This window comes from Sphingobium scionense (assembly GCF_014197035.1).
GTDB lineage: Bacteria > Pseudomonadota > Alphaproteobacteria > Sphingomonadales > Sphingomonadaceae > Sphingobium > Sphingobium scionense.
Window position 1 is genome coordinate 54,677 of the sequence record NZ_JACIEU010000013.1, and the last position, 57,671, is coordinate 112,347.

At 61.2% G+C, this 57,671-nt stretch carries 46 protein-coding genes and 7 pseudogenes (2 of these 53 running past the window's edge); 27 read left to right on the forward strand and 26 right to left on the reverse strand.

Annotated elements, in window-relative coordinates:
• The 4 genes and pseudogenes from GGQ90_RS16125 to GGQ90_RS16140 form a co-directional block, all read left to right on the forward strand.
• Nucleotides 1–976, forward strand: partial view of a xanthine dehydrogenase family protein molybdopterin-binding subunit gene (locus GGQ90_RS16125; RefSeq protein ID WP_188083102.1) — the final stretch only. It extends 1,739 nt beyond the left edge of the window; only the last 976 of its 2,715 coding nucleotides appear in the window; its start codon lies off the left edge, out of view; the stop codon is at nucleotides 974–976.
• A gap of 314 nt (nucleotides 977–1,290) precedes the next feature.
• Entirely contained in the window at nucleotides 1,291–1,677 is a 387-nt protein-coding gene (locus GGQ90_RS16130; RefSeq protein ID WP_188083103.1) for an MbcA/ParS/Xre antitoxin family protein, read from the forward strand.
• Nucleotides 1,678–1,693: 16 nt separating this feature from the next.
• Nucleotides 1,694–2,374 carry an RES family NAD+ phosphorylase gene (locus GGQ90_RS16135; protein WP_188083104.1) on the forward strand — a complete coding sequence of 227 codons (681 nt, stop codon included), beginning with the start codon at nucleotides 1,694–1,696 and terminating at the stop codon, nucleotides 2,372–2,374.
• A gap of 82 nt (nucleotides 2,375–2,456) precedes the next feature.
• Nucleotides 2,457–2,777: pseudogene (locus tag GGQ90_RS16140) on the forward strand (type IV toxin-antitoxin system AbiEi family antitoxin domain-containing protein); the annotation flags it as partial.
• A 157-nt stretch (nucleotides 2,778–2,934) separates the two neighbouring features.
• Here the strand turns inward: GGQ90_RS16140 and GGQ90_RS16145 are convergent.
• From GGQ90_RS16145 to GGQ90_RS16170, 6 genes are all read right to left on the reverse strand, one after another.
• The gene (locus GGQ90_RS16145; RefSeq protein ID WP_188083105.1) at nucleotides 2,935–3,903 is read right to left on the reverse strand and encodes a fumarylacetoacetate hydrolase family protein; all 969 of its coding nucleotides are present in this window, start codon (nucleotides 3,901–3,903) and stop codon (nucleotides 2,935–2,937) included.
• Nucleotides 3,904–3,905: 2 nt separating this feature from the next.
• On the reverse strand, nucleotides 3,906–4,697 hold the full coding sequence (locus GGQ90_RS16150; RefSeq protein ID WP_188083106.1) for a cyclase family protein: 792 nt from the start codon (nucleotides 4,695–4,697) through the stop codon (nucleotides 3,906–3,908).
• Nucleotides 4,694–5,851 (reverse strand): alpha/beta fold hydrolase, encoded by a 1,158-nt coding sequence (locus GGQ90_RS16155; RefSeq protein WP_188083107.1) that lies wholly within the window; start codon nucleotides 5,849–5,851, stop codon nucleotides 4,694–4,696. Before GGQ90_RS16155 ends, GGQ90_RS16150 begins: the two co-directional genes overlap by 4 nt.
• A gap of 3 nt (nucleotides 5,852–5,854) precedes the next feature.
• On the reverse strand, nucleotides 5,855–6,757 hold the full coding sequence (locus GGQ90_RS16160) for a VOC family protein (RefSeq protein WP_188083108.1): 903 nt from the start codon (nucleotides 6,755–6,757) through the stop codon (nucleotides 5,855–5,857).
• Between the two features lie 43 nt (nucleotides 6,758–6,800).
• Nucleotides 6,801–7,916 (reverse strand): FAD-dependent oxidoreductase, encoded by a 1,116-nt coding sequence (locus GGQ90_RS16165; protein ID WP_188083109.1) that lies wholly within the window; start codon nucleotides 7,914–7,916, stop codon nucleotides 6,801–6,803.
• Nucleotides 7,917–7,997: 81 nt separating this feature from the next.
• On the reverse strand, nucleotides 7,998–8,912 hold the full coding sequence (locus GGQ90_RS16170; RefSeq protein WP_188083110.1) for a LysR family transcriptional regulator: 915 nt from the start codon (nucleotides 8,910–8,912) through the stop codon (nucleotides 7,998–8,000).
• A 124-nt stretch (nucleotides 8,913–9,036) separates the two neighbouring features.
• Between GGQ90_RS16170 and GGQ90_RS16175 the strand changes: the two genes are divergently transcribed.
• Genes GGQ90_RS16175 through GGQ90_RS16185 form a run of 3 tightly spaced genes read left to right on the forward strand, consistent with a single transcriptional unit; the run spans nucleotide 9,037 to nucleotide 12,860 of the window.
• Nucleotides 9,037–11,319 carry a TonB-dependent receptor gene (locus GGQ90_RS16175; RefSeq protein WP_188083111.1) on the forward strand — a complete coding sequence of 761 codons (2,283 nt, stop codon included), beginning with the start codon at nucleotides 9,037–9,039 and terminating at the stop codon, nucleotides 11,317–11,319.
• Nucleotides 11,320–11,379: 60 nt separating this feature from the next.
• A complete protein-coding gene (locus GGQ90_RS16180; protein WP_188083112.1) occupies nucleotides 11,380–11,934 on the forward strand; it encodes a cupin domain-containing protein in 555 nt (184 codons plus the stop codon).
• A complete protein-coding gene (locus GGQ90_RS16185; RefSeq protein WP_188083113.1) occupies nucleotides 11,931–12,860 on the forward strand; it encodes an NAD-dependent epimerase/dehydratase family protein in 930 nt (309 codons plus the stop codon). Before GGQ90_RS16180 ends, GGQ90_RS16185 begins: the two co-directional genes overlap by 4 nt.
• Here GGQ90_RS16185 and GGQ90_RS29330 read toward each other — a convergent pair.
• On the reverse strand, nucleotides 12,847–13,209 hold the full coding sequence (locus GGQ90_RS29330; protein WP_246428271.1) for a type 2 periplasmic-binding domain-containing protein: 363 nt from the start codon (nucleotides 13,207–13,209) through the stop codon (nucleotides 12,847–12,849). The two genes, GGQ90_RS16185 and GGQ90_RS29330, sit on opposite strands and share 14 nt — an antisense overlap.
• 97 nt (nucleotides 13,210–13,306) lie before the next feature.
• A pseudogene (locus tag GGQ90_RS30010) lies at nucleotides 13,307–13,789 on the reverse strand (LysR family transcriptional regulator); the annotation flags it as partial.
• A gap of 88 nt (nucleotides 13,790–13,877) precedes the next feature.
• On the opposite strand from GGQ90_RS30010, the gene GGQ90_RS16195 reads away from it, so the two are divergent.
• On the forward strand, nucleotides 13,878–14,945 hold the full coding sequence (locus GGQ90_RS16195) for an aromatic ring-hydroxylating dioxygenase subunit alpha (RefSeq protein WP_188083114.1): 1,068 nt from the start codon (nucleotides 13,878–13,880) through the stop codon (nucleotides 14,943–14,945).
• A 27-nt stretch (nucleotides 14,946–14,972) separates the two neighbouring features.
• Here the strand turns inward: GGQ90_RS16195 and GGQ90_RS16200 are convergent, their stop codons facing one another.
• Nucleotides 14,973–15,635, reverse strand: a complete 663-nt coding sequence (locus GGQ90_RS16200) for a TetR/AcrR family transcriptional regulator (RefSeq protein ID WP_188083115.1) — start codon at nucleotides 15,633–15,635, stop codon at nucleotides 14,973–14,975.
• Between the two features lie 191 nt (nucleotides 15,636–15,826).
• On the opposite strand from GGQ90_RS16200, the gene GGQ90_RS16205 reads away from it, so the two are divergent.
• From GGQ90_RS16205 to GGQ90_RS16215, 3 genes are read left to right on the forward strand one after another with little or no spacing between them, the layout of a single operon-like run.
• The gene (locus GGQ90_RS16205; protein ID WP_188083116.1) at nucleotides 15,827–18,154 is read left to right on the forward strand and encodes a TonB-dependent receptor; all 2,328 of its coding nucleotides are present in this window, start codon (nucleotides 15,827–15,829) and stop codon (nucleotides 18,152–18,154) included.
• Between the two features lie 38 nt (nucleotides 18,155–18,192).
• Nucleotides 18,193–19,473 (forward strand): glycoside hydrolase family 1 protein, encoded by a 1,281-nt coding sequence (locus tag GGQ90_RS16210; RefSeq protein ID WP_246428273.1) that lies wholly within the window; start codon nucleotides 18,193–18,195, stop codon nucleotides 19,471–19,473.
• Between the two features lie 42 nt (nucleotides 19,474–19,515).
• On the forward strand, nucleotides 19,516–22,590 hold the full coding sequence (locus GGQ90_RS16215; protein ID WP_188083118.1) for an alpha-L-rhamnosidase: 3,075 nt from the start codon (nucleotides 19,516–19,518) through the stop codon (nucleotides 22,588–22,590).
• 5 nt (nucleotides 22,591–22,595) lie between these two features.
• Here the strand turns inward: GGQ90_RS16215 and GGQ90_RS16220 are convergent.
• The 5 genes and pseudogenes from GGQ90_RS16220 to GGQ90_RS16235 all read right to left on the reverse strand — a co-directional run.
• A pseudogene (locus GGQ90_RS16220) lies at nucleotides 22,596–23,061 on the reverse strand (IS630 family transposase); the annotation flags it as partial.
• Between the two features lie 112 nt (nucleotides 23,062–23,173).
• Entirely contained in the window at nucleotides 23,174–25,390 is a 2,217-nt protein-coding gene (locus GGQ90_RS16225; RefSeq protein WP_188083119.1) for an amylo-alpha-1,6-glucosidase, read from the reverse strand.
• A 12-nt stretch (nucleotides 25,391–25,402) separates the two neighbouring features.
• Nucleotides 25,403–26,497 (reverse strand): glycosyltransferase family 4 protein, encoded by a 1,095-nt coding sequence (locus tag GGQ90_RS16230; RefSeq protein WP_188083120.1) that lies wholly within the window; start codon nucleotides 26,495–26,497, stop codon nucleotides 25,403–25,405.
• Nucleotides 26,498–26,824: 327 nt separating this feature from the next.
• Nucleotides 26,825–26,953 (reverse strand): hypothetical protein, encoded by a 129-nt coding sequence (locus GGQ90_RS29700; protein ID WP_281391439.1) that lies wholly within the window; start codon nucleotides 26,951–26,953, stop codon nucleotides 26,825–26,827.
• Between the two features lie 291 nt (nucleotides 26,954–27,244).
• A complete protein-coding gene (locus GGQ90_RS16235) occupies nucleotides 27,245–27,460 on the reverse strand; it encodes a hypothetical protein (RefSeq protein ID WP_188083121.1) in 216 nt (71 codons plus the stop codon).
• A 620-nt stretch (nucleotides 27,461–28,080) separates the two neighbouring features.
• Here GGQ90_RS16235 and GGQ90_RS16240 point away from each other — a divergent pair.
• The 3 genes from GGQ90_RS16240 (at nucleotide 28,081) to GGQ90_RS16250 (ending at nucleotide 29,865) form a co-directional block, all read left to right on the forward strand.
• Nucleotides 28,081–28,443, forward strand: a complete 363-nt coding sequence (locus tag GGQ90_RS16240) for a hypothetical protein (protein WP_188083122.1) — start codon at nucleotides 28,081–28,083, stop codon at nucleotides 28,441–28,443.
• A gap of 2 nt (nucleotides 28,444–28,445) precedes the next feature.
• Complete coding sequence (locus GGQ90_RS16245; protein WP_188083123.1) at nucleotides 28,446–28,754, forward strand: hypothetical protein; 309 nt, start codon at nucleotides 28,446–28,448, stop codon at nucleotides 28,752–28,754.
• Between the two features lie 796 nt (nucleotides 28,755–29,550).
• Nucleotides 29,551–29,865, forward strand: a complete 315-nt coding sequence (locus GGQ90_RS16250) for a DUF4198 domain-containing protein (protein WP_080726995.1) — start codon at nucleotides 29,551–29,553, stop codon at nucleotides 29,863–29,865.
• Between the two features lie 19 nt (nucleotides 29,866–29,884).
• On the opposite strand, the gene GGQ90_RS16255 is transcribed toward GGQ90_RS16250, so the two are convergent.
• From GGQ90_RS16255 to GGQ90_RS16280, 6 genes are all read right to left on the reverse strand, one after another.
• Nucleotides 29,885–30,340 (reverse strand): lytic transglycosylase domain-containing protein, encoded by a 456-nt coding sequence (locus GGQ90_RS16255; RefSeq protein WP_230588527.1) that lies wholly within the window; start codon nucleotides 30,338–30,340, stop codon nucleotides 29,885–29,887.
• A 68-nt stretch (nucleotides 30,341–30,408) separates the two neighbouring features.
• Nucleotides 30,409–30,996, reverse strand: coding sequence for a restriction endonuclease (locus GGQ90_RS16260; RefSeq protein WP_052076584.1), 588 nt, complete (start codon nucleotides 30,994–30,996; stop codon nucleotides 30,409–30,411).
• An 11-nt stretch (nucleotides 30,997–31,007) separates the two neighbouring features.
• Complete coding sequence (mobF, locus tag GGQ90_RS16265) at nucleotides 31,008–33,962, reverse strand: MobF family relaxase (RefSeq protein ID WP_037508570.1); 2,955 nt, start codon at nucleotides 33,960–33,962, stop codon at nucleotides 31,008–31,010.
• Nucleotides 33,959–36,052 (reverse strand): type IV secretion system DNA-binding domain-containing protein, encoded by a 2,094-nt coding sequence (locus GGQ90_RS16270; RefSeq protein ID WP_037508573.1) that lies wholly within the window; start codon nucleotides 36,050–36,052, stop codon nucleotides 33,959–33,961. The genes mobF and GGQ90_RS16270 overlap by 4 nt, the downstream gene beginning before the upstream one ends.
• The gene (locus GGQ90_RS16275; RefSeq protein ID WP_223178292.1) at nucleotides 36,049–36,387 is read right to left on the reverse strand and encodes a CopG family transcriptional regulator; all 339 of its coding nucleotides are present in this window, start codon (nucleotides 36,385–36,387) and stop codon (nucleotides 36,049–36,051) included. The genes GGQ90_RS16270 and GGQ90_RS16275 overlap by 4 nt, the downstream gene beginning before the upstream one ends.
• 349 nt (nucleotides 36,388–36,736) lie before the next feature.
• Nucleotides 36,737–37,186: an IS110 family transposase gene (locus GGQ90_RS16280; protein WP_052076585.1), complete on the reverse strand. Its 450-nt coding sequence runs from the start codon at nucleotides 37,184–37,186 to the stop codon at nucleotides 36,737–36,739.
• A 165-nt stretch (nucleotides 37,187–37,351) separates the two neighbouring features.
• Here GGQ90_RS16280 and GGQ90_RS16285 point away from each other — a divergent pair.
• Nucleotides 37,352–37,654: pseudogene (locus GGQ90_RS16285) on the forward strand (transposase); the annotation flags it as partial.
• A gap of 58 nt (nucleotides 37,655–37,712) precedes the next feature.
• Here GGQ90_RS16285 and GGQ90_RS16290 read toward each other — a convergent pair.
• Together GGQ90_RS16290 and GGQ90_RS16300 are read right to left on the reverse strand one after the other, a co-directional pair.
• Nucleotides 37,713–37,928: pseudogene (locus GGQ90_RS16290) on the reverse strand (transposase); the annotation flags it as partial.
• A gap of 741 nt (nucleotides 37,929–38,669) precedes the next feature.
• Nucleotides 38,670–38,912 carry a hypothetical protein gene (locus GGQ90_RS16300; RefSeq protein ID WP_137405232.1) on the reverse strand — a complete coding sequence of 81 codons (243 nt, stop codon included), beginning with the start codon at nucleotides 38,910–38,912 and terminating at the stop codon, nucleotides 38,670–38,672.
• Between the two features lie 83 nt (nucleotides 38,913–38,995).
• Here GGQ90_RS16300 and GGQ90_RS16305 point away from each other — a divergent pair.
• Nucleotides 38,996–39,717: pseudogene (locus tag GGQ90_RS16305) on the forward strand (IS5 family transposase); the annotation flags it as partial.
• 96 nt (nucleotides 39,718–39,813) lie between these two features.
• Nucleotides 39,814–40,821: an IS110 family RNA-guided transposase gene (locus GGQ90_RS16310; protein WP_037508579.1), complete on the forward strand. Its 1,008-nt coding sequence runs from the start codon at nucleotides 39,814–39,816 to the stop codon at nucleotides 40,819–40,821.
• Between the two features lie 252 nt (nucleotides 40,822–41,073).
• Here the strand turns inward: GGQ90_RS16310 and GGQ90_RS16315 are convergent, their stop codons facing one another.
• The 4 genes and pseudogenes from GGQ90_RS16315 to GGQ90_RS16330 form a co-directional block, all read right to left on the reverse strand.
• Nucleotides 41,074–42,069, reverse strand: coding sequence for an IS481 family transposase (locus GGQ90_RS16315; RefSeq protein WP_188083124.1), 996 nt, complete (start codon nucleotides 42,067–42,069; stop codon nucleotides 41,074–41,076).
• A 128-nt stretch (nucleotides 42,070–42,197) separates the two neighbouring features.
• Nucleotides 42,198–43,307 (reverse strand): annotated as a pseudogene (locus GGQ90_RS16320) (IS110 family RNA-guided transposase).
• A gap of 218 nt (nucleotides 43,308–43,525) precedes the next feature.
• A complete protein-coding gene (locus GGQ90_RS16325) occupies nucleotides 43,526–45,457 on the reverse strand; it encodes an AMP-binding protein (protein WP_052076586.1) in 1,932 nt (643 codons plus the stop codon).
• Nucleotides 45,454–46,347, reverse strand: coding sequence for a DMT family transporter (locus GGQ90_RS16330; RefSeq protein ID WP_230588528.1), 894 nt, complete (start codon nucleotides 46,345–46,347; stop codon nucleotides 45,454–45,456). The genes GGQ90_RS16325 and GGQ90_RS16330 overlap by 4 nt, the downstream gene beginning before the upstream one ends.
• A gap of 195 nt (nucleotides 46,348–46,542) precedes the next feature.
• On the opposite strand from GGQ90_RS16330, the gene GGQ90_RS16335 reads away from it, so the two are divergent.
• The 10 genes from GGQ90_RS16335 to GGQ90_RS16380 all read left to right on the forward strand — a co-directional run.
• On the forward strand, nucleotides 46,543–47,907 hold the full coding sequence (locus GGQ90_RS16335; protein ID WP_037508582.1) for an aromatic ring-hydroxylating oxygenase subunit alpha: 1,365 nt from the start codon (nucleotides 46,543–46,545) through the stop codon (nucleotides 47,905–47,907).
• Nucleotides 47,908–47,951: 44 nt separating this feature from the next.
• Nucleotides 47,952–48,476 carry an aromatic-ring-hydroxylating dioxygenase subunit beta gene (locus GGQ90_RS16340; protein ID WP_086494240.1) on the forward strand — a complete coding sequence of 175 codons (525 nt, stop codon included), beginning with the start codon at nucleotides 47,952–47,954 and terminating at the stop codon, nucleotides 48,474–48,476.
• 35 nt (nucleotides 48,477–48,511) lie between these two features.
• Entirely contained in the window at nucleotides 48,512–49,609 is a 1,098-nt protein-coding gene (locus GGQ90_RS16345; RefSeq protein ID WP_037508586.1) for an NAD(P)-dependent alcohol dehydrogenase, read from the forward strand.
• A 106-nt stretch (nucleotides 49,610–49,715) separates the two neighbouring features.
• On the forward strand, nucleotides 49,716–52,382 hold the full coding sequence (ppdK, locus tag GGQ90_RS16350; RefSeq protein WP_037508587.1) for a pyruvate, phosphate dikinase: 2,667 nt from the start codon (nucleotides 49,716–49,718) through the stop codon (nucleotides 52,380–52,382).
• A 51-nt stretch (nucleotides 52,383–52,433) separates the two neighbouring features.
• Nucleotides 52,434–53,396 (forward strand): dihydrodipicolinate synthase family protein, encoded by a 963-nt coding sequence (locus tag GGQ90_RS16355; protein ID WP_037508588.1) that lies wholly within the window; start codon nucleotides 52,434–52,436, stop codon nucleotides 53,394–53,396.
• Nucleotides 53,397–53,416: 20 nt separating this feature from the next.
• On the forward strand, nucleotides 53,417–54,424 hold the full coding sequence (locus GGQ90_RS16360) for a ketopantoate reductase family protein (protein ID WP_037508591.1): 1,008 nt from the start codon (nucleotides 53,417–53,419) through the stop codon (nucleotides 54,422–54,424).
• Between the two features lie 22 nt (nucleotides 54,425–54,446).
• Nucleotides 54,447–55,514, forward strand: a complete 1,068-nt coding sequence (locus GGQ90_RS16365; protein WP_037508594.1) for a tartrate dehydrogenase — start codon at nucleotides 54,447–54,449, stop codon at nucleotides 55,512–55,514.
• Nucleotides 55,515–55,552: 38 nt separating this feature from the next.
• Nucleotides 55,553–56,875, forward strand: coding sequence for an LLM class flavin-dependent oxidoreductase (locus GGQ90_RS16370; RefSeq protein WP_170978351.1), 1,323 nt, complete (start codon nucleotides 55,553–55,555; stop codon nucleotides 56,873–56,875).
• Nucleotides 56,876–56,929: 54 nt separating this feature from the next.
• Entirely contained in the window at nucleotides 56,930–57,217 is a 288-nt protein-coding gene (locus tag GGQ90_RS16375) for a DUF1330 domain-containing protein (protein ID WP_013834075.1), read from the forward strand.
• Between the two features lie 26 nt (nucleotides 57,218–57,243).
• On the forward strand, nucleotides 57,244–57,671 hold the 5' portion of the coding sequence (locus tag GGQ90_RS16380; RefSeq protein ID WP_025551201.1) for a BphX family protein. The gene runs 4 nt beyond the window's last position; only the first 428 of its 432 coding nucleotides appear in the window; the start codon lies at nucleotides 57,244–57,246; its stop codon lies off the right edge, out of view.

The following is a 57,671-nucleotide window of genomic DNA, read 5'->3' on the forward strand; positions in this document are numbered from 1 at the left end:
CGCGCCGGAGATGCGGCGGACGCTGCGCGAGATTGCCGAGATCGCCTATGGCGAGCCGGGGCGATTGCCGCCGGGCATGGAAACGGGGCTGGAAGCGCAATATCGCTATGATCCGCCGCCCATGACCTTCACCAGCGCAGCCCATGCCTGCATCGTCGAGGTCGATGCCGACACCGGCTTCGTCGGCATCCGGCGCTGGGTCAGCAGCGAGGATTGCGGGGTGATGATCAACCCCGCCGTGGTCGAGGGACAGATTGCCGGTGGCCTGGCCCAGGCGATCGGCAGCGTGTTGCTGGAGGATGCCGCGCGCGATGCGCAGGGCAATCCGACGGCCGCGACCTTCAAGGATTATGCGCTGCCGACGATCTTCGACGTGCCCGATTTCGAATATGTCCATGCCGACACGCCGTCACAGGCCGAAGGCGGCTTTCGCGGCGTCGGCGAAGGCGGCTGCATCATCGGGCCGCCGACCCTGGTCAATGCGATCGCCGATGCGCTGGCGCCATTCGGGGAGGTGCCGGTGGACCTGCCGCTGACGCCGGCCAAGCTGATGACCGTGATCGAAGGGCAGCCCTGGCCCGAACGTCCGGTCAGCCGCTTCCATCCCGACCATCGGGCGCCGGAGGTCGATGCCCCTGCCCCGGTTGCGCCTGCTGTTGCTGCCGTCGCGCCTGCCATTGCGGTGGGGATCGACGGGGCGTGGAAGCTGGTGCTGGCAACACCGATGGGGCCGCAGCCGATGGTGGCGCATTTCCAGGTCGCGGGCGACCGGGTGACGGGGCGGCTGGAGGCCGATCAGGGATCGCAGGAATTTACCGGCACGCTGAGCGGCGATCAGGTCCGCTGGGAGATGAAGGTGACAAAGCCGATGGCGATCACGCTCAAATATGAACTGACCTTTGCCGGCAGCAGCGTGAGCGGCAAGTGCAAGATGGGGCTGTTCGGCACGGCCAAGGTGAGAGGCGAGCGCGCGTAATATTTCGGGACGCAAAAAGCCGTCGCGGCTGATCCGAGACCGCCTGTGCGTGAGTGTGGGTTGCGGGAGGGCAAACACCTGATGCTTGCGATTGATCGAAGACGAGATTTGGCTTCCCACAGCTAAGAAACCGAGAGAAAAACCTGATTTATGAGTATCTTGATGGATGTCGACTTTAGTTCAGCTTTGCTGACACTTTGTCCCCCGCACTTGGCGTGATGAGCCGTCAGGAAGGCAAATTGCACCGACTATAATCTGAACATATCTTGATATTTGCTCCGATATTGAACATATAGAATGCCATGGAGAAGCCCATGGCAACCGCTAACTCCGCACATATCCCCAGCCGCAAGGATCTGTCCGGCCCTGCGCTGCGGACCTTCTTTCGCATTGCGGATGCCTGGAGTTTGAAAGAGCAGGAGCAGATGCGCCTTCTCGGTCTCGACAGCCGATCGACCTTCCAATCCTGGAAGCGCGGCGACGTCGGCGCCATCCCCAAGGACGCGCTGGAGCGCATCTCCTATGTCATGGGCATCTACAAGGGGTTGCAGATGCTGGTCCCGGCGACGGCCGACATGTGGGTCCGCAAACCTAATAAAAGCCCGGTCTTCGGCGGCCGTTCGGCGCTTGACCGGATGACATCGGGCAATGTCGCCGACCTCTATGTCGTGCGCCAATATATCGATGCGCAGCGCGGCTGAGCGAGCGGCATAGTCCATGGATATTTCCGTCAGCCCGATCCGGTGGGCGCCCTGCTATCGCATCGTGTCGAGCCGCTTCCCGCCGATCAACCTGTTCGAGAATGTCGCCGATCCGGCGGACCTTGAGGCTGTCTATCTGGTAGAAGCCATGACCAACAGCCGCCTGCGCGAAGAGGCCGGCGAACTGGCTCTCGTGGTTCCGGAGGATCGTGTATCGGGACCGGGCAGCACCGCCATCATGGCGGCGTTCACTCATCTCAATCCGCTGGGCGATCGTTTCACCGATGGCAGCTATGGAGTCTTTTATGCCAGCCGGTCGATCGATACCGCCGTTGCCGAAACCCGGCATTCGCGCACCCGCTTTCTGACAGCGACCGATGAACCCGCGCAGGAGATCGACATGCGGGTCTATGCCGCCGATCTCGACGCGCAGCTTCACGATATTCGCGGCCTGCGCGACAGTCGCCCCGACCTCTATGACCCGGATGGCTATGGCGCGTCCCAGCAACTGGGCGGGGAACTGCGCGCCGCAGATTCGGACGGCATCGTCTATCAAAGCGTGCGGCATCAGCGTGGTGAGTGCGCGGCGATTTTCCGTCCACGGCTCCTGTCGAACTGCCGCCAGGAGCGCCATCTCTGCTATATATGGGATGGCACGGCCATCACGACGGTCTACGAGAAGAAGGCCTTCGACTGAGACCCATCTATCTCACTCTAAAATTCTCGAAGCTTCCATTCTTTGGAGTATCGAGAATTTCATGTCATCCTTGGCCTAACAGATGTCCGCGACAGGGCTTGCCGGGCGCATCTTCAACGAACGGCAACTCGCGGAATTGCTGGGCGGGAGCGATGCGCGCCGCTATGGCCTCGTCAATCGCGCTCTGAGGGACGGGTCGCTCATCCGCGTGAAGCGCGGCACCTATGTGCTGGGAGAAGAGCAGCGCAGCGATCCGATCCACCCTTTCGCTCTCGGGCAAAGCCTCGTTCCCGGCTGCTACATCTCGTTCGAAAGCGCATTGGCCTATCATGGCTGGATTCCGGAGACGGCTTTGGTCACGGCGAGCCTATCGCCGGGCCGCAAGACACTATGCTTCGAAAGCACCACCAAGAGCAGTCATTCGTTGAGCGACGCGTGAAAGACGGTTTCGTCCCAGCGACCGCCTACAGACGTCGGCCATTCAAGTCATACCCCGCCAACGCCTGTCCTGACAAAATTGGGTCGATCAAAGATGCCCGGACCGCATGCAAATCGGGGAATCAGAATTTTGCTGCCACGACATGTTGGTTGATCTGTCCGAACGGGGATTGATTTTCTCTGACGACGGCTAGATCAACTTGATCGCCAAATTTCAGGAAAGATGTCCGGGGCGCGCCCTGCTCTATCATCTCGATCGCACGTCGTTCCGACAGGCAACAGGAGCCAACCTCCGCAAAATTGGCGTTTGATACCGTGCCCGATCCGATGATAGTGCCAGCGACCAGATCGCGGGTGCGGGCAGCGTGGGCGACGAGTTCATGGAAGCCGAACGCCATTTCGCCGCCATGGGGATTTCCGAACCAGGCGCCGTTGACATGAACCTCCAGCGGCAGATGAACGCGGCCATCCTGCCATGCCTCGCCCAGTTCATCGGGCGTCACGGCAAAGGGCGCGACCGAACAGGCGGGCTTGGCCTGGACCCAGCCGAAGCCGGTCTTCATCTCGATCGGCGCGATCGCGCGCAGCGACCAGTCGTTGATGAGCAGGACCAGCTTGATATGGGACAGGGCGTCCTCTGCGGACGTGCCCATCGGCACGGCATCGGTGATGACGCCGAATTCGCCTTCGAAATCGATGCCATCGGCCTCGCTGGGAAGCGCCACATCTTGCGTTCCCGACAAAAAGCGGTCGGACAGGCCCTGATACATGAGCGGCCGGTCGGTTTCGATCGGCGGCAGGTCGAACGCCTTCTGCATCAATTCGCCATGCTGCGGGAAGGCAGAACCGTCGAGCCATTGCCAGGCACGGGGCAGAGGCGCGAGCAGCCGGCTTTCGTCCAGCGCGTCGCCGTCCCCCTGTGCCAGCCGATCGGCAAGCTGGCGCAGCGCCGGCTCGACGCTGTTCCATTGCTCGATCGCCTGCTGAAGGGTGGCGGCGATGCCGTCCGCAGGTAATTGGCGCTGGGCATCGCGGGAGACGACGATCAGGCAGCCATCCGGCTGGCCGTTGCTGAGGGTGGCAAGGCGCATCTCTATTCCTCGAAGATCGCGACCGCGCGGGTCCAGCCGGCCGATGCGCCCTTGATCTTGTGCGGGAAGCAGCTGACCATGAAGCCATGGCTTGGCAGGCTTTCCAGATTGTGCAGCTTTTCCAGATGGCAATAGCCGATATCGCGGCCGGCCTTGTGCCCTTCCCAGATCAGCGAGGTGTCGCCGGTCTCCTTGACCTTCTGCGCGGTGTAGCTGAACGGTGCATCCCAGGACCAGGCATCGGTGCCGGTGACGCGCACGCCCCGTTCGGTCAGATAGATGGTCGCCTCATAGCCCATGCCGCAGCCGCGATTGACATAGTCGGGCTGGCCCAAGGCCTTGCCGGCGGCGGTGTTGACGAGGACGATGTCGAGCGGCTGGAGGCTGTGGCCAATGCGGGCCAGTTCCGCCTCGACGTCGGCGGCGGTGACGACATAGCCATCGGGGAAATGCCGGAAGTCGAGCTTCACGCCGGGCTGGAAACACCATTCCAGCGGCACTTCGTCGATCGTGATCGACCGCTGGGGCTCGCCGTCGCGGCCATCCATGGTCGGATGGAAATGATAGGGGGCATCAAGATGCGTGCCGCTATGGGTGGTCAGCTTCACCCATTCGGACGCCGCGAAACCGGCGCCGTCCGGGGTGTCCTGCGCCGTCACGCCGGGGAAGAACAGCGCCAGTTCATGCGCGGTGTCGGCATGGGTCTGGTAGGTGATCTCGGGTTTCAGGAACGGCGGGTCGCTGACCACATCGTTGCACAGCATGATCGACAGATCGACGAAGCGGCGGGTCATGCGGTCTTGCCTCCCAGCGTTTCGGCGAACCAGTCGGCGATGCAGTCGCGGCCATAGGCCATATTGTCGGCGCCGACATGTTCGACACCGCCTTCGCGCGGCGTGAAGATCCTCTTCTCACGGCGGGGGGCGTTGACGAGCTGATCGTAGAGATCGTCGGCATAATCGACACTGATCTGGCGATCCTGCGCACCATGGGTGACCAGGAAGGGCACCTTGATCCGGTCCATATGACCGTTGAGGTTCATCGCTTCGGATTTGGCCAGGAAGTCATCCTGATCCTTCGCCCCGAACGCCCAATGGACATGCGCCCAATAATGGGGGACCGGGTTCTCGCCCTCGCGCGCCATGCGCTTGTCCTGCACTTCGCGCCAATTATGGTTGGCGCCCCAGACCGCACCGCTGGCAAAGCGCGGTTCATAGGCGACGGCGCGCGGCGCGAAATGCCCGCCGAGTGAAATGCCGGTCATACCGATCGCCCGGCCATCGACATCGGGTTGCCGTTCCAGCCAGTCGACCGCCTTGCTGGCCCAGCTTTCGCTGTGCGGATCGACAGGCAGATGCTGGAGCCGCAGCGCCTCGCCCGAGCCTGGCTGGTCGACGCAGAGCGTCGAAATGCCGCGCCGTGCCAGTTCCTGCGGCAGGCGCGTCCAGTAGAGCAGCTCCTTGCAGCTATCGAGCCCGTTGCAGAAGACCACGACCGGCTTCCTCCCCTCGCCCGGCGCGCGGGTGAAGAGGGCCGGCATCGTTCCCGTCGCCAGCGGTATCTCGACCCGCTCGCGATTGATCCGGCCAAGCCCAGTCGATCGATCGAAGGCGGTTCGCGCCTTGGCATAGGTCGCCTCGCGGCCGGGCGCGCCATGGCCCTGCATCCGCTCGGCGGTGATCAGATAGAGCGCGGCGCGCTCCATCTTGTTGGAGGCGGAAAAGAGCCGGCCCTGGGCCTCATCCTGCGCCGCCAGTTCGAGCAGCTTGTCGCCCATCGCCGCCCAGGCCTTCATGAACATGGGCGTGCCTGCGTCCGCGCCGCTGTCGGCGGCGTCACGGATCGGCTTGCACATGTCGATGATCTCGCCGAGCTGCGCGCCCGATTCCATCGCGATCGCGACCGACAGATTCCAGATATAATTGGGGAAATATTCGAACAGCGCCACGGCTTATGCCTCCACCGCTTGGAACAGGCCCTTGTCGGCCTCGGGATGCGGCATGGTCTGCGGGCCGCCGACGCCGATGCCCCACTGGTCCATCACCTTGGGGCCGGGCACATGGACCTGCGGCTGATGCCCCTCGAAATCGACCTCCTCCAGTTCCGACGTATATTCGACGGCAAAGCCGGCAGGCGTGGTAAAGTAGCTGAATGTATTGTTCCCGGCCGTATGGCGCCCCGGCCCCCAGCGAATGTCGGTGCCCTTCTGCCGCAGCCGGTTGATGCCGACCATCATGTCGTCGACGCTCAGCATGTCATAGGCGACATGGTTGAGGCAGGGCGGCCCGGGCAGGATGGCGAGCCGGTGGTGCGCACCATTGCAGCGCAGGAAGCACATGAAGTCGCCCAGCCAGTCCGACACCTTGAAGCCCAGCACGTCGCAGAACCACTGCACCAGAGCCTGATGGTTCGGCGAATGCAGCACGATATGGCTGATCCGCTGCGGTACGCCTTCCCATTGCGCGATGGCGCGGGGTTCGCGCCGGGCGACATCGCTCGAAATCTCGAAGGGCAGGCCGTCGGGCGAGAAGAAGCGGAAGCCATAGCCGCCGCCCAGCGTGTCGAGATCGTGCGGGGCGGAGATGATCCGCGCGCCCGATGCCGCGATCCGATCATGCAGGGCATCGACATCGGCCCGGCTGTCGGCGGCGAGCGCGATCACGTCGATGCGCTTGTCGGTCGCGGCGCGCAGCCGCACGACATAGGCTTCCTCGCCGCCATCGGCCGCGAAATGGACCATGCCATCCTTTTCGCCCGCCTCGACCAGCTTCCACTGGTCAGCATAGAAGGCGCGTTCGGCCTCCAGATCGGGCACGGCATAGCCGACATAGCGGATTTCAGAAACGCGGCTCATCAGATAACTCCTTGGGTAAATGCATGGGAGGCGGACTGCCGCCTCAGATCGGCTCGGCGATCATCTCGAACATGTCATGGGTAGCGGCCGCGTTATCGACAGGCGGCCCCTTGCCGATCTGACCGTGGCAAATGGCGAGGCTGGCGCGCACGATATAGGCGCACCGTTCGAACCGGCGGGCATGATAGGCTGCAAAAGCGCTCTCTAGATCATCATGTTTGGAGAGTTCATCGGCCAGGACGAGGCTGTCCTCGATCGCCATGCCCGCGCCCTGGCCCAGATGCGGCGTGGTCGCGTGGACGGAGTCTCCCAGCAGGACGATCCTGCCCTTGTGCCATGGCCCTTCGACCAGCAGGCCTTCGAGCGGGCGATAGACCACGGCGCTATCCTGCGTGATCTCCTGCGCCAGCGCCTGGATAGCTGGCGCGGTCCCCGAAAGCTTGGCACGCATGACCGCTGCCAGCCCATCGAGCGGATAGCGCGGATTTTCGGGTTCGGGCGTGGTCGCGTACATGTACATGAGCGCGTCCGAGATGGGCACGAGACCGACGCCGATTGGGCCGTTATAGACCTGCAGTGCATCAAGCTCGGTCGGGCGCGCGAAATTGTAACGCCACACCGCCTGGCCAGTGAATTGGGGCTTGGGCGCATCGGGGAAAATGGCGTCGCGGGTTTGCGAATAAACGCCGTCCGCACCCACAACCAGATCATAGCGATCGCTGCTGCCGTCCGAGAAATCGACAGCCACGCCGTCGCCTTCGTCGATGATGCGCTCGGCGGTCACGCCAAGGCGGACGATCGCGCCGCTGGACAGCGTGCGATCACCCAGGACCTTGTGGAGCGCGGGCCGACCGATGCCCACATTGGCGGGCTTTCCCTCGACCAGCCGGGGCGAAGGCACGCGGGCAATTTTAGTCCCGTTGGGCAGGAAGATTTCGATCGCGTCGAAGCCGACCCCTGCGGACAGATAATCGTCGAGAAGGCCGAGCTGCGCCATCGCCCGAACGACATTGGACTGCTGAATGATGCCCACGCCATAGACAGACCAGTCAGGATCACGTTCGATAACATCGACCTGATGCCCCTTGGCGCGCAGGGCGATCGCAGCCGTCAGGCCCCCGATACCGCCGCCAATGACCAATATGCGCTGCGCTTCCAAGTCTCGCTCTCCTCCAATTTGTTCTGGGGAGAGTTTAAGCTGCGCTTTTCAATCTCAAAATTCGATTGTTTGGATCATCACTCATCCATTTTGTGGATCATTTGCCATCCGTCGCAATTGCTCTCGAAGCCAGAAAAGCCCTTCGTCAGCAGCGCGAGTCTGATGAAACTGCACCAGCTCCTGCATCACCGGGAAGGCAAAGGGCATCGGCACCGACGTCAGCGGGAAAAGGCGCATGGCCGCCCGTGCGAGGCGCTCATGCATGACGGCCAGCCGCTGGGTTCCCACCAATAGCCAGGGAACGGTCGTGAATGACGAGGTCGAGATCTCGATCCGGCGATGCTTGCCCATCAGCGCCAGATGTCGATCGGCAAAGGCGATATTGGAGCGCGAGCCAATGGCGACGCCGACATGGCCCGCGCCCAGAAAGCTTGCTTCGTCGAGTGAAGCCTGAAGCAAAGGGCTGTCCTTCCACCCCACGACGACATGCTCTTCCTCGAACAGCAATTCTGTCGGATGATCGGCGGAGAGAAATTCGCGCGGACTGATCATCAGATCTGCCTTGCCATCACCGATCAGTTCGGGACTGTGCTGATCAGGCGAGATCAGCTGCAGCCTTACACCGGGCGCCAGAGTGGACAGGTCCGCCATCAAGGGAGCGACAAGCGCTGTGATCACATAGTCGGACGCGATGACCTTGAAGGTCCGTTGTGAGGTAGCAGGATCGAAGGAGGCCGATGTTGCGAGCAGGGTTTCAATCCCGCCCAGGCATTCGCGCACCAGCGGCGCCAGACTTTCGGCGAAGGCGGTCGGGTACATGCGTTTGCCATGGGTCACCAACAGGGGATCACCGAAATAGTCACGCAGCCGGGACAGGGCAGCACTCATCGCGGGCTGGCTGAGATGCATCTGCCGCGCCGCGCCGGACACCGAATGTGTCTGCATGAGCCCTTCGAAGACAGCGAGAAGATTGAGATCGAGACCGCGGAAACGCATGATCCATCCATTCCATGATTGGATAACGATAAGATCAAATGATTTAACCTATGGACCATAACTGATCTACTCTTTCCTCACAGATGCGTCGGCATAGGCGCGCACATCAGGAGAGGAGACAGGCATGAAGGCGGTCCTACTGGCGACAGCTGCAGCGATATTGATCCCGGTCACGCCGGCCTTGGCACAGGACCAGGGCAGCGGCGAGGAAACGCAGGCCCAGGCATCCGGCATCGCCGACATCATCGTTACAGCACAGCGGCGTAGCGAAAATCTCCAGAAGGCGGCGATTGCCGTCAGCGCAGTGGCCGGCGATACACTAATCAAGCAGAGCATCACCCAGGCCAATGATCTGACCCGGGTCGTGCCCGCGCTTCAGGTGGCGCCAGCCGCATCCTTCACCCAGATCTATCTGCGCGGCGTCGGCACCTTTGGTGCCAATGCCTTTGCGGAGCAGGGCGTCGCCTTCAATCTCGATGGCGTTTATCTGTCTCGCCCCGCCGCACCGGCCGGTCTCTTCTATGATCTTGAGCGGGTCGAGGTGCTCAAAGGCCCCCAGGGCACCCTCTATGGTCGCAATGCCACCGGCGGCGCCGTCAACGTCATTACCGCCAAGCCCAAGCTTGGCGAAACCTCCGGCTATATCAACGCGGAATATGGCAATTACGACGCGCTCAAGGGATCGGCTGCTCTCAACCTGCCACTCGGCGAGAAGCTCGCTTTCCGCATCGCAGGGCAATATGTGAAGCGCGACGGCTATTTCAGCGATGGCTATGACGACGAGCATACCCAGGCTGTTCGCGCCCAGTTGCGTGGCGAGACCGGCACCGGCCTCGATGCCACCTTGTCGGTCGATTATGCGCATGTGGCCGGAATGGGCTCGGGCGGCACGATTATGCCGTTGCTCGACGGAAAGCATCGGCTCGGGCCCAGCGATCCACGCGTCATTGCGGCCTATTCATCGCGTTCGCCGACACCGCCGGTCCCCCAGGCGGTCGCCAGCGATGATGGCTATCAGGATAATGACTTCTTCGGCGCAGCGCTGACGCTCAACGCGGATCTCGGCTTCGCGACGCTCACCGTCATTCCTGCCTATCGCAAGACGGATCTCGATTTTCGCTCCTATGCCTCTAGCTTCCTGATCGACGTCCAGGAGAAGTCGAGCCAGATGTCGCTCGAAACCCGCCTGGGCGGGCATAGCGGCGCTCTCGAATGGGTGCTGGGCGGCTATTATTTCGCCGAGGATGTGAGCGCCCGGCAGCTGTTCGATCAGGCCAGCAATGGCACCCGGCTCAATTCGGAGCTGGATACCGAAAGCCTCGCCGCCTTCGGCCAGGCGACTTTTTCGGTAACCGACAGAGTCCGGCTGACCGGGGGGCTGCGATACACGACCGACGGGAAACGCCAGACAACTGAGGCGCACACGCTTCCCTTCGTCGGTTTCGTCAATCCAGCCCAGGGCAACTTCACCCCGATCATCCTCGATATCGTCAGCTATCCACGCACCGATGTGGATTTCAACAAGGTCACATGGAAGGCCGGTGTGGAGTTCGATGCCGGACCGCATTCGCTGCTTTACGCATCGGTTTCGACCGGATTCAAATCGGGCGCGCTGTTTGCTGCAACCGGGCGCAACTATTCCGCGCCGGAAAACATGACCGCCTATACGATCGGATCAAAAAACCGGTTCTTCGACAACAAGGTCCAGCTGAACGCGGAAGCTTTCCTGTGGAAATATAAGGACCAGCAGATTTCGCATCTTGGCCCGGTCCAGATTGCCAGCACACCGGCGGGAGCGATCTACGGTCCGGTCTTCACCACTGAAAATGCGGGCAAGTCCACAATCTACGGCCTTGAACTGGAGGCGCTGTTCCAGCCGACGAGCCATGACCAGTTCTCGGCCAATATCCAGTATCTGCACAGCAAATATGACGAACTGACCTATCAGGCCTATTCGACGACCGGCACGGCGCCCGTCATCGGCTGCACGGTAACACCCACGAGCCAGACCGGCGCCTCACCGGCTGCCCGGATCTATGATGTGGATTGTTCGGGCCGACCGCTGGTCAACGCGCCCAGGTGGGTGTTCAATCTGGGCTATGAACATGGCTTCCAACTCGGCGATCATGGCAAGCTGATTGCGGCAACCGATACGCGGATCGAAACCTCGCGTTACCTCTCGCTCGATTTCCTCGATCTGGGGCGGCAGGGTTCCTACATGATGTCCAATGCGCGGCTCACCTACGAAACCCCGTCGGGCAATTTCTCCCTGACCGGCTTCATCAACAATATCGAGGATGAGCTGGTGTTCGCCAACTCGCTGCAGAGCCCGGCAAAGCCCGGCGTCATATACAATCAGCTAAGACCGCCCCGCACCTATGGCGTGCGTGCCGGATTCCGCTTCTAGTCGATCCAAATCCGGTCGCGCGTCCCACCCCTTGGCCTGCGCGAGCTTCAGGAGAATGATATGGGTACAGAACCCGGCACCTCTTTCCGTCGTATCGTGACCGGTCATGACGCAAATCGACGATCGCGCATCGCCAGCGATGCGCCCCCGGTCCGGGTTTTCGACGATCTGGGGGAGGAGGGCCTGGTCTTCCACGAAGTCTGGAATACCAGGCAGACACCAGCCCTCCTCGACCGGAACGACGCCGAACCTGCCGAAACGCATCTGCTGTTGGCGCCACCGCCGGGCGGGACGCGCATCCGTGTCCTGGACATCCCACCGGAGCAGGCCGGGGCAGATTTCGATGCCGTGTTCGATGCGATCGGCGGCAGCGATGCGCATGTCGGCAAGACATCCGATCGGCATGCCAGTTTCCATCGCACCCGTTCCATCGACTATGGCATCCTGCTTTCGGGCAGCATCACATTGATGATGGATGAGGGCGAAACCGTTGCCCATGCCGGCGACATCATCATTCAGCGCGGCACCAATCATGGCTGGATCAACCGTTCCGGCGCGCCTTGCCGGATCGCTTTCATCCTCATCGACGGAGTCTTCGGCGACGATCTGGCATGACCCTGCTGGTCACCGGCGCATCTGGGTTTGTCGGCCAGGAAGTTGCGCGCCTGTTGGCCGATCAGGGCGGCCATGGCGCTGTCAGGCTGACGGATCGAACCGCGCCACCCATACCGATCGGCAGCGGTTTTGACGCCGTCGCTTTCGACCTGGCTGCCACGGAGCATCTCGACGCACTGCTCGAAGGGGTCGATCGCATCATCCATCTCGCCGCCGTTCCCGGCGGTGCGACGGAGCAGGTGCCTGCATTTGCGCGCCGCATCAATGTCGATGCCCCGCTCGCCATCCTCGAGCATCTGGACCAGATCGGGCGCCCCTGTCGCTTCGTCTATGCCAGTTCGATCGCGATATTGGGGCCGACGCCTTCACCCGTCGATGATGAAACTATGCCTGCCCCCGCCACACTCTATGGCGCGCATAAGCGCATGATCGAGATCGCTCTGCCGCAATTTGCTCGTCGGGGGAGCATCAAGAGTGTCGGACTGCGCCTGCCCGGCATCGTTGCCCGGCCCATGGGGCCAAGCGGTCTTGCTTCCGCCTTCATGAGCGACCTCTTCCATGCGGCAATAGAGCAGGAGCCGATGACCTTGCCCGTATCAGCAGAGGCCAGCATCTGGATTTTGTCGGGGCGGCAGGCAGCCTGGAACCTGATCCATGCGCTCCATTGCGACATTGAGGACGGTAGAAGCCTGACCTGCCCTGCCCTGCATGTCACCATCGGAGAACTGGTTCAGCAGATGTTCTCAGACGCGGCGAAGGTCCACCACGCACCTGATCCTGAGCTTCAACGCCTGTTCGGATCCCAGCCGGCCCTTACAACGCCATTAGCGACAGAGGCCGGCTTCCAATCCGACGACAGCCTTGAGGCGCTGATTGCTTCGGTGTTCGCCTCGATCCGCGCGCAAGCCCCCTCTATCGCCCGATAGCACGGCCCGCCGGCATGGACGGATCACGGCCGAGGAAGAGTTCCGCCACGAGAGTACGAAACCAGACGATCGCCGGATCGCGATCGACGCGCCGATGCCAGAATTGCTGGAGGCTTATCAGCGGCGTTTCGAATGGCGGCGGCAAGAGCTTGAGTGGCGCCATGGTGGCGAAGATGGCAGCGACCGCATGCGGCACGGTCGAAATGAGGTCGGACCCGGCCACAAGCAGCGGTACGCTCATGAAGTGGGGCGATTGAAGCTGGATACGGCGGGACAGTCCGAGCTGCTGTATTCGAATTTCCACCAGTTCCTGGCTCCGTCCCTTCTGCGACACCAGGATATGGCCCATGTCCAAGAATTGCTCGAGAAAGCGCGCCTCCGACGTCAGGATGATCCTTGCGCACGATGCAGCTGAAGGGATGCTCGAACAATGTCTGGCACAGGAAATTGCTGCCCTGAAGATCCGGGAAATAGCCAAGCGCCATATCGACCACGCCGTCAGACATGGCCCGCTCCAGCTCATGTGGCGGCATGGAGTGGGAGCGCAGGGTCGCGCGCGGCGCGCGTTCCTTGAGTATCTCCAGCAGGGTTGGCAGGAAGACGAGCTCGCCAATGTCGGATGTGCTGATCGAAAAGCAGCGTTCCGCGTGGAGCGGGTCGAAGACCGGCAGCCCCAGCAGGTCGGCGTCGACCATCTCCAATATGCGCCGGACCGGTTCCCGCAATCGGTCGCCCATGGGGGTGGGGTGCATGGCATTGCCGATCCGCACCAGCAACTGGTCCTGGAAGAATTGCCGCAGCTTACCGAGTGCGAAGCTGACGTTCGGCTGGCTCATGTTGAGTCGTCGGGCGGTCGCGTGAACCCCGCGTTCCTCCAGCAAGGCATCCAGCACCACCAGCAGGTTAAGGTCGAGCCTACGGTAATCCATAAAACTGATCCAACATATAGATATAAGTAGTTATATTGATTGGTCGGCGACGCGCTAGGCTTTCTGCAGAATTAGACAGGAGAGCGATTTGAGCGCGCAGTCGGGGCCAACGGTCGGGTCATCATTCCTCCACGACATCTGGTATGTTGCCGGTTGGGGACATGAATTGGAGCCAGGGAAGCGGACCTCCCGAACCATATTGGGGCAACCGCTTGTGCTGTTCCGCACCGAAGGCGGCGAAGTCTCTGCGCTGGAGGATCGCTGCTGCCATCGGGCCATGCCGCTGAGCGAGGGCGTAGTAGTGGGAGAGCGTATTCGCTGCCCCTATCACGGCCTCGAATTTGGCACGAACGGCGCCTGCGTGCATATCCCCGCACAGAACAAGATACCCAGGACCGCGCGCGTGCGCCATTTCCCGCTGGTCGAAAAAGACGCCCTTCTGTGGATCTGGATGGGGGATGCAGACAAGGCGGACATCGCCGCCATAACCGATCATCCCTATCATCAAGATCCGGCCTGGGCCTGGCGGAGCGCCCATTATGATGTTCAGGGCAATTGGCAGTTGCTGGTCGACAATCTCATGGATTTGTCGCACCTGCCCTATATCCACCCCACGACCATCGGCGGCGATCCGGAACTGCATTTCAAGACGCCGACGATATCCACCCGTCTGCCCAACGGTGTTCGCGTCGAGCGCAAAATGCCTTCCTCTGTCCCCCCGCCGACCTATGTGGCCGCGGCGGGCTTCAGGGGACTCGTCGATCGCTGGCAGGAGATCGAGTTCCAGCCGGTCTTCATCCGCATTCATACCGGCGCATGTGACGAAGGAACGGGTGCCTATGATGGCGATAGATCCCATGGTTTCTCGATGCTTGGCTTTCATGGCATCACCCCGGAGACCGAGACGACAACCCATTATTTCTGGTCGATGGCGACAAACATCATACGAAGCGACATTCCTGACCTGGTCTTCGAACAGACGGCGCGCACCTTCAAGGAAGACCAGGCCGTTCTGGAAATGCAGCAGCGTCGAATTGCGCGCGAGCCAGGGCGGCAGCTGATCGACATTGCGAGCGATGTCGGAGGCCGGCAGACGCGCCAGTTCATCCATCGCCTGTTTCGGGCTGAACAGGAGCGAGAGGCCGTTGAGGCCTGAGAGCATGGGCTAGAGGCGATCCTGCGGCTATCCCTTCGCCTTGCCGTCCGCCTTTGCCTCCATCAGCGCGCGCATCTTCTCCATCCGTCCATCGGGCACTGCCAGACGCATCATCTCTCCAAGAAGGAGGATGGCATGTTCGGTTTCTGCGCGATGCGGCAGATAGCGGTCCGCAATGGACAGACCGCGCACGCTCCAGACCATCAGGCGCATGACTGTTCGGGCAAGCGTTTCATCACCGCCAAAAGCACCCCGCATCACCGCCAGAGCCGATTGCTCGACCTCCTCCTGCATCGGTACGACGAGCTCTGCGAGTTCAGGATCGCTACGGGTCGCCTGAAGGATTTCGAGTACCGCCATGCCGGGAGGGCGACTAAGTACCGACCAGAGCAAACTGGGCCAGTCGAAAAGATTGTCGCCCATTCCCGTGCGCACGCGGGTCGCTTCATATTCCGCCATTTCATTGTCGAATACGTGGCGCACCACCTGTGCCATCAGGGCAGCGCGCGTAGCGAAATGGTGCAGCATCGCTCCCCGGCTGACACCGGCTTGCTGTGCGATCAACGTCGTGCTGGCACCGGCATATCCATGGTCCCCGATCGAAGCGATGGTCGCCTCGATAAGGGCCAGCCTCGTCTGGGTGGTCCGTTCTTCCTGAGTCCGCCTGACCCTGGGCGCTGCTCGATCCATTATCTTCCTTCATGACAGGGTTACGGGCGCCAAGCGGCCGGAACCATCCTCTCTTATCTATCGTACCCAATCACATGCATAACAAAAATGGATCGATATCCATATAAACAATCAGGATTGACTGTTTTTATGGCAAAGACCAAAGCGGGCGGCAAGTGCAGGACGAGCTGCGCAAAAATAGGGAGGATGAAATGCGGAAGGCACTGTTGTTTGTTGGCGCAAGCCTGATCTCCGTCGCCCATACAGCCTATGCACAGGAAGCCGATCAGAGCGAGGGCGTGACCGACATCGTCGTGACTGCGCAGCGCCGCGCCGAACGGCTTCAGGATGTCCCCGTGAGCATGACGGCGCTCGGCGGCGATTCTCTCAAGTCGCGCAACCTCAATGACCTGACCCAGGTCGCGCTCGCGGCGCCCAGCCTGCAGGTCGGCAATGATAACAGCTTTGCCATTCGCGGGGTCGGGACGCAGGCCTTTGCGACCACCATCGATTCCAGCGTGGCCACCGCGCTCGATGACGTCAATCTAGGTCGCCCCTTCCTCACGCAAGGGCTGTTCAACGACGTCGAGCGGGTCGAGGTGCTGAACGGGCCGCAGGGCCTGCTTTTTGGCAAAAATGCTTCGGCGGGCCTGCTGAACGTCGTATCGACCCGCCCCAAGCTCGGCAGTTTCGGTAGCGAGACTAACCTGGAGCTCAACAATCGCAGTACGCCGGGCAGCGATGCGCAAGCCTGGTCCGTGATTGCGCGACAGACGGTCAATATTCCGGTCGGTGACACCGCAGCCCTGCGGATCAACGGCACCTATTCCGTGGAAGAGCCCGGCACCAATTTCGTCGGCACTGGCGGTGTCCGCAACGACCTGGATCGCAAGCAATATGGGGTTCGCGCCAAATATCTCCAGGAGATCACGCCGGAACTCGAGCTGTATGTCATCGGCGAATATGCCGAATCGCACGGCGTGGCCGGCATCTATGACCGCACCTATCGCGCGCTTGGCGAGGGCAGCGTCAATGAGGCCCCGCTGGCCGCATCCGGCATCGTTGCAGGCGACAAGAATTTCACCTTCGCGGGCGACGGCGGATATTGGCGTAACCTGAAGCTGGGCGGCGCGCAGGCATCGCTGTCCTACACCGCGGACAGCGGCCTGGTCGTGAGCAATATCTTCGCCTGGAAATTCTATAATTTCGACGCACAGCTCGATACCGACTTCACCAACAGCAACGGCGCGAACATCAATTATTCCCATGCCGATTATGATCAGTTTTCGAACGAACTGCGCGTAGCCCTGCCAGCCGGGAACCGCCTGACGGGACAGGCCGGCCTCTATTATTTCCATTCGACGATCGATCAGCGCAGTCAGATTGCCGGCAATAATTATCTGCCCGACTTCCTGCTGCCGACATTCCCCTTCTGCGTCGGCGCCGCTGCAGTGCCCGGCGCCTTCCCTCCCACCTGCTCGGTCAGCAATGATTACTTCCTTGGACGCGACAATCGCTATCGGATGAAGACCGAAAGCTATGCGGCATTCGGGCAGTTGACCTATGCCCTGACGGACGCGCTGAAGCTCTTCGCCGGCGGCCGCGTCACGCGCGACGAAATCAGCATCGATCTAGACCAGAATCGCGGTGCCTATTTCGTCACTCTGGGCGTGCCCGGCGCAATTGCGCAATCCTATGGCCATACCGACTTCAGCTGGCGCACGGGCGGTCAATATCAGCTGGCGCGCGATGCGATGATCTATGCCTCCTATGGTCGCGGCTATAAGGGGCCGGGCTTTAATGACACCGGCGCAACTGCAACGACCTCGCTGCTGGTCAAGCCGGAAAAATCGAACACCGCCGAAATCGGCGCCAAGACCAGCTGGTTCAACCGTCGCCTCGTGGTCAACGCATCACTCTTCCACACGAAATTCAAGAATTACCAGACCCAGTCGCTCGACACCCAGTTGCAGAGCTTCGTGGTCCAGAACGCGGCGTCGGTCATCAGCAAGGGCGTCGAGCTGACCGTCAATGCCAACCCGTTCCGGGGGCTTTCGATCAACGGATCGGCGACTTTCCTCAGCTCCAAGTTCAAGGATTTTGCGGGCGCGGAATGTTATCCGGGGCAAACCGACGCCAGCTGCGCAACAAGCGGTTCGTTCAATGCCGGCGGCAAGCGTACGCCGACCGCCCCGAAATTCACCTCGTCACTCCTGGCCAGCTACGAGTTCCAGACGGACGGAGCGGTGCATCCCTTCATCGAGGGCAATTGGTATCATCGCACGCCGATCAACTATCTGATCAACCAGGCGCCGGGCGCCACCGTGCCGACGACCGATCTGATCGGGGCGAGCGCGGGCGTGCGGATCGACAATGGCATGCGCCTGTCGATCTTCTGCAAGAATTGCACGAACGAATATAATCCCAACTTCATCGGACTGGACTCCGGCGACGCGATCTCCGGGATCGCCACCTATCAGCAGCAATTCGGGTTCGATTCCGTGCGCACCATCGGCGCCAACATTCAGTTCCGCTTCTGAGGATGGATGACATGCCCTTTGCTCTCTCCCGCCGCTCCATGCTTCAGCTTACCGGCGGGAGTCTTGCGATGACGCTTGCCAGTCCTGCGCTCGCCGCGCGCCGCAAGCTGCGTCCTGACTTCCTCTGGGGGGCAGCCACCGCCGCCCACCAGGTGGAAGGCAATAATGTCAACAGCGACAGCTGGGTCATGGAGCATCTGACACCCAACAGCTTCGCCGCGCCGTCCGGCGACGCATGCGACAGCTATCATCGCTGGCGCGAGGACATGGCACTCGTCAAGCAGATGGGCCTCAACTGCTATCGCTTCGGCATCGAATGGTCGCGCATCGAACCGGAGCAGGGAGAATATTCCAACGCTGAGCTGGACCATTATCGCCGCATGGTGGATGGCTGCGTCGAGCTGGGCCTGAAGCCCTTCATCACCTACTCGCACTTCACCGTCCCGCGCTGGTTCGCAGCAAGGGGCGGGTGGGAAGAGCAGGCGAATGTGGATCATTTCCTGCGCTTTTGCGAGCGGGCCGCCAAGGCGCTTGGCCCAAACTATGGTCACGGGCTGACCTTCAACGAACCCAATCTGGCCGCCCAACTGTCATGGCAGCCCGGTTTTCGGGCAACCATGCCGTATTTCGTCCAGGCTTCGGCGGCCGCCGCCAAGGCTGTGGGCAGTGACCGCTTTTCCTCTACGCCGATTTTCGATGTCCGTCGTGCCGGCCCGATACAGGCGGAGGCCCATCGCCGCGCCATCGAGGCGATCAAGTCCGTGCGCCCCGATCTGAAATTGGGGCTGAGCCTCTCCGTTGCTGACGAGCAGTCCGCTCCGGGCGCGAACGGGCTGCAGCGCAAGATCGAGGAGGTCTATGCGCCCTGGTTCGATGCGGTCGCCAAGGATGATTTCGTGGGTGTCCAGACCTATGGTCGGGCCGTGGTTGGCAATGATATCGACTTGCCGCCAGCGCCCGGCGTGGAACGCACGCAAACCGAGATGGAATTTTATCCACAGGCTCTTGAAGCCACGATACGCTGGGTCTCCAAAGCCACCAAACGCCCGATCATTGTCACTGAAAATGGCGTGGCAACCGCCGATGACGGCCGCAGGATAGCCTATATCGACGGGGCGCTTGCGGGCCTTTCGCGAGCGATCGCAGATGGCGTGGATGTTCGCGGCTATATCCATTGGTCGTTGCTCGATAATTTCGAGTGGAACAGGGCCTATACGGCACAATTCGGGCTGGTCGCCGTCGATCGAAAAAGCTTCCGCCGGACGCTCAAGCCGAGCGGCTTGCATCTTGGCCGGTACGCGCGAGACAACAGCATCTGACGCGTCCCGTCGACGCCAGTTGATTTCCCAAGGAACTTGCCCATGCCCATATTCGATCGTCGTTCCTTCATGGCGACCAGCGCCATTTTAGGCCTGAGTGCCAACGGGGCACGAGCCGCATCGGCACCGCGGTTCGGCGGTACGCAGCTGTGTACCGCCATGCGGAAGAAACCGATCGGGATCGACGACCGGCATCCAAGCCTGTCCTGGCAGATCACCGGCCCTGACGGGACGATGCAGTCCGCATATCGCATTCTCGTCGCATCCAGTGCGTCTTTGCTTGGACGCAATGTCGGCGACATATGGGACAGCGGTCGCATCGAAGGCGCCGACTGTACGGGCATCCAATATGAAGGCAGACCCTTGCGCTCGCGCGAAACCTGCCACTGGAAAGTGCAGGTCTGGAATGAGAAGGGGGCGACGGGCTGGAGCGATCCAGCCTATTGGGAAATGGGTTTGCTCAAGGCGAGCGATTGGTCGGGCGACTGGCTCGCCGCCGAAGATGCCGTCGAGCGCGACGATCGGATCAGCGGTGTTCAATGGGTCCGCGGCGACGCCCCTGCGCCCGACAAGCCGCGAAGCTTTCGTCTCGCCTTTCGCAGCGATGCCGGCGACGCACTGCTGACCATCTTCGGGGATGGTGTGATGTCACGCCTGATACTCGACGGCAAGCCGCTCGCCTTGCCCGCGCGCGATCCCAATGCTTTTGGCGGCGCGCCTGCAACACGCCTTGCCTTGAAACTCTCGGCCGGTGATCATCTGCTCAGCCTGGATATTGCCCCTGCACCGGGCTTCTTCATCAAGCCATTCGTTTCGATTGCCGGACAGATCCGTCTTCCTGCATTGAATGGCTTAAGCGAACGGTTGATCGGCGGTTGGGAAACCCGCCTGGGCGAGGAAGAAAACTGGGTGGTGGCACCGCCGCTGGACCCGCAGCCCATTTTCCCCTGGCCTCCCACGCCGGCGAGATTGCTGCGGCGCCGCTTCTCCAATAATCGTGCGATCGTCCAGGCCCGGCTCTATGCGGCAGCGCTTGGCGGCTATCGCCTGTCGCTCAATGGGCACCGGGTAAATGACGATGAACTGCAGGCTGAGCCTGTCAATTACGCCGTTCGCATTCCCTACCGCACCTATGATGTCACCGGTTTGATCCAAAAGGGCGCGAACTGCCTGGGTGCCGTGATCGGCGATGGCTATTATGCGAGCTACCAGGCGCCCGACGGCCGCTACGCATTTGGCGGCGCGCCCCGCCGCCTGCAATTGATGCTGGAACTGACCCGGTCCGACGGGTCGATCGAAAGGATCGTCACCGACGATCAATGGCGACATGCGCGCGCACCTGTCTTGATGTCGGAGATTTATGCTGGCGAAGACCAGGATCTGCGATTGCAGTCTCAAGGCTGGGACCGTCCAGACTTCGACGACAGCAAATGGGAGAGGTGCTGGACGGCGCCGGCACCAAATGCCCCCATTTCGGCGGCACTTGCCGAGCCGGTACGCATCTTCAAGCAGCTGCCGCCAGTCACCATTCGCAAGCTTGGCGAAGCACGGCATATTGTTGACTTCGGCCAGAATTTTGCGGGCCGAGTGCGGCTTCAGGTCAAAGGGGCTGCCGGACACCCCATCACCGTGCGCCATGCTGAAACCTTGTCCGAGCAGGGCGAGCTCGACCGTCGGAACCTGCGGGCCGCAAGGGCGCAGGATCGCTACTGGCTGCGCGGGAACGGATTGGAGACGCTCGAGCCCGTCTTCAGTTACCAGGGATTCCGTTATGCGGAGATCAGCGGGGTCAGCACGCTAACTTCGGACATGATCGCCGGCTTGGTCCTTTCGAGCGCCATGCCTGAAACCGGGACGTTTCAGATCAGCAGTCCGGACGTCCAGAAGCTCTGGCTGAATACGCTATGGAGCCAGCGCTCCAACTTCATGGGGATTCCCACAGATTGCCCGCAACGTGACGAGCGGCTTGGCTGGACCGGCGATGCCCAGATTTTTTGGGATGCCGCCAGCTTCAACATGGATGTCGGCGCCTATACACGCGCCTTTTCCCGCACGATGCGCGACGCGCAGGCCAGCAACGGTGCCTACCCACTCTGGGCGCCTTCTCCACAGGGCCTGGGCTGGGGCACGGACAGTCCCACGCCAGGCTGGGCCGATGCCGGTGTGATGCTCCCCTACACCGCCTATCTCCACAGCGGCGATCGCACTCTCGTCGATGAAAATTGGCAGGCGATGACCGCTTATGCGCAGGGCATATTTGCAAAAAACCCCGATGGCCTGTGGTCGCAAGGGCGGGGAGCAGACCTTGGCGACTGGCTTGCGCTTGATGCGAAGTCGCCGATGGACGAGACAACCCCCAAGGCGCTGATCGCTACCGCCATGCTGGCTCGCTCCGTCGGGCAGATTGCACAGATGGCGGAATGGACGGGCCGCGCCGGCGAGGCCGTGACCTGGCGCGCGCATCATGATCGGATCCGCAGCGCATTCGCATCAGCCTTTGTCCATGCAGACGGAACAGTCGGGAACGGCAGCCACTGCAGTTATATTCTGGCGCTCCGGCTCAATCTCGTTCCGCAGGCGCTTCGCGCGAAAGCCGCCTCGCTCCTGGCGGCAGACATTCGCAAACGCGGTACACTGCTCACAACCGGGTTCCTTGGCACGCCGCTGGCGCTCGATGCGCTGGTCGACGTTGGAGAAAAGCAGCTCGCTTTCGACCTGCTGCTGCGCACGGAATTTCCTTCCTGGGGTTATATGGCGCGCAAAGGCGCAACGACGATATGGGAACGGTGGAATGGCGACACCGGCGATGTCGCGATGAACAGCTTCAATCACTATGCGCTAGGCGCCGTCTGCGGCTTTCTCTACCGGCGAGTAGGCGGCATCGAGCCTGTCGAACCGGGCTTCGCACGGTTTCGCGTTGCCCCTGTCTTTGACGCACGCGTGCCACAGGTAAACGCAAAAATAGCCAGCGTCAGGGGATTGATCGAGACCCGATGGGCCTTTCAGGCAAACGCTGTGACGCTTGAACTGACGGTACCTGCGAATAGCCGGGCAGATATAATTTTACCTGACGGCCCGCGCACTGTGGGACAAGGCCATCACCGCTTTAGGATGTGATGAGATTATGCGGAGGCATATCCGCTATTTCGTGGGTTATTACCGCATTCTTGCGGTGTGAAGGCATCGAGGAGTTTCAGATGCGGCGCCATATTGCCTCATGAGTGCGTTCGGCCGCTTTACGCATCAGGTGTTTGAGCTTCACGAAGACCTGCTCGATCGGGTTGAGGTCGGGGCTGTAGGGCGGCAGGAACAGGAGCCTTGCTTGTGCCCCACGGATCGCCGCCCGGATGGCGAGCCGCTTGTGGCTGCTCAGATTATCCATGATGACGATGTCGCCCGGTGAGAATGTGGGCACGAGGCATGTTCGACATAGTGGGTGAAGCCTTGTCCATTGACCGGCTGATCGAGCACGCAGGGCGCATCGATCCGATCATGGCGCAGGGCAGCAAGGAAGGTCGTCGTGCGTCAGTGGCCATAGGGCACCTTGGCATGGAGCCGTTGACCGACCGGTGGCCATCCCCGCAACGGTCGAGCGCGCCACAAAAGGCTCTTCCACCGCCTCATGGCGCGGCGTGTCACGCCATCTGCCCTTGCCAATATGCGTGTGCGGCAATTTCTCTGCATTCCAGCATAACCGAAATCAGGCGACCGTCACGATCCTTGCCATGCCCTCGCGGCGCATTGACTTGACCACGACCTGATTGTCCATGCGGTCAAAACCGATGTCTACCCTTGCCGCGCCAATGCTGAGGCCACTTATGGTAAGGCTCTGGAGAAAGTGCGGCAAAGTTGGTTCGTGGAAGGATATCTGCCTGGCCGCGACATCGAAGCGCAAGCCGAGGCTGGACTGGATCAATGCGAGCGGTGTCGCAGCCGACCATGCCTGTGGGCTGCAAGCGACCGGATAAAAGGTCGGCCCCTGCGACCGGCGACGCGGGAAACCGCAGAAGAGTTCGGGCAGGCGCATCATATCGACATAGGTGGCGGCAGCAAACAATCCCTCGAATATCTGCGCGGCTTCCCGCTGATATCCATAGCGGGAAAAGCCGCTGGCGATCAGGGCATTGTCGTGCGGCCAGATCGAACCGTTATGATAGCTCATCGGATTGTAACGCGCCTCGGTTGAGGCAATTGTTCGCACGCCCCAGCCAGAGAAAGAGGCGGGAGCCATCAGCGTGCGAACCACGGCTTCGGCTCGTCCTTTCCGTGCAAGGCCGGTGTAGAGCACATGGCCGGCATTGGACGAGCGAACACGGCAAGGACGTTTGTCGCCATCGAGCGCGAGGACATAGGTGCCGAGTTCGGTGTCGAAGAAGGCGGCGTCAAAACGGTCCCGCAATTGTGCGGCGCGACCGCGATAATCGGCCGCGCGCTCATGATCGCCGATAGCGCCGAACAAGGCATGTGCAGCCTGCCAGGCGCCAAAGACATAGGCCTGGACCTCCGCAAGCGCGATTGGTCCGCGCGCGATGGTGCCGTCGGCGTGGAAGATCGAATCATGGCTGTCCTTCCAGCCCTGATTCTGCAGGCCCTGATCCGTCAGACGGCCATATTCGACGAAGCCATCGCCATCACGATCGCCATGCGTGTCGATCCAGTCCAGCGCGGCTTCGACATGAGGAAGGATCGTGCCCAGAAAAGTGATGTCGCCCGTGCGCTCCAGATAGGCCCCAGCCAGCATGACGAACAGCGGCGTGGAATCGATGCTGCCATAATAATGGCGGAAGGGAACTTCGCCCAGTTCCGCCATTTCGCCATGGCGAACCTCGTGCAGGATCTTGCCCGGTTCCGCGTCGGCGGCAGGATCGAAGCTGGTTGCCTGATGCGCGGCGAGATAGCCCAGCACCCCGCGGCTGATCGCGGGGTCCATCCACAGCGTTTCAAGCGCGGTGATGATCGCGTCGCGGCCGAACACGGTGCTGAACCAGGGAATGCCCGCATAGGGATAGGGACCAAATTCGGTGTCCGTCGAGAGCATCGAGATATCGGCAACGGACCGCCGCGCCACTTCGTTGAACAATACGTTGGAAGAGTGCACTGCCGCTCCGCGTTTGCGGGCAAGCCTGAGCGCCTGCATCGCTTCGCGCAGAGATTTGAGAAATTGCTTGGGCAGCGCATCGCCTACTTCGATTCGTTCGCAGGAGATGCGGGTGAAGAGCGCACAGCGCTGGCCGGGGGGCACGGTCACGTCAAAGCGCGCGTGGCTTTCGGTCAGTTCTGTCGGCATCGGATCAAAATGCAGATGCGTATGGCGTTCGCGATCGTCTCGTCCGAGATAGCTGAGCAGGACATCGCCAGCGCCCACCCTGGGTGTCCGCAGCACACCCCGACGCAACCGGGTCATGCCGCGGATTTCGAACAGGTCGGCAAAGTCGGCGGCAAAAGCCAATGCAACGCTGATCTGGCGGGGTTCGGTGTCAAAATTGCGGATCGTGACCCGCTCATAAAGCGCGTCCTTCCACAGGAAACGGGTCCGGCGCAGATGAATGATGTCATGCTCTATCATGACCCGGCCGTCATCGCCCGGGAAATCGGGATTGGTGAGGTCGCAGGTCAGCATCGCATTATCGTCCCGGAGCGCGGAACTGAGCAGAATCGGCCGCATGTCGTTGATGGTGAGATAAAGGTGCGACAGGTGGCGCGTGTCGCGATGATATAGCCCCTCTGGACTACCCACCCCGGAAATGGCGTCTCCGCTATGATCGAACATGGCGAAGCTGTCGCCATGCTTCAGCGTCCGTGGCCTGCGCTCATGGAGCGAGGCCGTCGCAGGAATGAAAAACTGGGTTTGCACCTGGGAAAGTGCCTGTCCTCCATCGATACCGGGCACCTGCGACGGGGACTGGATCGGCGTCATGGCGGCAACTCCTTATGCAACGACCTGCAATTCGGCCTCTTCGCCGCGCTGGCGACGAAGCCGGGCCGCTTCCGTGCGCGCACCGGGCAGACGGCGATACAGCGCGACATAGTCGGCCGCCATTCGCTCCGCCGTGAAACGGGCGTCAAATGCACCACGCACCCGGGCTCGATCGAGATGAGGCAAGGCCGCCACCGCGGCGACCGCTTGGTCCTCCGTCGCCACGATGAAGCCCGACACGCCATGCTCAATCACTTCGGGGACCGATCCACAACGAAAGGCTATCACCGGCGTCCCGCAGGCCATCGCCTCGATCATCACTAGGCCGAAGGGTTCAGGCCAGTCGATCGGAAACAGAAGCGCGCTCGCCTGGCCCAGGAAATGGGCCTTCTGCTGCTCGTTGATCTCGCCGATGAACTCGACATTGGGGTAGTGATCGACCAGGGGTGCAATCGCCTGTTCCCAATAGGCGCGATCGACGGTGTCGATCTTGGCCGCGATCTTGAGCTTCAAGCCCGAACGCGCAGCGATCCGGATCGCCCGATCCGGTCGCTTTTCCGGTGATATCCGGCCCAGGAACGCGAGATAATCCTCACCCCTTCCAAGGCGCGGCGCCAAGATTTCGGCTGGCAGGCCGTGATAGATGGTGCCGCCCCAGTTGACCGGCGGCATCGGCAAGCGCTGATGGTCGGAAATCGATACCAGGCTGTGCCGAGGAAAGGTGCGATAGAAGGGCGGCAGATCCGGCAGGTCCAGTCGGCCGTGCAGGGTCGTGACCGTGCGTCCGATAAAGTCCTGGACCATGGGCAGATGCAGCATATCGATATGGAAGTGCAGCGCATCAAACTCATCGGCGCGGCGGCGAACCTGTTCCAGCATCATCATATGATAGGGAATGGTATCGACCACGGCTGGATTGAGGCGCAGCGCCATGTCCGTGACCGGCACCAGTTCAGCGCTGGTCTGCGAATCTCCACTGGCGAACAGGGTCACCGCATGACCCTGACGGACCAGTTCCTCAGTGAGGTAGGACACGATACGCTCGGTGCCGCCATAAAGCTTGGGCGGCACGCTTTCGGCCAAAGGGGCGATCTGTGCGATCTTCATGCGGGCATTCCTCTCAAAGAAGTAAAGCCCTCCGGTCCCCGACAGGCGGCAGGCTGCAGGGCTACAAGCATCGACGGGCTATACGGGTTGCATGAACGAACTCGGTTCATCTCAAGCGGCAGCGACAGGCTTGGCAGCCTCCATGTCGCCTATCATCGGTCGTTGCTTGATGTGCGGGTCAGGTCGATCCAAGCCGCGTATGACATGGATCATTACTGGCCGTTTGACGTGAATTTTTGCAGCGTCAAGCGATGCTATACGGAGCTATGCGCCAATTTGTCGCGCTGCCTTGCCATCGGGCATATTATCTGCGCCGGATCGGTCAGTTCAGCCCTTCAAGGTAACAATTCCCACCACGCCAGGCTTAGATGACGGATTGGAAATATTGGTCTTCTTGGGCTTTTCCGCTTTAGGTTTACGGATTTCACGGTTGGATTTCTTCTGGCTTTTTGCCATAATATATTTCCCATCTATAGATATGAGCGCTCCGGACATATTGGAGCATTCCGACGCCTTCTGGCGTGCTTCTCTCGCTCGCGAACATCGAAGATCTTTGCGTAGGCCCGGGTGAGTTCTTCATGCCGCACCTTGGTCACGGGACATGTCGCCATCGCCACATGGTCCAGTTCCACAAGCGTTGCCGGTTTCAGCCAAATCTGATTTCCCTTCGCGATCACCGCCATGGAGTGGACCATCGCATGACATGTGCAGGCGACCTCATGGCCATCCCCATGTTCATCCTATCCCTCATGATCGTGTTCCCCCGCCGCCGTAAGGAGCGGGATCGAAAGCAGATCGCTCGTCTGTCACGAGCGAGCGATAAGGTAGCCGATGGTCGCGGATACGCTTGGCATAGCCTTGCGCCAGCCCCTCATGCGCCGTCCTGGCCGCAAAACAGATTGATGCCTTGGCGCGCATGATTTCCTCTTGCTCGCGCTTCAGCAAATAATTGAGATCTTCCATGAAAACTGCTCCGGCTGGGCAAGCGGGAGCACAATAGTCTCTCTGTCACGGCGAATGCCTGCAAGCAATTTTTCGCGCGATAGCAGCTTGTAACACATCCGGCGGAATTGCTTGCCTTAAATCGTTCAATTATTATCCAGACGGATAATTTATTAAACTGACACGGTTATATTCTCCTTTCATATGAATTTTTATGATTATGGATAGAAGTAGATACCGTGGCATGACATCAGTTATGGATACGCCATGGAAGACGTCAGAATTATTCTGCCGATGGCCTGAATGCGATAGATGATGACTAACGGCGCGGCATCGATTGAAGGACTGCTCATCACGGCAAAGGCCGCCGTGGCCGATCTGGACGACCGCGGTGCTGGTGCCAGGCCCACGCCCGCCGGCATGGCCGTTTAACGACGCCGCCACCTTCCATTACTTTCCGACGGTTATGCTCGAATAGATGCGTGCGCCGCCTGGGAACGTGCTATTGTCCGGCATCACCCGCATGATGCCGCAGGCATTTCGTGACAGAGAGACCATCGTGCTCCCGCCTGCACCCGGGAGAGTAAGATGATCGACAGATTTGGAAACACCGCCCCCAGCCATGACGAATGGCGCGTGGTATGACCATCCGCACGACCCGAACCGCAATCACCTTTCACGCGCCGTGGAAGGTGCCCGGCTTTGATGCATTGCCCGCTGGAACCTATGAAGTCGATACAGACGAAGAGGTTTTTGAGGGCAATGCCCGCACCGCCTACCAGCGGGTCAGGACGGCACTGCGTATCCCGACGGCGGCGGGCTTCGAAAGCCATCCGGTTGTCCCCGAAGATCTGGAGAAAGCCCTGGAGCGCGATGCCCGGCTCGCAAGCGCAACCTCTGCTGCACCAGGCACCGATGAACAGTGCCCTTCCGCAGCCGAAGCGAAGCCATGGCGCTGGGTACCACTTTGGGTTCGAACCTCTGCCCCTGATGGAAGGAAGTAGCGATGATCGTGAACACCGCAGCGATGTGCAAACGGCAGGAGGCAATCCACCGCGAGGCGGCCGCAGCGACAACGCTGACCAATGTCCGAAGAATAGCGTTGCGTGCTGCCGCCGCGTGGGAAAAGCAGGCACAAGAAATGACGCAGAAAGAGGCTGGGGAAAAAGGCGGACTGAGTCCTGAAGATGCGGCGATAGCCCTTGAGTTTCTCCTTGAGGAAGAAAGCGATCGCCCCGATGCAATAGACGATCTTGCGAAGGGCTTCGACCTTGGCAGAGATCCAGCAAACAGGCTCTCTCATGATATCGCATAATTGGCGCAGCAGGCATCGGCCCGATCCGAACGAACAGCGCCGGGAAACGTACTCGTTCATGCCCAACTGCGTCGTGGCCGAGCGCGCGGTGATCAAGACGATCAGCAAAGACGGGTTCCGCGCCGTTGACCAGAAAAGATGGTGACCGACAGGGACGGCAAGGAACCCGGCGGGATGAATGGCCTGCCTTTTATTGCCCAAGCTCACATGCCGACTGGTGAGAGATCTGGCCAGGGCCGCCAAGGCGGATCGCTCCTTTCCGCCTGAGAGGGCAGTATGGATTTGGCCTCCAGAATTCAGCCGATACCGTGATCACACCCCCAATGCCGCCCAAACGGCACCGTTCATCAGCGCCGCCTGCCCCTTCCTACGCCATCAGACCAAAATCACCCGGTTCTTCGAGCCGTTCAGATCGTTGAGGCGGAACGGGGCGAGCGCTCGCGATGATTTCGGGACACAAAAAAGCCGCCGCGGCTGATCCAAGACGGCTGTTTATGTGTGTGTATGGTTGCGGGAGGGCGATCTAACCGAGACCGACAATCCAAGGAGAAATCTGGTTTGTCGGTATCGGTGGTTGCGGGGGAGGGATTAAACCGGGACCGATACTCGAGTTCGTCTCCAATGTCGGCAGCGGTGTTTGCGGGGAACTACAACTGCCGACGTCGCCATTCTCTAGAAGTCGCAATCTGAATAAATTGTAGAAGTCCGCTTAACCGTCCTTGTTTGTGCCTCGCAACCGGAGTGGGCCATGGCGCTAGGGTGAACGGCTGGAGGATGCCGGCGCTGCTGCCTTAAAATATGCGGGGCACAGCGTTCAAAATTCGATCCGCTTTGCAACGCGACATCGATCACTACAGCGCAGCCCTTCACGATTAAGGTCCTGTACAGCGGCAAGGGGCTGGCCAACGCCGACGTGAGGTTGTTCCAGGAAGCCGGGTTCTATGATGGAAAGAAAGTGGCGGCCGACCTCCACACCAATGCGTCGGGCAAGTTCACCGTTACCTCGCCGGATGCCGGTCGCTATCTTCTGCTCGTGCGCCACCGCGACATGGCACCCTCGGGCGCCGCAGCCCACTACTATAGCTATTCCTTCACGCTCGCAGCGATGTAGCTGGCCAATGTTTCCAGCGTTAATTATGTGTCCGCATCGGCTCGTGAAAGACGCTCTCGCCAAAGCGAATTTTCATCCGACGTGCGACCGAACCTGAATATCTGCGCTGCCGCCAAGTAGTCGGACTGTGATAAAGGCCAATTGCCGCCCAGTAATCTTTCGCCGCTCGTAGGCCGGAGAGAAAGATCCATCGCGCAGCTTCGGCGTTGAAGCAGGGATCGAAGCGCAGCCAATGTCGTACCTGCAATTCGGAGTGCCCGACTTGCGCGGCGATGCGCGGCACCCACCAGCTGTTGATCTGCAAGGGGCCAAGATCATGCGAGCCATTGCTATTGCGGACTTCAGCTCCGATCCAGCCTGCTTCCTGGTCTCGCAGGCCCCAAAGCGTCTTCTCCAGCCACGCATGACCCATCGACGCGTGACGGATGCAGGTAGCTATACGCTGTTCCTCCTGCACTTTTTCGGGCGCGGCCATGGCCCGTTCCGGCGATGCTGCCAGCAAGGCAGTGACTGCCCATGTCGTGCTCGAGAGAAGGCGCCACATCACCGTGCCCGCCACGGCGTGGCTCGATGAGATTTCGCGGGAAGCACGGCACGGCCTGGTACTTCAGCCACTGCTATCGGGCCGCCTGTCACCAGGGCAAGCAGCCTCCGCCCGGATAGGATCTCGACGTGGCTGCTGTTACCGATGGATTCTCGGCTCTGCGGCCCTGTTCGGCCGGTATGGATGAAAAGGCCGCGACAGTTGCTGGCCCGGCACAGCGCATTGAAGGCGCTGACATGTTCGGGCCGGATGGCCGTTGCATAGCGCTTGGCCTGGATGAGCCACAGAGCGCCGTCGATCATCACCTTTCCATCAATGCCGCCATCGCCAGTGTAGCGATGGTTTCTGATGACCCTGAAACCACGACGCTCCAAACTTTCGAGCAGCAATTCCTCAAAGGCGAGCGGATCCATGCTTCTTAGCCGGGCGTAGAGGAGCTGGGGCGGTTGCAGGCGATCACGGCGGCGCAGTTGCTGCACCATGAACCTTGCCTGCCTGCGACGCCAGCGATGCCGCAAGGGCACGTGAAAGCGGTGCAGGACAAGGGCCAGGAGCATCAACGCGACAGCGAGCAGGATGAGGAGCATGGGACGAGCCTCTATCGTTCGGGACCGTGGGAGGGTTCGGGTTGAGGTGCGGGGGATGGCGACTGCCGTTCAGCATGCGTCGCCGGGGGCTCGATCCGGGTGCGAGCACGATCGAGAATACCCTCGAGAAACCGGTAGAGGACCTGCGCGACGCTTCGGGCGCCTTCCGCGATATACTCTGCTGTCCCTTGCGGTCCGCGATCCCGGCGAGACAATTGCCTTTCAAGGGCGCGATCTCCACGCGACGCCCGGTCCTTTTCCTGTTCGGCCTTCAGCGTTGCCAGGCGCGCGCGCTGCCGGTTCGTGAACGGGCCGACGCGGTCCTGGTCCATGCGTCCAAGGCCCTCGGTGGAGGAGGTCTTCTCACCCGACTGTCGCTCCAGCTTGGCGACAAGTTCCTTGACGTTGTTCGTCCAGAGCCTGACGCCGTACTTGGCGCGCGTAATGGCAGTGTAGAAGTTCTGGGCACTAACCAGCGGCGAGTCCACGGGCGCCAGCAGGAAGACCCGCGGATAGGTCTTCGACTGGGAGGAATATACCGTCTCGGCATAGCCATGGTCCCAGGTCTTGTGCTCTGTCAGGTTGACCTGCTGTACACGGCCGTCCCGGTCCCATCGTATGGTGGCGAGGTCGCCGTCCAGCTTTTCGACCGTGCCGCGCTCGGCGTTGCGCAGATCGAGATCGCGATTGACCAGTCGCCACTGGATACGATCCCCCTCGGCCAGATCACGCTCTTCGGGGTTGAAGACATTGATGTGCCGGGCCCGTGTCGTCTGCGGATCCCAGCGGATGATGCGACCCTGTTCATCGACAAGGCGCACGACCTGCCGGCCGTTGGGCTCCCGTCCGAGCCCTACGACGCGATAGTCCGTGTGCCGGGCAACGCCGAGACCAGCGATGTCGCGGTCGAAGCGCACCACCTGCCCTGCTCCGTAGAAGCGGCCCATATGTTTTTCGATATCGGTGAAGCCTGCCGGGGCAAGGATCGAGAGCCTGCTGTCTTCGGCTGCCAACCCATTCTCGTTCCTGAGCGCTTCGCGGATCTTGCTGTTGACGATGAGGCGCGTGGCGTTGTCGAGCACGAGGATGTTGGTGCCCGCACGGGAGTCGGGCTTGAGCCTCACCCAGGCGTTGACCACCATCGCGGCCATGGCCTCATTGTCGGTGACGGTCGTCACGCTGTCGAGATTCTTGAGCGACTGCTCGAAATTGCCGGCCCTCGCCTGAGCGACCGCTTCTTTGATCGTACGGGTTTCCTGGCGAACCGCCTCGGTCAGTTCCACCACCGGCAATCCCAGCCGGCGCATCAGCCAGAAGGGCTTGCCTTGTTCGATGGCGCCGGTCTGCTTCTCGTCACCAAGGAACAGGAGCCTTGCTCCGGTTATCCGGCTGATCTCGAGCAGCCTTCTAGCCTGACGGTTGCCAAGCTGACCGGCCTCGTCGAGCACGAGCACATGGCGATCCGTTATGCCATGGCCGCCACGCGCTACAAAGCTGGCGACCGTGTGCGCCTCGATACTGGCCTTTTGCCCCAGTTCCGCAGCCGCCGATGATGTGGGCGCCAATGCTATCAGCGTCGTTCCTGGTTCCGCCGCTTCGCCCAATACCCGCACCAGTGTCGATTTGCCCGAACCGGCAACGCCGTGGATTCCGGTGACGCGATCCCGTGACATAGCGGTCTCGACCAGGGCCCGCTGCTGCTCCGCATTGAGTGTCGTCTTTTCCAGCACGGCCAAGAGCCGGTCGCCCGACGCGATCGGCCGGGCGTCGTCGAGGCCAAGTGCAATATGTTGGGTAAGCGCCAGTTCCAGCCGCCATGACTTGCGGGTGGTGCGTCCATGCGTGAGTACCCTGTCGCCCGTTTGCTCGTGGGTCGGCAGCAGTTTTCGCATGAGTTCATGCATCGCGACCCGAGGACGCAGATCCTCCAGCCGCATTTCCCCGACATGGGCTGCGAGCCCCGTGCGCAGGATATCGCCGAGATTGTTGACGGCTTCGGCGGTTTCGAGTTGCCGCAGGCCGAAAAGGGCAGCGCGTGAAGCCGTGCGTTCGGTAGGGGGAGAATGTTGCCCCTCCCGTTCGCGTGCAACGGCAGCGATTTTATCAAGCGTGTCGAGTTGGTCGCCAGTCCGTTCATGCCATTGTACAGTAAGTTCTTGCGCGCCGATCTTCACCTTGGCCTTGCGGGTGGCATAGAAGGAGGCGCGCTGGGCCTTTTGGCCGACCAGGCCATGTTCCCGGGCATGCTCCTCGATCGCCTCTGCGCGCTGCGAGAAGCGCTCGATGAGCTCCTTGGGCACGCCCCGTATCTCGAATAAGCCAGTGCGAGGATCGAACTCGACCTCATAACCAGCCTCGCGGAGGCTGAAGGCGAGCGCATTGCGATAGATCTGCCCGGCGACGCGCTGCTCACCATACATGACGCGACTTTCCAGGCTCGCCATCGGGTCGCCATCCTGGCGATTGGTCATGTTGAGAACGACCAGATGGGTATGGAGGTGCGGGTCGAGTTCCCGGCTGCCATGCTCGGTGAAGCGCGTGACGAGAATGCGCCCCGTGGTCTCATGAACGATCTTGCCTTCCTCGCGGCGGCGAAGTTGTGCCTGTTCCTCCAGATAGGTGATGGCAGCTGTGACAGCATGTTCATGCGCGGCGAGCACTCGCTCATCCCCTGCCACCAGCGCCATGATGGATACGGATTTCGGGGCATTGACGGCAAAGTCCCAGCCGGGATGATGCTGAATTTGCCCGTCAGTGCGGTGTCGCCCCAGTTGCTGATCGCCGACTTTGCCGGCAAGCAGGTCACGAAACTGCCTGGCGTCGACGGGACCGGAAAGGCCGAGGTCGGCAGCAAGTTTGCCACCCCATTCGGACGGCTCGTTGCCGCCCTTGGTATAATAGTCGCCAACCGTATAATATCGGGCGATATTGGCGGGCTTGCCGTGGAGACGTTGCGGCTGGATCATGCCGGTCGCGACGGTTCGCGCGGACCATCGTCCCGCTCATGTTGCACCAGGTCGGAGCGGATTTCGCCCTGCTTGCCCGCCAGGATCGTCCAGGCGAGCCGGGGCGGAACCGGAAGGTCAGCGTCCTCCTCGTTCAACAGGATGTCTTCAACCCGCTGCGCATCGACGTGCGGCTCAGGCGGCTGGAACAGGTCCCGTTGCTGCGGCGGAGATTGCGGCGGTTGTTCACCGCTCGGCGGCTCGTCTGGGGAACTGGCCGGCGGTTTCGCGGGCGGCGGCGGTGTTTGCGCCGCTTCCCGCTCGATCACCTCTCGGACGCGCGCTTCGGCGTGAGCGATCCGGACGAGCTTCTTCGCCTTATCGATCTGAATGGGGGACTCCGTACGCTCGAGAAAGGCGGGGCCGAGTGAAGGAATTTCGTTGAAACGGCTGTCGAAGCGGACAACCGGCAGATTGCGGCCGAAGCGCAGAAATCCGACCAGGTTGGGCAGGTTGGTGACTTCGGTCGGCATCACCAGCGGCCGCGTCACCTGCATCCGCGAGAGGTTGACGCCATCACGCATGTCGTTGACGCCATAGGACATGCCCTCATTGGCCTCGACCTGCTCGACCTGACCCAGATTCTCCGACACATGTTTGGCCGTCGCGGTATCGTTGGCCCGTAACGCTACCCATGTGGAACAGTAGCCGGTGATGGCAGCGGCATCCTGAATGCCGTAAGTGGCTTCAAGCTGGGGATAGGACTGGAACCCCAATATGCCGCAGCCGCCATATTTGCGGGCCCGGGCAAGGAAGTCGGACAGTGACGGCAGCTTCTGGAGCGTCGGCAGCTCGTCGATCACGCAATAGAGGCGGCGATCGCGGTCGGGCGTGAGGCTCATGATCGCGCTGATCGCGATATCGAGCCAGACGGTGATCAGGGGCCGCAACGACGGCAACTGATCTGCCTTGACGGTGATGAAGAGCCAGCTCCCTTCCTGCCCCTTCTCCACCCAGTCGCGGATCGAAAAGCCATCTTCGGTATCGTCGAGATACCCGAAGCTGCGCATGACCGACGCGAGTTCCGCTTGAATGCCTGCCGACGTCCTTTCACCTTCGGTGCTGATAAAGGCTGCTGCATCCGTCCCGGACACGAAAGCGGCGAGATCCTTGAGTTTGGAGCGTAGCAGCCGGTCGAGCAGCACCGAGACATAGGTGTGCTTCTGCCGCGCGACCTTGCGCATGACCGCGACTAGGGTGCCTCGCGCGGCCTTGGCCCAGAATGGATCGCCATGCTTGTCGGGGATCGTCGACTCGGCGATCTGATCATAATGATAGTCGCGCGGCACATCGACCCAGGGCGACCAGCGCGCCGTGCGCTGGTCGAGCGGATTGAGCAGCATGTCCGTGCCTTGGCGATAGAATTTCTCGACGAAAGTACCCGCCGTGTCATAGACGATCGCTCGCCTTCCCGACTTGCGAATGCCATCGAGCATGCCGTTGATGAGGTTGGTCTTGCCTGTCCCCGGCGCCCCGCACAGAAGGATATGTTCGGGTTCGAAGGCTTCCGGGACCGGGACATTGCCTACGATCAACGGTCCCTTGCCTTGCCGCCAGAGTGCGCGCTTCACTTGCCTGATGGTACCGAAGCGGGCGCCGCGCAGATATTCGTTGGAGCCAAGGCCCCTGCCCGTCCGCGTGAAGTAGAACCAGGCCCATCCGAGCATGGCGAGGGTGAAGAGCCCGGATAGAAGAGCGCCGTGCAGAAGATAGATCTCGAACTGGTGCAGCGTCTTCTTTGCCAGGGTCGAAGCGGCCAACCAGTCCGCGGACGTCCAGTAGGATTGGCCTGTCGGCGTGCGAAACTGGACCGGATCGTTGGGGCCGCCCGCTGCGTCGACCTTGATCATCGCCTCCGCGAGCTTGACCAGCACGAAGCGCTCATATTCCGTCGATTTTTCGAAGGCATACCAAAGCGTGCCGATGATCCAGATGATCAACCCGGCCAGCATGGTCTGGTAGAAGACCTGAGTGGTCATGCGGACATTGTGGACGATCGCTTGCCCGCCCCGCGTCCACGATCCCAGCGTATCGTTCCGGAAAATGCTCATGGGCGATCCGCCTCCCCGAGGAGGCCGCGCTCCAGAAGTATGGATCGCGCCTGGGCCATGCCTTGTTCGAGGGCCTTCGGCGACTGCTGGCCCACGGAGGTCGCCAGGATCGAGAGTATCTGGATGGAGGTGGCGAGGATTTCATCTTGCGAGGAGAAGACGTAGCGCTTGCGCTCGTCGACCGCCTGTTCCAGCGCCTGACGGATAAATCCTGACAGAGAGAGGTTCGCGCCACGCGCGCGTCGCATCAATGTTGAGTGCAGCGACTCGTCGAGGCGAAAGTTAACCTTGGGCACGCGATAAATCTCCCAACGGGAAACCTTCGCAGATGTCATGAAGCCCTGATGATTTATCAAAACGTTCGCTCAGGCGCAACCGTCCCAGTATCCATTACTCATAATCATGTGGTTATTCGTTGATTAGGGTGGGTCGTGTCCCGCGAGGTTCCCTAATCGCCACTGTCAACAGCTGATCTCTTATGCGGTTCGTCACGCGCGTGGTGGGCTCCAGGGTTCTCTCCGCGGTCGTCGCGCTGGACGCCGCATGTTAGCGTTCAAAGTAGGGTGAATCTAAGTGGTGTGCGCGGTCCGTGCCGCACTCGCGGGAACGATTTCACCCTCGCTAAGCGTCCCAGGAGGACGCGTTCTGTCGCGCTTGAGTTCAGCGTATTGTTTCGGATTTAGGTCAGGCCATAGCGGCCTCCCGGAAGGCCGTATTGGTACACCACATTGCGTGCAATGTTACCGCCAGCTTCCTGGCCAGCGCGACTTTCGCTTTGCGAGGCCCGGTTCGGCCGGCGATCGCCTGTGCCCACTCACGCAGGCGAGGGCCGCCAAGCTTTCGAGACAAGATCGCATTCGCCGCTTCGTACAGGCATTTCCGAGCGAACCTGTCACCGCTTTTCGAGATGCGCCCGTTCCGGCTGATTTCGCCAGATTCGTAGCGCCTTGGCGTCAGACCGAGATAAGCGCCCGCGCTGGAAGATCGGTTGAAGCGTTCGGCGTCGTCGAACGCTGCAGTTACCGCCATCGCGGTGATCGGTCCGACTCCCGGTGCTGTCATCAAAAGACGTACCGTACCATGCTGTTTGGCTACGGCCTGAATTTTGCCATCGAGAGCGGCAATGTCCTCCACGTTCGACTCCGGCCGAGCGCCGAAGCGGCAATGTCCTCCTACCGCAACGAAGCGGAGGTCGAGTGTGGCGATTACGTTAAGTGGTGTAGGAAGGTTTCCCTGAGAGGGTGGCCACCGTCGATCTTCTGGTAGGGTTCGGATGCGAACTCGAACCTGGAGAAGACGATGACCGATGACAGAATGGCCCTTGTCGAGCTGATTGAGCAAGGGGCTGATAGCGATTTGGTGGGTGAGATGCTGGCATTCGCCGCAGAGCGCATGATGGATCTGGAGATCGAGGCTAAGACGGGCGTGCCTTGCGGATCACGCAGCCCGGAACGGCTGAACCACCGCAACGGCTACCGCGAGCGCGGTTGGGATACGCGAGCTGGCCGGATTGATCTGGCGATCCCGAAGCTTCGAAAAGGCAGTTACTTCCCAAGCCTCCTGGAGCCACGCCGCACCGCCGAGAAGGCCTTGGCGGCAGTTGCCGCGCGACAAACAGGATGAGAGGCCTCTCATCCAGATCGTCGCGCTATAGGGTACGACGACATCCGTTGGCAAGAAAACCGTAATGACGGATGCGATGGAAGCGGTCGGGCAGAGTGTGGAGCAGGAACCGGCGGATAAACTCGTCTGCGGTCAAAGCCATATGCTTTTGGGCATTGCCATGCCGATAGTCGCGCCAACGGAAGGTGACGGTAGCATCGACCATGCTGACGAGACGGCTGTTCGCGATAGCGACACGGTGGGTGTAGCCGGAACGGTCGCATCTCGAAACGCGGAGATAGGTTCACGCGGAAATGCCTATTTGAGGCGGCGAACGCGATCGTCTGTCGGGACCTTGGTGGCCCACGCTTACGCAACTGGTCCAAAGCTATCGCCGAAAGGACAGGAACCCGAAAAGCCAAGGTGGCTCTGGCGCGGAAACTTGCTGTAACATTGCATGCGATGTGGCGCACTAACACGCCCTTCCGGGAGCCAGCGATGGCATAGATCGCAACCGAAACGACACTGATCATCAGCACAACGGAATGCGTCCAGCCGGGACGCGCGGCGAGGGTGAGATCGCTCCCGGGTTAGCGGCAATGACCGCGCACACCACTTCGATCCCCCGAACTGGAACGCAAACATGCGGCACCCGACGCGGTGACCGCGGAGAGAACCCAAGAGCCCGGCACGCAGGATGGATCGCTGAGAAATCAACACTTGACCTTGGCGATTAGAGAACCCCTCGGGACACGATTTCCGCTCGCAATGGCGGCGAGGGTTTGTAGCGCTGCGCATGGTAGGAAGCGGCGGCGTTGGACGACGGTTGATCAGACTGTGATGCGCGGGTTGGATACCGCAAGACCGCGTATTCGTCTCGGGCCTGCCTCTGTCTCAAGTCGGGCGTCGGTTTTGACCGGCCACAGAATCACATCGAGGAATGCCCTACCGTGCCGCCGCTTCCATTGATGAGCAGCGCAGAGTGTGTGTTAGGTCGTGAACCCATAAACGCGATTCAGGCTGGGATGTAGAAGCCCCATACACCGTTGGAGAGTTCGCCAGCCGCGAAGCGGATTAGGCTATCTGTAGGCCCGACCTCGTAAATATCGAACCGATGGCGCTGATGCTGGTAGCTTGGATGAGGGAGTTGAATGGCTTCTTCCCCAGTGCGTCGCCAATTTTGCTGCCAGACTGCAATGCCGCTGATTTTCACACCGTCGCCCTCAAAGCCAACGTGAACATCTCGCCACTCGCTCATTTCAACACTGCCTTTGACCTGGATACACGCCGGATAGCACATAATGGGTTTTGTCTCGCTTCGACTTGTGATTCAGCGGCGGCATGAGCCGATATGACCTAACCGATTTTGAGTGGCGCGTGATCGAGCCGCTGCTGCCCAACAAGCCCAGAGGCGTTCCGCGTGTTGACGACCGACGCGTCCTGAACGGCATTTTCTGGGTGCTGCGATCCGGTGCTCCGTGGCGCGATCTTCCCGAGCGCTATGGGCCGCGCACCATCTGCTATAACCGCTTCGTGCGATGGCGAAAGGCTGGCGTCTGGGACCGGATGATGGATGCCATCACCGCTGCGCACGACAGCACCTCTGTTCGGGCCCACCAGCAGGCCGCGACGGCAAAAAGGGGGATCGAGATCATTGCCTCGGTCGCTCCCGAGGCGGGCTTACGACCAAAATCCACGCGGTCGTCGATGCGCAAGGGCTCCCGATCCGGCTTGGCCTAACGGCGGGACAGGCGCATGACGGGCAGGTCGCGGACACGCTGCTCGACCATCTCGGGCCGCGCACCATCGTGCTCGCTGATAAAGCCTACGATGCCGACCGCATTCGCGCACTGATCGAAGAGCAAGGAGCTACGCCTAATATTCCGGCCAAATCCAATCGAAAATGGAAACCCTGCTTCAGCAAGCGCCTCTACCGCGAGCGCAACCTGATCGAACGGTTCTTCTCGAAGCTGAAGCACTTCCGTCGCGTCGCAACCCGCTATGATAAACTCGCCGACAACTTCCTCGCCATGGTGCAACTCGCTTCAATGCGCCTCTGGCTCCGTGCTTATGAGTCATCGTGTAATTGCGGCTGCTTCCTCGGACCCCGGTGGAGGCGCACACTTCTGGTTGTCGAATCCTGAAGGAAGGAAGCAGCCATGAAGCACTATGCCGGATTGGACCTGTCGATGGAAACCACGCAGGTCTGCATCGTTGATGAAAATGGTCGGAAGCTCGTGTCGGAGAAGGTCGAGAGTTCGCCAGAGGCCCTGGCTGAGATGCTCGAACGCAATGGCCCGATCGAACGCGCGGTGATCGAGACCGGCCGCATGTCGCCGGCGATCTGCCTTGGACTGCGCGAACTCGGCGTCCTGGTGGTGTGCATCGACGCCCGGCAGGCGCACCAGAGCCTGAAGGCAATGAAGGCGAACAAGACCGACCCGCACGATGCCGCCGGGCTCGCGCAACTGGCTCGAACGGGGTTCTACAAGGAGGTGCACGTCAAATCTCCTGCAGCGCATGGCGTCCGCAGTGTGATTTCCGCGCGTGGCCACCTGGTCGAGGCCCGTGTCCGTCTCGATAACATGATCCGCGGTCTTTGCGCCACGTTCGGCTATCGCCCCGGCGCTGGCCAGGGAAAGGCATTCCTCCAACGGATCAAGCAGGCCGCGCATATCCCCGGCCTTGGCGATGCCATCGCCTCTTTGCTGTCGGTGCGCGCCGAACTGGTCGAGCAGATCAAGGAAATGGACCGTCGCCTGCGTGTTATCGCCAGCCAGTCACAGGCCTGCGAGATCCTCATGACTATCCCCGGCGTCGGCGTGCAGACATCCGCCGCATTCGCGGCCGCGGTGGATGAAGCGGGTCGCTTCCGACAATCGCGCAATGCCGGCGCCTACTTCGGCCTGGTGCCCAGACGCCACCAATCGGGAGAACTCGACTGGACAGGCCGGATCACCAAGCAAGGCGACGGGACCGTCCGCAAGCTGCTCTACGAGGCGGCCAACTCGATCCTCACCCGCAGCCGCGAGACCTTTGCCTTGAAAACATGGGCTCTGAATATCGCCAAGCGCCGCGGCCTGAAGAAGGCCCGTGTCGCGCTTGCTCGCCGGCTCGCGGTAATCATGCATGCCATGCTGCGTGATGGCACTTTGTTCCAAGCATGAGGTAGAGTAGAACCTGTTTGCCAGCGGTGAAGCGTCAAAGTTGATCCGAGGGCGGTGTTCCGCGAGGGAACGCAGGGACGAGCGATCTGCGAAGCTGCGTAGTGGGTAAACAAGCCCGCATCGAGTCAATGCAACGTTCGGCTCTGTGAGACCCGATACAGCACGGCCAGGCCTCGGCCCGGTTAGTGCGGACAGATCCATGAAACCCTCAAGGGATCACACCGCCTCGCTCTGCAATTACAGATCTACGGCCTAGCTGTCTGGTTGCGACACATCATTGGCATAATACAAGATGTCGTCGACCTTAGCCATAAGATCGTCCGGCGCCTTAGGGTTGTAAAGAGGATTGGCTAGCGAGGGCATCAAGCCGATGCGTTTCTCTACCATCTGGCGTGGTGAACTGCCTTGGAGCACGCGCTGTCGTCGCCGGTTGTAGGCACGGTTGAAGCCGGTTAGCAGGATTTCGAGATCGGCATGGCCGGCGACGTTGATGCCGAGCACCTCGCTGGCGATGCGGCCATTGAAGCGTTCGACCATGCCGTTGGTCTGGGGTGTATAGGGCCGCGTCGTGCGATGATTGATCCTCATCTTCGCGCAGGCTTGTTCAAAATCGTCAGCGGTGAAGCAAGATCCCCGGTCGGTCAGGACATGGGTGATGCGGAACGGGAACGCTCTCCTGGCGGCCTTGAGGAAGGTGATGGCGTTGGCGGCATTTTCGGCGTCGTAGACGTCGAGATGGACGAACCGCGAGCAGCGATCGATGGCCACATAAAGGAAGCGCTTGCGGATCTCGCCGTCCGCAGTGCGCAGCTTTGGCAGATGTTTCACGTCGATGTGGACAAAGCCCAGGTCATAATCCTGGAAGCGGCCTTGCCCTTTGCGTGGCTGCGCCGCGGGCTTGGGCGGTCGTCGATTAAGCCCCTCGGCCTTGAGCACCCGATAGATGCTGTTGCGGTTGAGGTGTGGCAGGAAGTGCCGGAGCACGAAGGTGAGATCATCTAGGGCGAAGCCTGTCGCCTTGCGCACAGCGCAGATAATGGCACGCTCTTCCTCGTTCATGCGCCAAGCCAGGCGCGTGGGACGGCTTGAGCGATCCTGGACCGCCTGCTCGCCGCGTCTGCGCCACTTGCGGACCGTCTCGTCGCTGATGCCATAGCGCTTGGCCACGACACTGGTCCGCTCGGTGGAACGGGCAATTTCCGCCCTCACAGCAGGAGTGGTCCGGGCTTGTGGATGTATTTGCACCATCACGAAACCTCATCAGCAAAAGCGGCAAAGCGCCACGCGTGATCCGCGATGGCGCTACTTACCATGTCCCAATGATGTGTCGCAACCAGACAGCTAGTGCAGATGCTCCTTTTGCTGCTGCGGGTTAATTAGACTGGTTGTTTGAGGCTAGTCGCTATGGCCCATACGAAGGCGGCCAGTTCGCGGGCGATGGCGACGTTGACGACGTTTGCCGATTTGCCGGCGCGGGTCATACGGCGATGACGAGCACAGAGCCTGACCTGCGCCTTCCAGGCGATATCGCGGATCGACTGGTCGAGCCCCTGATTGCGTTTGAGTATGGTCTCTCCGATCCGCGCCGGGAGTCTGTAAGTCCAGGCACTCTCGACCAGCATGCGTCGCGCACGAGTATTCCCGGCCTTGGTGATGTTTCCACGCGCGGTTTTGGCGCCGGAAGAATGCTCGCAAGGCACCAGGCCGAGGTAGGCCATCAACTGGCGGGGGTTGGCGAAACGGTGGAAATCGCCAATCTCGGCCACGATGGTGATCGCCGCGATCAGGGCAATCCCACGCAAGGCCTGGATAACAGTCACGACCGGCGCCAATGACCACGACGGCACCAATGCCTCCATCTGCCGGGCAAGCCGATCCCGGCGGGCCTCGGCTTCATCAACGACCTGGACCATCTCCTCGAAAGCAATCTGGCGGGCAGGATGTTCGAAGCCTTGGGCTGCCAGCCATCGGCGATGCTTTCCGGTCCAGTGATTGCCGGCGCTGTATATCCGGCTTTGGCGCAGCAAAAAGCCCAGCACCTGCTGGCGGGTCCGGCGCAATCCCTGCATCGCCATCTGGCGGGCCCGGCACAAGTCCCGCATGGCCTCATGAGCTTCGTCCAGCACCTACACTGCGGTCAGTTCGGCGGAACGAAACAGCGCGGCAATAGCGGTGGCGTCGCGACGATCGGTCTTTACCCGATCGCCGGGACGTGTCGGAATGAGTGAAGGAGCAACGACAACGCACTCGTGGCCGAGCTGCGTGATCTGGCGATGAAGGCCGTAGCCGCACGGCCCCGCCTCGTAGCAGAATGACAAACGGGCATGACGTGCCGCCAGCTTGGCAACCATCTTCGCCACTGCTGTAGGATCACTGGATATCTCACCGATGTAGCGGACCTCCCCGCGCCGACCTGCCTCCGCGACCGATACCGCTATCGTCTTTTTGTGCGTGTCCATCGCTACATATGTCGTAGAATATTCCATGGCTCGTCTCCCATGCATGAGGATAGGACCTGATCTTTGGTCAACCCTCGATACTGCATGCCGGGGACGAGCTACCAACCGCGAACATAGCGTCTCAAATACTTATGGGTAATCGCAAGCCTCACCGGATGGCTACGATCATAACAAAACCCGATCGTACACCATTACGAGAGCGTTCTGACGCTGCCTCTAATCGGTCAAAACGCTCATGATGCGGATCAATCACTTACCCGCTTCAGCGAATGAGGGTCGTTAAGTCCCGCTTCTTCCGCAAAAACCGCCGCAAGCTTGGCTGGCGTTTCCGGCTCGTCAATTGTCGCGGGGATATCGAAGGGTTCGCGGTTCACGATCTTACGGAGCAGGCTACGCAAGATCTTGCCAGAACGGGTCTTGGGCAATTGCTCAACGACCAGAACTGCCTTCAGCGCCGCGATAGCCCCCAGTTCGCTGCGCACGGAAAGGACTGAGCGCTCGACAAGGCTCTTGTCCGTCGCATAGCCGGCTTGCGGGGTGACGAAAGCAATCGGTACCATACCTTTGAGGTTATCGTCCGCACCGACGACGGCGCATTCAGCGACACCTGGTTGCCGCGACACGATCTCTTCCATCTGTCCGGTCGACAGCCGATGACCGGCGATGTTGATGATGTCGTCGGTTCGTCCCATGATGTGCATGAAGCCCTCACTGTCGCGAAAGCCTGCATCACCGGTTTCGTAGTACCCAGGGAACGTCTCGAAATTTCGGACAAACGTGGCGTTGTTGTTCCACAGCGAACGGAAGGTGCCGGGCGGCAGCGGGGTTTCGATAACGACATTGCCGCTTGCCCCGTCGGGCAGAGCAAGTCCATCGTCATCGAGGATGGCGAACTGGTAACCGGGCACCGGAAAGCCAGCGCTGCCAGGCTTGCGGCGCAGGTCCCCCATCGCGAAGCATGAAGCGATGGCCGGCCAGCCAAGCTCGGTCTGCCACCAGTGATCGATCACCGGCAAACCGCTTAACCGCTCCAGCCACGCGATCGTTTCCGGGTCCGCGCGTTCTCCGGCCAGAAACACCGCGCGGCACGCTCCGGTGCCAATCTCCTTCAGGAACCGGGCATCGGGATCTTCCTTGCGGATCGCCCGGATGGCGGTCGGCGCAGTGAAGAAACTCTTGACATTATGGCGCGCTATGGTCCGCCAGAACGTGCCGGGATCGGGTGTGCCGACAGGCTTGCCTTCGAACAGGACGGTCGTGGCCCCAACCAGCAGCGGGGCATAGACGATGTAGCTATGCCCCACCACCCAACCGACGTCCGAGGCAGCCCAGAACGTGTCCCCTGCCCCGATGCCATAGATGTTGGCCATCGACCACGACAGGGCCACGGCATGTCCGCCATTGTCGCGCACCACACCCTTGGGAGTTCCTGTGGTGCCCGAAGTGTAGAGGATGTAGAGCGGATCGCCGGAGGCGAGAGGAACGCATGGAGGCACCGGCATATCGGCGGTCCTCCGCCGCAGATCGTGCCAGTCAATGTCTCGGACGGGCATCAAGTCCGCGGTTAGCTGTTCGCGCTGGACCAGGACGACATGCTCGACCGAGTGGGCGGCAAGGACCAGCGCTTCGTCGACCAACGGCTTGTAGGCAATGGTGCGGCTGCCCTCGATTCCGCACGAAGCGGTGAGCACCAGTTTGGGGGTGGCATCGTCGATCCGCTTGGCCAGTTCGGGTGGGGCGAACCCGCCGAACACAACGGAATGGATCACACCGAGCCGCGCGCAAGCCAGCATCGCGAAAACCGTCTCGGGGATCATCGGCATGTAGAGGATTACCCGATCCCCTTTTTTCGCGCCGAGGCTCGCCAGCATCGCCGCCGTACGTTCGGTTTCATGCAGCAGTTCGCGGTAGGTGTAATGGCGGATGGTTCCGGTTACCGGGCTGTCATAGGCAAGCGCCAGCGCATCGCCGCGTCCGGCCTGGACATGCCGGTCGAGGCAATTGTGGCATGTGTTCAGGATGCCTTCGGGAAACCAGCCCATGCTTTGGTCGTGGGCGCGCGGCGGATTTTCGACCCAGTCGATCGCCTTTGCGGCCTCGAGCCAGAATTGGTCAGGGCGGTTTGCAGCCCACCGCACTGCGCCATCGTAGGCCATCGCCCCGGTCTCATCACTCATGGTTTCCGCTCTCCCCTGTTTTCCGTCTGGCCTGCTGCTGCTCGGCGCGATACGAATATCGCGGCCAAGACAATGGCCGCTCCGACCATGTGATAGGTTTCAAGTCTCTCTCCCAACAGCAGCACCGCCAAGAAAACACCGAACACCGTGGGGAGATTCATGTAGACGCCGACTCTTACTGAACCGATCAGGATTACCGCACGGTTGAAGAAGGCATAGGCAATCAGCGAAGGAAAGATGCCTACATAGAGCACCGCGCCAATCACTTCAATTTGTGGCTTGGCGACCCCGCCATCGGCCAGGCTCACCAGGTAAGGTACAGCCAGCGTTCCCATGCCGACCGCGAACAGCACAGCGAGCAGAGTGATGTGGTGTATGGCGGGCACCTTGCGCAAGAACGTCGCGTAGGCCGAGTACAGGAAGACCCCGGTCAGGGCGAGCAAGTCGCCATGGTTGAGTCCGCCAAGATGCAACGCGAAAGGCTGCCCTCTGGTCACGATCCAGACGACTCCGGTAAGAGACAGCGCCGCACTGGAAACCAGCAGCGGTCTGATCCGCTCCCCGAACAGAATGCTCGGCATGACCAAGGTCATGATCGGCATGGTCGATTGCAGCAGCAGGCTGTTGGTGGCTGTGGTGAGTTGCAGGCTCCAGTAAACGATGAAGGCGAACACCCCCACGCCGAACACGCCCAGCACCGCCAGCAGGCGCCAGGAATCGCGCAGGACCCGACGATCGGCCACGACGTGCCGCCAGGCAAAGGGCAGAACGAATAGCAACGCGACCACCCAACGCCAAAAGGCCAGCGCCAGAGGAGAAAGCAAGTCGCGCGCCGCCCGGCCCACGATGGGGTTCAGCGCCCAGAATAGCGAAGCGAGAGAAAGCAACAAGACTGGTGAGCTCCATACGTAACGAAGGGCCTGCCGCCATCCAGAAGAACCATTGCCAGTACCCATCAGAACGAACGGTCCGTCACTCTCAATCCCACTTGCGTGGCATCGGCTTTTTGCATATCGTACATCGCATTGCCCTTAGTGTACGAATCTGCAGACGACAACCGCAGTTCGTGAAAACCGGAGAGAGCCATGAGCAGCGACGCCACACTCGTAGACACCGTGAATGCCAGCCAATCCCGTCAGGTGTTTTGGGATGAAGATGTTTACGCTCTTGAAATAGAGAGGATTTTTTCACGCGCTTGGCTGATGCTCGGTCACGAATCGCTTGTGCCCAAGCCGGGCGATTTCATCACCACCTATATGGCCGAAGACAAGGTCATCCTCTCGCACCAAAGCGACGGGACATTCCGCGCCTTCATCAACTCCTGCAGCCATCGCGGCAACCAGATCTGCCACGCCGACAGCGGAAATGCCAAGGCGTTCGTCTGCAATTACCATGGCTGGGTGTTCGGCCAGGATGGATCGCTGGTCGATGTCCCGCTCGAGTCGCGCTGCTATCATAACAGCCTCGACAAGCAGAAATTGGCGGCGAAGTCCGTTCGGGTTGAAACCTACAAGGGTTTCATTTTCGGTTGCCACGATCCCGAAGCGCCCAGCCTGGAGGACTATCTGGGTGAGTTCCGCTATTACCTCGATACCATCTGGGAGGGTGCCGGCGGCGGAATGGAATTGCTTGGCCCCCCGATGAAGAGCCTGCTCCAGTGCAACTGGAAGGTACCGGCCGAGAATTTCATCGGCGATGGTTATCACGTCGGCTGGACCCATGCCGCCGCGCTCAGCCAGATCGGCGGCGAGTTGGCTGGCCTGGCGGGCAATCGCGCCGACATTCCCTTCGACGATCTCGGCCTGCAGTTCACGACCCGGCACGGTCACGGCTTCGGGGTGATCGACAATGCCGCGGCCGGACTCCACATCAAGCGGGAGGGCTGGACCAAATTTCTCGAGGACACGAGGGGTGAGGTGCGCCGCAAGTTCGGCCCGGAGCGCGAACGGCTCTATCTGGGGCACTGGAACTGCTCGATCTTCCCAAACTGCTCGTTCCTCTACGGGACCAACACCTTCAAGATCTGGCATCCACGCGGACCGCATGAAATCGAGGTGTGGACCTATACCATAGTTCCGCGCGATGCCGATCCAGCTACCAAGAGCATGATCCAGCGCGAAGCGATCCGCACCTTCGGCACCGCCGGGACGCTGGAAAGCGACGATGGCGAAAACATGTCTTCGGCAACCTACATCAACCGAGGCGTGATCACGCGCAATGGCAGAATGAACTCCACGATGGGGGTCGGCTACGAAGGGCCGCATCCAGTCTATCCAGGCATCGTCGGGATCAGCTTCATCGGCGAAACCTCTTACCGGGGCTTTTACCGGTTCTGGAAGGAAATGATCGATGCACCCGATTGGGCTAGCGTGAAAGCAAATGACGACACTTGGGATTCGGTTTTCCCGAACCGCAATTTCTGGAACGAGAAGCTTAACGCGGCCGAATGAGCGCCCCAAGCGGTGGTTCGAAAATCATAGAATAAGGAGAGAATATGTCGTCTGAACAAGTTCCGGTGACGCCGGACGTTCACTATGATATCGAAGCGCACTATCGCGCTGAGGTCAGAATGTTTCAAACCGGGCAGTACCGGGAATGGCTCCAGGGAATGGTCGCCGAAGACATCCATTACTGGATGCCAATCTATGAACAACGGCTCACCAGGGACCGGCGCCCCGACCCGACGCCTGACGATGCGGCAATCTACAACGACGATTTCGGAGAGCTCAAGCAGCGCGTCGAGCGGCTTTATTCAGGCCAGGTATGGATGGAGGATCCGCCGTCTAAGATACGGTACTTCGTTTCGAATGTTGAAGCATTCGAGGCCGGTAACGGCGAATTGGACGTTCTGTCGAACATCCTTGTGTACCGCAACCGCCGCCAGACGGAAGTGACGGTGCATACGTTGGGGCGCGAGGACAAGCTGCGTCGGGATGGTAACGGCTTCAAGGTCTTCCGGCGTAAGCTCATCCTCGATGCGAGAGTCACGCAAGACAAGAACCTGTATTTCTTTTGCTAATAACGCGCGATTGCCAAAAACCCGGGAGAATATGCATGGAAGCCTACGCCGCGATCATTGAACGCCAAGGCGGAGAATTCGTCCTCGATAACGTATCGATCGAAGACCCCCGCGATGGTGAGGTGCTCGTCAAGGTTGCGGCGGCGGGCATATGCCACACCGACCTGACCGTCCGCGACCAGTATTACCCGACCCCGCTGCCGGCCGTGCTCGGCCATGAAGGTTCCGGCGTCGTCGAAAAGGTCGGCCGTGGGGTTTCCACTGTCAAGCCGGGCGATAAGGTGGTTCTGTCGTTCAGCTATTGCGGCACCTGTCCGGCTTGCCTCAAGGGGCATCAGGCCTATTGCCCCAGCCTTTTCCCGCTCAATTTCATGGGCCGCCGGCTCGACGGATCGACCCCGATCACCCGCAACGGCGAGGACGTGAACGCCTGCTTCTTCGGTCAGTCCTCATTCGCGACCTATTCGATTGCGAGCGAGAACAATTGCGTCAAGGTTGCTGACGATGCCGAGATCGAATTGCTCGGCCCGCTGGGCTGCGGTATCCAGACAGGCGCGGGCGCAATCCTCAATTCGCTGCGGCCGGCTCCAGGTGCCTCGATTGCGATCTTCGGCGTCGGCTCGGTCGGTCTCAGCGCAGTGATGGCCGCCAAGTCATCGGGCTGTCTCAAGATCATTGCGGTCGATCGCAACCCGGCTCGGCTCGAAGTCGCGCGCGAACTTGGTGCAACCGATGTGATCGACGCGTCGACCACCAATGCCCAGGAAGCGATTGTCGCGATGACCGGCGGCGGTACCGATTTTGCGATGGACACGACCGCGATCCCGCAGGTGCTGCGTTCAGCGGTCGAAAGCACCCACAACATGGGGGAAACCGCAGTCGTGGGCGGCGCCAAGCTGGGCACCGAATTTTCGCTTGATATGAACAACATCCTGTTCGGTCGCAAGCTGCGCGGGGTAGTGGAAGGCTCCAGCACGCCGCAGGTGTTCATCCCGCAGCTGATCGCGATGCAGAAGGCCGGCCTGTTCCCATTCGAGAAGCTCTGCTCGTTCTACGATTTCGATCAGATCAACCAGGCTGTCGAAGACACCGAAAAAACTGGCAGCGCGATCAAGGCCATCCTCCGGATGTAAGGACCGTGTTCGCCAGCCGCCTTGCCGCCCGTGTGGCGGCAAGGCGCGGCATGCCCGGGGACATGTTTGGCAAGAGCGGCACATTCCCCGGGGAAACTAGCAGCAAATGAAAACCGTCTACACGTTCGGCCCCGGCATTGCCCATGATGACTCGCGCGCCCGCGACAAGGCGGTAGTGGGCGGCAAAGGCGCCAATCTCGGCGAGATGGCGCGGATCGGGTTGCCTGTCCCACCCGGCTTCACCATCACAACCGAAGAATGCCTTCATTTCCTGCGCGATCGCCACAGCCAGTCCGCGCGCCTCGATGGCGAAGTCAGGTCGGCGCTGACCCATATCGAGCGCACGGTGGGCAAGAGGTTCGGCGATCGGCACGATCCCTTGCTGGTATCGGTTCGTTCCGGCGCCCGGGTCTCGATGCCGGGCATGATGGACACGATCCTCAACCTGGGCCTCAACGACCAAACGGTGCGTGGCTTGGCTGCTTCGTCTGGCGACGAGCGGTTTGCCTGGGACAGCTATCGCCGCTTCGTCCAGATGTACGCAAGCGTTGTGCTCGGGATCGATCACGCGCGGTTCGAGGACGCGCTGGAAAAGGCCAAGGAAGATCGCGGCGTCTCGCAGGACGTGGACCTGAGCGCCACCGATCTTCGTGACTTGATCGGCGAGTTCTTCGGCATCGTCGAGGCCGAACGCGGCGCTCCCTTTCCGCAGGACGTCGACGAGCAGCTTGCTTCCGCAATCGCTGCTGTATTCGAATCCTGGGAATCCGATCGCGCCAAGGTCTATCGCCGCCTCAACGGCATCCCTGGCGAATGGGGAACGGCGGTCAACGTCCAGGCGATGGTATTCGGCAATCTCGGCGAAACCAGCGCGACGGGCGTCGCCTTCACCCGCAATCCGGCAACCGGGGACAAGGCCTATTACGGAGAATGGCTGGTCAACGCCCAGGGCGAGGATGTGGTCGCCGGGATCCGGACGCCGCAATATCTGACGCTCGCAGCCCGCACGGCCGCCGGCGCCAAGCTGCCGTCGATGGAAGAGGCGCTGCCCGCGGTCTTCACGGAGCTCGCCCGCCTGTTCGAGCTGCTCGAGCTGCACTATCAGGACATGCAGGACATCGAATTCACGGTCGAGCGCGGCAAGCTCTATATCCTGCAGACCCGCTCCGGAAAGCGCACGGCCAAAGCCGCGCTGAAGATCGCCGTCGATATGGTCGAGGAAGGCCTGATCGCCGAGGAAGCGGCGATCAGGCGGATCGATCCGGCCTCGCTCGATCAGCTTCTGCATCCCACGCTCGATCCCGACGCGCCACGGACCCTGCTGGGATCGGGGCTTCCGGCTTCGCCGGGGGCTGCATCGGGCGCGGTCGTGTTCGACGCCGATACGGCTGCGGTGCGCGCCGAACTGGGGGAAAACGTCATCCTGGTCCGGCAGGAAACTTCGCCGGACGACATCCATGGCATGCATGTCGCTCGCGGAATTCTGACTGCCAAGGGCGGCATGACCAGCCATGCGGCGGTCGTCGCGCGGGGCATGGGGCGCCCTTGCGTCTCGGGGGCGTCCAGCCTGTCGATCGATTACCAGGCGCGATCAGCGGAGATTGGTGGCGTGCACATCGCCGAAGGTGACCTGATCACTATCGATGGCAGCACCGGCGAGATTTTCCAGGGCGCCCTGCCAACCGTGATGCCTGAGCTTGACCGCGAATTTGCGACGGTGATGGCCTGGGCCGATCGGCATCGCCGCATGAATGTGCGCACCAATGCCGAAACCCCGGCCGATTGCGAAGTCGCCCGCCAGTTCGGAGCGGAAGGCATCGGTCTGTGCCGCACCGAACACATGTTTTTCGACGGCGAACGCATCAACTTCATGCGCCAGATGATCCTGGCCGCGAATGTGGCTGAGCGGCTCGTCGCGCTCGATCGGTTGTTGCCCGAACAGCGTAGCGATTTCGCCCGGATTTTCGAGATCATGCAGGGGCTTCCCGTCACGGTGCGGCTGCTCGATCCCCCACTCCATGAGTTTCTTCCCCATTCCGAATCGGAATTCACCGAGCTGTCCGCCGCCGTCGGCATCGGCGTGGATCAGCTCAGACGCCGGGCCGAGGAATTAGCCGAGTCCAATCCGATGCTCGGCCACCGCGGCTGCCGCCTGGGCGTGGTCTATCCGGAAATCTACGAGATGCAGGCCCGCGCAATCTTCGAAGCGGCCTGCGCGGTGAGCCGGGAGACCGGCCAACCGGTCGTGCCGGAAATCATGATCCCCCTCGTCGGCACGGCCCGCGAACTCGACATGCTCAAGCGGATTGTGATCGGGGTGTCGGAAGCGGTCTTCGCGGAGCAGGGATTGACGGTTGAATTCACCGTCGGGACCATGATCGAATTGCCCCGCGCCGCGCTGGTGGCGGACGAGATCGCCAAGGTTGGCGAGTTCTTCTCGTTCGGCACCAACGATCTTACCCAGACCACGCTGGGCATCAGCCGGGACGATGCCGGACGGTTTCTTGGCAGCTACATAGACAAGGGCATCTTTGCCACCGACCCATTCGTCAGCATCGATGTAGAAGGGGTCGGCAAGCTGATTGCGATGGCCGCCCGTCTGGGCCGCGAGGCCCGCCCCGACATCAAGCTGGGGATCTGCGGCGAACACGGCGGCGATCCGGCCTCGATCGCGTTCTGCGACAGGGTCGGCCTCGATTATGTCAGCGCTTCCCCGTTCCGAGTTCCCATAGCGCGCCTCGCCGCTGCCCAATCGGCACTGGCCGCTACCTAGCGCGGAACCCGGCCAAGAGCTTAACAAGTCAAAGGGTGGAGGAGAAGAACCATGGACTATGATCGCAAGGACGCCAAGAAATGGGCCACCGAGACAGTCCGGGGGTTTTACCAGTGTCCGATCACCCCGATGACCGCGGACCACAAGTTCGACATCGACGGGATCCGCTACAACATCGACAAATATGTCGAAATGGGCCTTGATGGCCTGGTTGTCGGCGGCTTCATTGCCGAATGCTGGAACGTCACTCCGTCCGAATGGATGCGCTATCACGAGATCGTCGCCGAGGCCAACGCCGGGCGGCTCGATCTTTGGACGATCATCCTCGACCCGTCGGTCCACCTCGCGCTCGAAAAGATGCAGTTCGTCGAGGAGCTGGGTTTCAACGGCGCCGAGGTCATCAATCCCGTCGTCCAGCTTCGCACCGACGACGAGATTTTCGCCTGGTTCAAGTATCTGACCGATCGCAGCAACATGGCGGTCTGCCTCTACCGCACGCCGGTTTCGGGCACGGTGCTGAGCTGGAACCTGATGCGCCGCCTGGCCGATCTCGAGACCGTGATCGGGGTCAAGCAGGGTGCGCTCAATCGCGCCGAGACGATCAAGATCCGCAGCCTGATGCCCGAAGGCTTCAACACCATGGAGCCGTTTGAGTATTTCTTCCTCGAAGACCTCCGGCTGGGCGGGACGGTGTGCTGGGGCGAACTGTCGTTCATGCTCTATGGCAAGAAGCGCCACCTCGCGCGCGACTACATCAACCTCGCCCACCAGGGCAAATGGGAAGAGGCCCGCACCAAGTGGGAAGGCCTGCACGACGTCCGCGAATATTACCATGACCAGTTTGTCTGGGATATCGCGCGCACCGCGACCTATGCTTCGGCGCTGGCGAACATCAAGGCGTGGTATGAGGCGATCGGCCTCAAGGCCGGCCCGATCCTGCCGCCGGTCGCGGACGTGACCCCGCAGAAGAAGGAAGAGATCAGGGCCAAGCTCATCGAGCTCGGCATCGCCTGATCGGACGCGGGACATCGGCAATGACCAGGCAACTGCACTTCTGCATCCACGGCGCAGGCGGACTTGGTTCCGTTATCGGCGGCTTCCTGGCCCGCGGCGGACACAAGGTAACGCTGATTGCGCGCAAACCCCATGTCGAGGCCATCCGCCAGGGTGGTCTGCAAATCGAAGGGGTGCGGGCGCAGTTCGTGCAGCGCGCCAACCTGTTCGCGGTCGAGACCCCGGCCGAGGTCGAGGGCGCGATCGACTATTACATCCTGCTGACCAAGGCGAAGGGCACCGATCAGGCGCTGGCCGATGCGGCGGTGCTGGTTGACCGGACAGCCTGCGCCCTCACCTTGCAGAACGGGGTTGGCAAGGAAGGCCGGCTGCAGGCCGCGTTCGGCAAGGACGAGGTGATTGGCGGGTCGATCATGGACGGCGCAACCCTGCTCGAACCCGGCCGGGCGCTCAACCACATGGCCGTCCCGGTAACCGCCTATTTCGGCGAACTAGGAGGCGGAGAAAGCGATCGCACCCGGACCATGGCCGAGGCGCTGGACTCAGCCGGGATGGGGTCCCGCTCGACTGCCGACATCACCCATGTCCATTGGGAAAAACTGGTCCAGGTCGGAAGTGCTTCATCGTGGAGCGCCAGCACCCTGGGCGGCATCAAAGAGCTCGATTTCATCGACGGTGTGGCGGTACGCGAAGGCGCGGCCCAGTATATCCTGATCGTCAAGGACCTGCTGGCGATCTACAAGGCGCTGGGGTACGAACCGCAAAATTTCTTCGCGCCCGTCTCACGGCTCGTCGAGATCAACGGAGAAAGCTTCGCGCTCGCCGGGGTGATGGCCATGGTCGGCCGGTTCAAGCCGGAGAATCGCCCGGTCCGGACCTCGATGCACGATGACCTGGTGGCAGGACGGCGCATGGAGGTTGACGAAATACTGGGACCGCTCGCCGAGGCCGCCGAACGCCTCGGCGTCGATGCACCGACATTCCTGGGGGCTTACCGGATCCTCAAGACCCTGAACACCTACCTTTGACCTTTCGGCACGGGAAACCCTTTTGAACCGCTATACCATAGCCAATATTCCCGGCGACGGCACCGGCCGCGAGGTTCTGCCCGCCGGGGTGCAGGTCTTGTCGGCGGTAGCGCAGCGATGTGGCTTTGCGCTCGAGTTTCGCGACTTCGACTGGAGCTGCGAAACCTATCTCGCCACCGGGAAAATGATGCCCGATGACGGGCTCACCCGGCTTGCCGATCATGACGCAATCTTCCTTGGCGCGGTCGGTTACCCGGGGGTGCCCGATCACGTCTCGCTGTGGGGCCTGCTGCTGCCGATCCGGCGCGAATTCGATCAATATGTCAATCTCCGGCCGGTGCGGTTGCTGCCCGGCATTCGCTCGCCGCTGCGCGAAAAGAGCACCGGCGATATCGACTTCTGGGTGGTGCGGGAAAATTCGGAAGGCGAATATTCCCAGATCGGCGGCCGCACCGGCACCGGCGAGGATGAAATCGTCATCCAGCAGGCAGTATTCACCCGCCGCGGCACCGACCGGATCCTGCGTTACGCCTTCGATTTCGCGCGCAAGCTTGGCCGGCCGCATGTCACCTCGGCCACCAAGTCGAACGGGCTCTACCATTCGATGCCGTTCTGGGACGAGCGTTTCGCGGCGATCGGCGCGGAATATCCCGGGATCGCCACCGACCAGTACCATATCGACATTCTGGCCGCCCGCTTCGTGATGTCACCCGAACGGTTCGACGTGGTGGTCGGATCCAATCTGTTCGGCGACATCCTGTCCGATCTCGGTCCCGGCGTAACCGGGACGATAGCGGTCGCGCCGTCGGCCAATCTCAATCCGTCGCGGCGCTATCCGTCGATGTTCGAACCGGTGCACGGATCGGCTCCGGACATTGCCGGCCAGGGCATTGCCAATCCGATCGGACAGATCTGGTCGGGGGCGATGATGCTCGACCATCTGGGAGAAGCGGAAGCCGCAGCGATGGTGCTGGCCGCGATCGAAGCGGTCCTGCGCGATCCGCAAGCAGTCCTGACCCCCGATCTGGGCGGCAACGGCAGTACAGCGGTCCTGACCCGCCAAATATTGGAAAAGCTGCAGGGAAGGTGATCCCCGGCAGTCTTCGCGAGCCTGAAGGAACGAAACGCATGAGCCTGCAACGTCAGCTTCACCTCGGCGCGTTCATGCGGCCGGTCAGCATCCATACCGGCGCCTGGCGCTACCCCGGGGCAATCCCGGATGCGAATTTCAACTTCGCCGCGATCCGGCAATTCGCGCGCAAGCTGGAAGCAGGCAAGTTCGACGCCTTTTTCATGGCTGATCATCTCGGGGTCCTGAACATGCCGGTCGAGGCGCTGCGGCGCAGCCACACCGTCACCTCGTTCGAACCCTTCACCCTGCTGTCGGCGCTGGCTGGCGCCACCGAACGGATCGGGCTGGTCGCCACTGCCTCCACCACCTTCGACGAACCCTTTCACGTCGCGCGCCGCTTTGCCTCGCTCGATCACCTCAGCGGCGGGCGGGCCGGCTGGAACGTCGTCACCACGTCCAACCCCGAGAGCGCCAAGAATTTCGGGTTCGAGGTGCAGCCCGATCATTCCGGCCGCTACGGGCGCGCCCGCGAATTCTACGACGTCGTGACTGGCCTGTGGGACAGCTTCGCGGAAGACGCCTTCGTCTGCGATGCGGAAAGCGGCATCTATTTCAATCCCGCGCGGATGCACGTCCTCGATCACAGAGGGCTGCATTTCTCGGTCCTCGGGCCGCTCAACATCGCCCGCCCCCCGCAGGGCTGGCCGGTCATCTTCCAGGCGGGGGCCTCGGACCCTGGACGCCAGCTTGCCGCCGAAACCGCCGAAGTCGTCTTTGCCGCTGGATCGAATCTTGCCGCCGCCAAGAGCTTTTATTCTGATGTGAAAGGGCGGATGATCCCGATCGGACGCAATCCCGATCATCTCAAGATCCTGCCCGCCGCGCTCGTCGTTGTCGGTGACACGGTCGAGCAGGCCAAGGCCAAGCGCGCTCACCTGGACAGCCTGGTTCACTATGAAAGCGGGATTCACTCGCTGTGCGGCATGCTCGATCATGATGTTTCGGGGTTCGACCCCGATGGCCCCCTCCCCGAAATACCCGATACCAACGCCAGCAAGACCTCTCGTGAAATGCTGGTCACGCAAGCCCGACAGTACAACCTCACCATCCGCCAGCTCGCCGCGAAAGCCGGCAGCTATGCCGGGCTCGCCTTCGTCGGCACTCCGGCTTCGATCGCCGACGAGATGGAGCAATGGCTGGAGGAGCGCGGTTCGGACGGGTTCGTCGTGATGTTCCCCTATCTGCCGGAGGGGCTCGACGATTTCGTCGATCGGGTCGTGCCCGAATTGCAGCGCCGGGGCATTTTCCGCAAGGACTACCAAGGCACGACCCTGCGCGATCATTTCGGGTTGCCGCGCCCCGGCAATCGATTCTTTTGACGCGGCGAACCGAAAGCCGCAGACCAGACCGCTAACGACACGGAGGGAACAACCATGGCCGCCTATTTCATCGCTTCCGTCACCTCGCACGACGATGGCTGGGTTGCGGACTACCAAGCCAATGTTCCGCCGATGGTTGCGCGGTTCGGCGGCGAACTGATCTGCCGCTCCAACCAGTTCGAACGCTTCGAAGGCGAAGGCGCGGCGCCGCACTATACGGTGATCATCCGCTTCCCTGCGATGGCGGATGTCCAAGCGTTCATGGCCTGCCCCGACTATGCGCCGTTCAAGGTTGCACGGATCGCCGGCGCAACGTCCGACATTTTCGCGGTCGCCGACTGACCGGCGCAGCCTTTGGAGATCGAACCATGCAAAGCCTGCGCATCTTCTTCATCGCCAGCGGAATCTGGTACCTGTGCAATCTGGTCCTGCTCTGGCCGCCGGTCTATGCAGGGGCCCTGTCCCTGATCTATCCGGGAATCGATCTGGGCCAGGGCCAGCCGGTGTTCGATCTGCTGCTCGATGCCTGGCTGATCGTCGGGATACAGCTGGCCGCGATCGGTATCGTCGCCCTGTGGGGCGCGCGGCAGCCGTGGAAATACATCGCGCTGGTCCCGGTGATCGTGCTAACCGAAGCGGTCGGCGCGGCATGGGACATCTACAGCCTGTTGTGCAGCGGCGAGGCGGAATGGGTCGTCTTCACAACGCTGGCGGCTCATGCTGTGATCGTACTCGGAGCCTGGTACACCTGGACTGCGGCGCACCGGGAAAAGGCGCAACAAGGCGCAGTGACCTC

What these genes read in the sequence shown, in the direction of transcription:
- GGQ90_RS16130 (WP_188083103.1), top strand. Translation starts at nt 1,291, where the DNA reads ATGGCAACCGCTAACTCCGCACATATCCCCAGCCGCAAGGATCTGTCC.
- GGQ90_RS16135 (WP_188083104.1), top strand. Translation starts at nt 1,694, where the DNA reads ATGGATATTTCCGTCAGCCCGATCCGGTGGGCGCCCTGCTATCGCATC.
- GGQ90_RS16145 (WP_188083105.1), bottom strand. Translation starts at nt 3,903, where the DNA reads ATGCGCCTTGCCACCCTCAGCAACGGCCAGCCGGATGGCTGCCTGATC.
- GGQ90_RS16150 (WP_188083106.1), bottom strand. Translation starts at nt 4,697, where the DNA reads ATGACCCGCCGCTTCGTCGATCTGTCGATCATGCTGTGCAACGATGTG.
- GGQ90_RS16160 (WP_188083108.1), bottom strand. Translation starts at nt 6,757, where the DNA reads ATGAGCCGCGTTTCTGAAATCCGCTATGTCGGCTATGCCGTGCCCGAT.
- GGQ90_RS16170 (WP_188083110.1), bottom strand. Translation starts at nt 8,912, where the DNA reads ATGCGTTTCCGCGGTCTCGATCTCAATCTTCTCGCTGTCTTCGAAGGG.
- GGQ90_RS16175 (WP_188083111.1), top strand. Translation starts at nt 9,037, where the DNA reads ATGAAGGCGGTCCTACTGGCGACAGCTGCAGCGATATTGATCCCGGTC.
- GGQ90_RS16180 (WP_188083112.1), top strand. Translation starts at nt 11,380, where the DNA reads ATGGGTACAGAACCCGGCACCTCTTTCCGTCGTATCGTGACCGGTCAT.
- GGQ90_RS16185 (WP_188083113.1), top strand. Translation starts at nt 11,931, where the DNA reads ATGACCCTGCTGGTCACCGGCGCATCTGGGTTTGTCGGCCAGGAAGTT.
- GGQ90_RS29330 (WP_246428271.1), bottom strand. Translation starts at nt 13,209, where the DNA reads ATGGGCCATATCCTGGTGTCGCAGAAGGGACGGAGCCAGGAACTGGTG.
- GGQ90_RS16200 (WP_188083115.1), bottom strand. Translation starts at nt 15,635, where the DNA reads ATGGATCGAGCAGCGCCCAGGGTCAGGCGGACTCAGGAAGAACGGACC.
- GGQ90_RS16205 (WP_188083116.1), top strand. Translation starts at nt 15,827, where the DNA reads ATGCGGAAGGCACTGTTGTTTGTTGGCGCAAGCCTGATCTCCGTCGCC.
- GGQ90_RS16210 (WP_246428273.1), top strand. Translation starts at nt 18,193, where the DNA reads ATGCTTCAGCTTACCGGCGGGAGTCTTGCGATGACGCTTGCCAGTCCT.
- GGQ90_RS16215 (WP_188083118.1), top strand. Translation starts at nt 19,516, where the DNA reads ATGCCCATATTCGATCGTCGTTCCTTCATGGCGACCAGCGCCATTTTA.
- GGQ90_RS16225 (WP_188083119.1), bottom strand. Translation starts at nt 25,390, where the DNA reads ATGACGCCGATCCAGTCCCCGTCGCAGGTGCCCGGTATCGATGGAGGA.
- GGQ90_RS16230 (WP_188083120.1), bottom strand. Translation starts at nt 26,497, where the DNA reads ATGAAGATCGCACAGATCGCCCCTTTGGCCGAAAGCGTGCCGCCCAAG.
- GGQ90_RS29700 (WP_281391439.1), bottom strand. Translation starts at nt 26,953, where the DNA reads ATGGCAAAAAGCCAGAAGAAATCCAACCGTGAAATCCGTAAACCTAAA.
- GGQ90_RS16235 (WP_188083121.1), bottom strand. Translation starts at nt 27,460, where the DNA reads ATGGAAGATCTCAATTATTTGCTGAAGCGCGAGCAAGAGGAAATCATG.
- GGQ90_RS16240 (WP_188083122.1), top strand. Translation starts at nt 28,081, where the DNA reads ATGACCATCCGCACGACCCGAACCGCAATCACCTTTCACGCGCCGTGG.
- GGQ90_RS16245 (WP_188083123.1), top strand. Translation starts at nt 28,446, where the DNA reads ATGATCGTGAACACCGCAGCGATGTGCAAACGGCAGGAGGCAATCCAC.
- GGQ90_RS16255 (WP_230588527.1), bottom strand. Translation starts at nt 30,340, where the DNA reads ATGGCCGCGCCCGAAAAAGTGCAGGAGGAACAGCGTATAGCTACCTGC.
- GGQ90_RS16260 (WP_052076584.1), bottom strand. Translation starts at nt 30,996, where the DNA reads ATGCTCCTCATCCTGCTCGCTGTCGCGTTGATGCTCCTGGCCCTTGTC.
- mobF (WP_037508570.1), bottom strand. Translation starts at nt 33,962, where the DNA reads ATGATCCAGCCGCAACGTCTCCACGGCAAGCCCGCCAATATCGCCCGA.
- GGQ90_RS16270 (WP_037508573.1), bottom strand. Translation starts at nt 36,052, where the DNA reads ATGAGCATTTTCCGGAACGATACGCTGGGATCGTGGACGCGGGGCGGG.
- GGQ90_RS16275 (WP_223178292.1), bottom strand. Translation starts at nt 36,387, where the DNA reads ATGACATCTGCGAAGGTTTCCCGTTGGGAGATTTATCGCGTGCCCAAG.
- GGQ90_RS16300 (WP_137405232.1), bottom strand. Translation starts at nt 38,912, where the DNA reads ATGAGCGAGTGGCGAGATGTTCACGTTGGCTTTGAGGGCGACGGTGTG.
- GGQ90_RS16310 (WP_037508579.1), top strand. Translation starts at nt 39,814, where the DNA reads ATGAAGCACTATGCCGGATTGGACCTGTCGATGGAAACCACGCAGGTC.
- GGQ90_RS16315 (WP_188083124.1), bottom strand. Translation starts at nt 42,069, where the DNA reads ATGGTGCAAATACATCCACAAGCCCGGACCACTCCTGCTGTGAGGGCG.
- GGQ90_RS16325 (WP_052076586.1), bottom strand. Translation starts at nt 45,457, where the DNA reads ATGAGTGATGAGACCGGGGCGATGGCCTACGATGGCGCAGTGCGGTGG.
- GGQ90_RS16335 (WP_037508582.1), top strand. Translation starts at nt 46,543, where the DNA reads ATGAGCAGCGACGCCACACTCGTAGACACCGTGAATGCCAGCCAATCC.
- GGQ90_RS16340 (WP_086494240.1), top strand. Translation starts at nt 47,952, where the DNA reads ATGTCGTCTGAACAAGTTCCGGTGACGCCGGACGTTCACTATGATATC.
- GGQ90_RS16345 (WP_037508586.1), top strand. Translation starts at nt 48,512, where the DNA reads ATGGAAGCCTACGCCGCGATCATTGAACGCCAAGGCGGAGAATTCGTC.
- ppdK (WP_037508587.1), top strand. Translation starts at nt 49,716, where the DNA reads ATGAAAACCGTCTACACGTTCGGCCCCGGCATTGCCCATGATGACTCG.
- GGQ90_RS16355 (WP_037508588.1), top strand. Translation starts at nt 52,434, where the DNA reads ATGGACTATGATCGCAAGGACGCCAAGAAATGGGCCACCGAGACAGTC.
- GGQ90_RS16360 (WP_037508591.1), top strand. Translation starts at nt 53,417, where the DNA reads ATGACCAGGCAACTGCACTTCTGCATCCACGGCGCAGGCGGACTTGGT.
- GGQ90_RS16370 (WP_170978351.1), top strand. Translation starts at nt 55,553, where the DNA reads ATGAGCCTGCAACGTCAGCTTCACCTCGGCGCGTTCATGCGGCCGGTC.
- GGQ90_RS16375 (WP_013834075.1), top strand. Translation starts at nt 56,930, where the DNA reads ATGGCCGCCTATTTCATCGCTTCCGTCACCTCGCACGACGATGGCTGG.